49 protein-coding genes (1 of these 49 running past the window's edge) are annotated in these 52,480 nt (G+C 39.8%); 39 read left to right on the forward strand and 10 right to left on the reverse strand.

What is annotated here, in order from left to right; all coding sequences use genetic code 11:
- Positions 1-267, forward strand: the 3' portion of a protein-coding gene (locus EKM69_RS00905; RefSeq protein WP_125707171.1) for a DUF956 family protein. Its footprint begins 117 nt before the window's first position; the window shows 267 of its 384 coding nt (coding positions 118-384); the start codon falls outside the window, past its left edge; its stop codon occupies positions 265-267.
- Positions 268-550: 283 nt separating this feature from the next.
- Here the strand turns inward: EKM69_RS00905 and EKM69_RS00910 are convergent, their stop codons facing one another.
- Both EKM69_RS00910 and EKM69_RS00915 read right to left on the reverse strand, forming a co-directional pair.
- Positions 551-853, reverse strand: coding sequence for a hypothetical protein (locus tag EKM69_RS00910; RefSeq protein WP_125707173.1), 303 nt, complete (start codon positions 851-853; stop codon positions 551-553).
- A 22-nt stretch (positions 854-875) separates the two neighbouring features.
- On the reverse strand, positions 876-1,505 hold the full coding sequence (locus EKM69_RS00915) for a CPBP family intramembrane glutamic endopeptidase (RefSeq protein ID WP_125707175.1): 630 nt from the start codon (positions 1,503-1,505) through the stop codon (positions 876-878).
- Positions 1,506-1,638: 133 nt separating this feature from the next.
- On the opposite strand from EKM69_RS00915, the gene groES reads away from it, so the two are divergent.
- The 26 genes from groES to EKM69_RS01045 all read left to right on the forward strand — a co-directional run bounded on the left by groES (position 1,639) and on the right by EKM69_RS01045 (position 32,363).
- Positions 1,639-1,923, forward strand: coding sequence for a co-chaperone GroES (groES, locus tag EKM69_RS00920; protein ID WP_125707177.1), 285 nt, complete (start codon positions 1,639-1,641; stop codon positions 1,921-1,923).
- Between the two features lie 48 nt (positions 1,924-1,971).
- Positions 1,972-3,603, forward strand: a complete 1,632-nt coding sequence (gene groL, locus EKM69_RS00925) for a chaperonin GroEL (RefSeq protein WP_125707179.1) — start codon at positions 1,972-1,974, stop codon at positions 3,601-3,603.
- Between the two features lie 165 nt (positions 3,604-3,768).
- The gene (locus EKM69_RS00930) at positions 3,769-4,167 is read left to right on the forward strand and encodes a hypothetical protein (protein WP_125707181.1); all 399 of its coding nucleotides are present in this window, start codon (positions 3,769-3,771) and stop codon (positions 4,165-4,167) included.
- Between the two features lie 384 nt (positions 4,168-4,551).
- Positions 4,552-5,379, forward strand: coding sequence for a MerR family transcriptional regulator (locus EKM69_RS00935; protein ID WP_125707183.1), 828 nt, complete (start codon positions 4,552-4,554; stop codon positions 5,377-5,379).
- A 46-nt stretch (positions 5,380-5,425) separates the two neighbouring features.
- A complete protein-coding gene (locus EKM69_RS00940) occupies positions 5,426-6,106 on the forward strand; it encodes a DUF554 domain-containing protein (RefSeq protein WP_125707185.1) in 681 nt (226 codons plus the stop codon).
- Between the two features lie 277 nt (positions 6,107-6,383).
- The gene (locus tag EKM69_RS00945) at positions 6,384-7,358 is read left to right on the forward strand and encodes a ketopantoate reductase family protein (RefSeq protein WP_125707188.1); all 975 of its coding nucleotides are present in this window, start codon (positions 6,384-6,386) and stop codon (positions 7,356-7,358) included.
- A gap of 541 nt (positions 7,359-7,899) precedes the next feature.
- Positions 7,900-8,703, forward strand: coding sequence for a TIGR00282 family metallophosphoesterase (locus EKM69_RS00950; RefSeq protein ID WP_125707190.1), 804 nt, complete (start codon positions 7,900-7,902; stop codon positions 8,701-8,703).
- A gap of 12 nt (positions 8,704-8,715) precedes the next feature.
- Entirely contained in the window at positions 8,716-11,343 is a 2,628-nt protein-coding gene (gene mutS, locus EKM69_RS00955) for a DNA mismatch repair protein MutS (protein WP_125707192.1), read from the forward strand.
- A 14-nt stretch (positions 11,344-11,357) separates the two neighbouring features.
- The gene (gene mutL / locus EKM69_RS00960) at positions 11,358-13,280 is read left to right on the forward strand and encodes a DNA mismatch repair endonuclease MutL (RefSeq protein ID WP_164505803.1); all 1,923 of its coding nucleotides are present in this window, start codon (positions 11,358-11,360) and stop codon (positions 13,278-13,280) included.
- A gap of 2 nt (positions 13,281-13,282) precedes the next feature.
- Entirely contained in the window at positions 13,283-13,879 is a 597-nt protein-coding gene (gene ruvA, locus EKM69_RS00965) for a Holliday junction branch migration protein RuvA (RefSeq protein WP_125707196.1), read from the forward strand.
- A 12-nt stretch (positions 13,880-13,891) separates the two neighbouring features.
- Complete coding sequence (gene ruvB / locus EKM69_RS00970; RefSeq protein ID WP_125707198.1) at positions 13,892-14,911, forward strand: Holliday junction branch migration DNA helicase RuvB; 1,020 nt, start codon at positions 13,892-13,894, stop codon at positions 14,909-14,911.
- Entirely contained in the window at positions 14,908-15,942 is a 1,035-nt protein-coding gene (queA, locus tag EKM69_RS00975; RefSeq protein WP_125707200.1) for a tRNA preQ1(34) S-adenosylmethionine ribosyltransferase-isomerase QueA, read from the forward strand. Before ruvB ends, queA begins: the two co-directional genes overlap by 4 nt.
- A gap of 476 nt (positions 15,943-16,418) precedes the next feature.
- On the forward strand, positions 16,419-17,564 hold the full coding sequence (gene tgt / locus EKM69_RS00980; RefSeq protein WP_125707202.1) for a tRNA guanosine(34) transglycosylase Tgt: 1,146 nt from the start codon (positions 16,419-16,421) through the stop codon (positions 17,562-17,564).
- Positions 17,565-17,655: 91 nt separating this feature from the next.
- The gene (yajC, locus tag EKM69_RS00985; protein WP_125707204.1) at positions 17,656-18,126 is read left to right on the forward strand and encodes a preprotein translocase subunit YajC; all 471 of its coding nucleotides are present in this window, start codon (positions 17,656-17,658) and stop codon (positions 18,124-18,126) included.
- A 452-nt stretch (positions 18,127-18,578) separates the two neighbouring features.
- Positions 18,579-20,018, forward strand: coding sequence for a glucose-6-phosphate dehydrogenase (gene zwf, locus EKM69_RS00990; protein WP_125707206.1), 1,440 nt, complete (start codon positions 18,579-18,581; stop codon positions 20,016-20,018).
- 39 nt (positions 20,019-20,057) lie between these two features.
- Positions 20,058-21,167 carry a DNA polymerase IV gene (gene dinB / locus EKM69_RS00995; protein ID WP_318530647.1) on the forward strand — a complete coding sequence of 370 codons (1,110 nt, stop codon included), beginning with the start codon at positions 20,058-20,060 and terminating at the stop codon, positions 21,165-21,167.
- Positions 21,160-22,116, forward strand: coding sequence for a DHH family phosphoesterase (locus tag EKM69_RS01000; protein ID WP_125707208.1), 957 nt, complete (start codon positions 21,160-21,162; stop codon positions 22,114-22,116). Before dinB ends, EKM69_RS01000 begins: the two co-directional genes overlap by 8 nt.
- Positions 22,117-23,463, forward strand: a complete 1,347-nt coding sequence (locus EKM69_RS01005) for a DEAD/DEAH box helicase (RefSeq protein ID WP_125707210.1) — start codon at positions 22,117-22,119, stop codon at positions 23,461-23,463.
- Between the two features lie 249 nt (positions 23,464-23,712).
- Positions 23,713-26,361 (forward strand): alanine--tRNA ligase, encoded by a 2,649-nt coding sequence (gene alaS / locus EKM69_RS01010; protein WP_125707212.1) that lies wholly within the window; start codon positions 23,713-23,715, stop codon positions 26,359-26,361.
- Positions 26,362-26,424: 63 nt separating this feature from the next.
- Complete coding sequence (locus EKM69_RS01015; RefSeq protein ID WP_048703872.1) at positions 26,425-26,682, forward strand: IreB family regulatory phosphoprotein; 258 nt, start codon at positions 26,425-26,427, stop codon at positions 26,680-26,682.
- Positions 26,682-27,116, forward strand: a complete 435-nt coding sequence (gene ruvX / locus EKM69_RS01020; RefSeq protein ID WP_125707214.1) for a Holliday junction resolvase RuvX — start codon at positions 26,682-26,684, stop codon at positions 27,114-27,116. The genes EKM69_RS01015 and ruvX overlap by 1 nt, the downstream gene beginning before the upstream one ends.
- Positions 27,117-27,125: 9 nt before the next feature.
- A complete protein-coding gene (locus EKM69_RS01025) occupies positions 27,126-27,425 on the forward strand; it encodes a DUF1292 domain-containing protein (protein WP_125707216.1) in 300 nt (99 codons plus the stop codon).
- Positions 27,426-27,566: 141 nt separating this feature from the next.
- Complete coding sequence (locus EKM69_RS01030; RefSeq protein ID WP_125707218.1) at positions 27,567-28,100, forward strand: CvpA family protein; 534 nt, start codon at positions 27,567-27,569, stop codon at positions 28,098-28,100.
- Between the two features lie 113 nt (positions 28,101-28,213).
- Entirely contained in the window at positions 28,214-30,568 is a 2,355-nt protein-coding gene (locus tag EKM69_RS01035) for an endonuclease MutS2 (RefSeq protein ID WP_125707220.1), read from the forward strand.
- A gap of 74 nt (positions 30,569-30,642) precedes the next feature.
- A complete protein-coding gene (trxA, locus tag EKM69_RS01040) occupies positions 30,643-30,954 on the forward strand; it encodes a thioredoxin (protein ID WP_125707222.1) in 312 nt (103 codons plus the stop codon).
- A 599-nt stretch (positions 30,955-31,553) separates the two neighbouring features.
- Positions 31,554-32,363, forward strand: coding sequence for a Cof-type HAD-IIB family hydrolase (locus tag EKM69_RS01045; RefSeq protein WP_125707224.1), 810 nt, complete (start codon positions 31,554-31,556; stop codon positions 32,361-32,363).
- A gap of 438 nt (positions 32,364-32,801) precedes the next feature.
- On the opposite strand, the gene EKM69_RS01050 is transcribed toward EKM69_RS01045, so the two are convergent.
- Complete coding sequence (locus EKM69_RS01050; protein ID WP_125707226.1) at positions 32,802-33,281, reverse strand: DUF2507 domain-containing protein; 480 nt, start codon at positions 33,279-33,281, stop codon at positions 32,802-32,804.
- A 116-nt stretch (positions 33,282-33,397) separates the two neighbouring features.
- Between EKM69_RS01050 and murI the strand changes: the two genes are divergently transcribed.
- The 4 genes from murI (at position 33,398) to EKM69_RS01070 (ending at position 35,580) form a co-directional block, all read left to right on the forward strand.
- Complete coding sequence (murI, locus tag EKM69_RS01055) at positions 33,398-34,204, forward strand: glutamate racemase (protein ID WP_125707228.1); 807 nt, start codon at positions 33,398-33,400, stop codon at positions 34,202-34,204.
- A 1-nt stretch (position 34,205) separates the two neighbouring features.
- On the forward strand, positions 34,206-34,805 hold the full coding sequence (locus tag EKM69_RS01060) for an XTP/dITP diphosphatase (RefSeq protein WP_125707230.1): 600 nt from the start codon (positions 34,206-34,208) through the stop codon (positions 34,803-34,805).
- A gap of 65 nt (positions 34,806-34,870) precedes the next feature.
- Positions 34,871-35,278: a DUF948 domain-containing protein gene (locus EKM69_RS01065; protein ID WP_125707232.1), complete on the forward strand. Its 408-nt coding sequence runs from the start codon at positions 34,871-34,873 to the stop codon at positions 35,276-35,278.
- Positions 35,279-35,280: 2 nt separating this feature from the next.
- A complete protein-coding gene (locus tag EKM69_RS01070; RefSeq protein WP_125707234.1) occupies positions 35,281-35,580 on the forward strand; it encodes a hypothetical protein in 300 nt (99 codons plus the stop codon).
- Positions 35,581-36,442: 862 nt separating this feature from the next.
- Here EKM69_RS01070 and EKM69_RS01075 read toward each other — a convergent pair.
- Entirely contained in the window at positions 36,443-37,543 is a 1,101-nt protein-coding gene (locus EKM69_RS01075; RefSeq protein WP_125707236.1) for a M24 family metallopeptidase, read from the reverse strand.
- A gap of 167 nt (positions 37,544-37,710) precedes the next feature.
- Here EKM69_RS01075 and ccpA point away from each other — a divergent pair, with 167 nt between their 5' ends.
- Positions 37,711-38,712, forward strand: a complete 1,002-nt coding sequence (gene ccpA / locus EKM69_RS01080) for a catabolite control protein A (protein WP_125707238.1) — start codon at positions 37,711-37,713, stop codon at positions 38,710-38,712.
- 116 nt (positions 38,713-38,828) lie between these two features.
- Here ccpA and EKM69_RS01085 read toward each other — a convergent pair whose 3' ends face one another.
- The 4 genes from EKM69_RS01085 to EKM69_RS01100 form a co-directional block, all read right to left on the reverse strand.
- On the reverse strand, positions 38,829-39,128 hold the full coding sequence (locus EKM69_RS01085; protein ID WP_125707240.1) for a hypothetical protein: 300 nt from the start codon (positions 39,126-39,128) through the stop codon (positions 38,829-38,831).
- 183 nt (positions 39,129-39,311) lie between these two features.
- Complete coding sequence (locus EKM69_RS01090; RefSeq protein ID WP_125707242.1) at positions 39,312-42,071, reverse strand: transglycosylase domain-containing protein; 2,760 nt, start codon at positions 42,069-42,071, stop codon at positions 39,312-39,314.
- A gap of 577 nt (positions 42,072-42,648) precedes the next feature.
- Positions 42,649-44,049: a dipeptidase PepV gene (pepV, locus tag EKM69_RS01095; RefSeq protein ID WP_125707244.1), complete on the reverse strand. Its 1,401-nt coding sequence runs from the start codon at positions 44,047-44,049 to the stop codon at positions 42,649-42,651.
- A 65-nt stretch (positions 44,050-44,114) separates the two neighbouring features.
- Positions 44,115-45,545 (reverse strand): glycerophosphodiester phosphodiesterase, encoded by a 1,431-nt coding sequence (locus tag EKM69_RS01100; protein ID WP_125707246.1) that lies wholly within the window; start codon positions 45,543-45,545, stop codon positions 44,115-44,117.
- Between the two features lie 66 nt (positions 45,546-45,611).
- On the opposite strand from EKM69_RS01100, the gene EKM69_RS01105 reads away from it, so the two are divergent.
- From EKM69_RS01105 to EKM69_RS01130, 6 genes are read left to right on the forward strand one after another with little or no spacing between them, the layout of a single operon-like run.
- Positions 45,612-45,935 carry a hypothetical protein gene (locus tag EKM69_RS01105; RefSeq protein ID WP_125707248.1) on the forward strand — a complete coding sequence of 108 codons (324 nt, stop codon included), beginning with the start codon at positions 45,612-45,614 and terminating at the stop codon, positions 45,933-45,935.
- A gap of 3 nt (positions 45,936-45,938) precedes the next feature.
- Entirely contained in the window at positions 45,939-46,550 is a 612-nt protein-coding gene (locus EKM69_RS01110) for a metallophosphoesterase (protein ID WP_125707250.1), read from the forward strand.
- A gap of 7 nt (positions 46,551-46,557) precedes the next feature.
- Complete coding sequence (locus EKM69_RS01115; protein ID WP_125707268.1) at positions 46,558-47,931, forward strand: bifunctional metallophosphatase/5'-nucleotidase; 1,374 nt, start codon at positions 46,558-46,560, stop codon at positions 47,929-47,931.
- A gap of 4 nt (positions 47,932-47,935) precedes the next feature.
- Positions 47,936-48,544, forward strand: a complete 609-nt coding sequence (locus EKM69_RS01120) for a YutD family protein (protein WP_125707252.1) — start codon at positions 47,936-47,938, stop codon at positions 48,542-48,544.
- Positions 48,545-48,551: 7 nt separating this feature from the next.
- Positions 48,552-49,334: a TIGR01457 family HAD-type hydrolase gene (locus EKM69_RS01125; RefSeq protein WP_125707254.1), complete on the forward strand. Its 783-nt coding sequence runs from the start codon at positions 48,552-48,554 to the stop codon at positions 49,332-49,334.
- A complete protein-coding gene (locus EKM69_RS01130) occupies positions 49,324-49,917 on the forward strand; it encodes a TIGR01906 family membrane protein (RefSeq protein WP_125707256.1) in 594 nt (197 codons plus the stop codon). Before EKM69_RS01125 ends, EKM69_RS01130 begins: the two co-directional genes overlap by 11 nt.
- A gap of 56 nt (positions 49,918-49,973) precedes the next feature.
- Here EKM69_RS01130 and EKM69_RS01135 read toward each other — a convergent pair whose 3' ends face one another.
- Together EKM69_RS01135 and EKM69_RS01140 are read right to left on the reverse strand one after the other, a co-directional pair.
- Positions 49,974-50,615: a DedA family protein gene (locus EKM69_RS01135; RefSeq protein ID WP_164505808.1), complete on the reverse strand. Its 642-nt coding sequence runs from the start codon at positions 50,613-50,615 to the stop codon at positions 49,974-49,976.
- Between the two features lie 97 nt (positions 50,616-50,712).
- Positions 50,713-51,705, reverse strand: a complete 993-nt coding sequence (locus EKM69_RS01140) for an NAD(P)/FAD-dependent oxidoreductase (RefSeq protein WP_125707260.1) — start codon at positions 51,703-51,705, stop codon at positions 50,713-50,715.
- Between the two features lie 76 nt (positions 51,706-51,781).
- Between EKM69_RS01140 and EKM69_RS01145 the strand changes: the two genes are divergently transcribed.
- Positions 51,782-52,144, forward strand: coding sequence for a CvfD/Ygs/GSP13 family RNA-binding post-transcriptional regulator (locus tag EKM69_RS01145; protein ID WP_125707262.1), 363 nt, complete (start codon positions 51,782-51,784; stop codon positions 52,142-52,144).
- Positions 52,145-52,480 lie beyond the last annotated feature (336 nt).

A 52,480-nucleotide genomic window follows, 5' to 3' on the forward strand; every position in this document is an offset into this window, starting at 1 on the left:
CGTGATAAGAAAAATTACATTCAGATCCCCTGGACTCAGGTGGAGTACGTCGTCGTTTCCGTTATGTTCAAGGGCAAGTGGATCCCAAGATTTGGTATTAAAACTAAGAGTAGTGGAATGTTTACTTTTTCCGCGAAAGACCCGAAGAAAGTACTTCGCCAGATCCGCGAACACATCGATGCTGATAACATCGTTAAGTCCTTGAGCTTCAATCAAGTAGTTGCTCGTGGTGTCAAAAATCTATTCCATCGTAAGAAGAAAAAATAAAAAGAGAGTGTAAGGAGATGTCCAGCTGCTGAGGATTTAGGGACTATCAGCACTGGAGTGCTGCGAAGCAGTGCTCGCTGAAAGTTTCTAAACCGGAGGCCGCTATCTCCTGGAACTCGTTTCCAAAAAAGAGAGTGCAAGGAGATGGTCAGCTGCTGAGGATTTAGGGACTATCAGCACTGGAGTGCTGCGGAGCAGTGCTCGCTGAAAGTTTCTAAACCGGAGGCCGCTATCTCCTGGAACTCGTTTCCGATAAAAAAACCACATCGCAAGATGTGGTTTTTTAGTCTAAATTATGGAAAATATTAAACCAACGGTGTTTGGAATTTTTTCCCATGTAGATGTCGTTGATCAAAACTAACAGCTCATTAAAACACTCGGGTAATTGAAATTTATGCTTCCGTGAGTATATCGCTGCTTCTTTGCGAAGCCCGAGGCTGTTTTTAAAACGTTTGGAGTGATCGACTTTATGTTCTAACTCTTTGAGTAATTTGACGATGTGTTTTTCATTTTTGATGTCAGGTATTTTCATGCATTCATCGATCAAGCGATGGATTTCGTCGATGTCTTGTTGTTCGTATTTCATATCTTTCTCCTGAGGCTATTGATTAAACGATGCTAAGCAGTAAAACGACTAAGTTCATGATGACGTGGCTCGTTGCGCTAACATAAATATTTTTGGAACGATAATAAACGAAGCAAAACCAAGCCCCCATGATCAAGTAGATTAAGAAGCGACTGTCTTGATGCAAAAAGGCGAATAAAAATGACGATATAAGCGCTGCCCAGATAACATTGGTAGGTTTGATCAAGTTAGCGAAGAAAACGCGTCTGAAGACGATTTCTTCCATGATAGGGGCACAAATTAAAATATAAACCAAATAATAAGGATATCCGTGGGCTGTTGCTAACAAGGTTAAGGTATTTTGTGATGATGTGGAAAGATGGAAGATCACTTGTTCAATGAAAGTGACTCCGAACTGGATGACGATGGCTCCGATAGTTCCGATCAAGATCCAGATCACCGCATTTTTCCAGTCAAATTTTTTCGATTCGAAGGAATTTTTGCCATCACGTTGGACTAAATAGATCATGGCACCAGTTGCAATCACGGCAGCTATGGTCATGATCAAGAAGTAGGGATGCCCAGTTAGGCGCATCATCGAAAGAATGGTTCCGACGAATAATAAAGCAATATATGACAGTAAAGTTGTCAGCTGATTAGTTGAATTTTTCATGTAAACTTCCTTTTTTATGATGTAAATACTTGCATGTTATTCATAAAATGTTAATATAAAAGTTGTGATTAGCACAACAGATGTTTGAGTGCTAAATTATTAAAAATTAAAATTTCATCGGAGGGATATAAAATTGTTAAAACCACTTGGAGACAGAATCATTGTAACAGTCGATAAAGAAGAAGAGAAGACAGTTGGTGGCATTGTTCTTGCTAATAACGCTAAAGAGAAGCCACAAACAGCAGAAGTTGTTGCTGTAGGTCCTGGTGCAACTACACCTGAAGGAAAGACATTACCTATGTCAGTTAAAGCCGGAGACAAGGTTCTCTTTGACAAGTATGCTGGCTCAGAAGTTAAGTATGACGATAAAGATTACCTAATCCTTCACGAAAAAGATATCATGGCAATCGCCGAATAATTAATCAGGCAAATATCAATTTACTAAATAATGGAGTGTGAAATTTAAATGGCTAAGGAAATTAAATTTTCAGAAGATGCACGTTCTAAAATGTTAGACGGTGTTAACAAACTTGCTAACACAGTTAAGACAACTATCGGACCAAAGGGTCGTAACGTTGTTCTTGAAAAGAGCTACGGTTCACCAGAAATCACAAATGATGGTGTAACAATTGCTAAGAGTATCGAATTAGAAGACCACTTCGAAAACATGGGTGCAAAGCTAGTTTCTGAAGTAGCTTCAAAGACTAACGATATCGCCGGTGATGGTACTACTACAGCTACTGTTTTAGCACAATCGATCATCGCTGAAGGTATGAAGAACGTTACTGCTGGTGCTAACCCTGTTGGAATTAGAACTGGTATCGAAAAAGCTACAAAGGCTGCTGTTGATCAACTACACAAGATCAGCCACAAAGTATCAGGTAAGAATGATATTGCTCAAGTAGCTTCAGTTTCTTCAGCAAGTCAAGAAGTCGGTGGACTTATTGCTGACGCTATGGAAAAAGTTGGTAACGATGGTGTTATCACAATCGAAGAATCAAAGGGTATCGATACAACATTAGACGTTGTTGAAGGTATGCAATTCGACCGTGGATACATTTCACAATACATGGTTACAGACAACGACAAGATGGAAGCAGATCTTGACAATCCTTACATCTTGATCACAGACAAGAAGATCTCAAACATCCAAGATATCTTGCCACTACTACAAAAAATCGTTCAAGAAGGTAAAGCATTATTGATCATTGCTGATGATATCGATGGTGAAGCATTACCAACATTAGTATTGAACAAGATCCGTGGTACATTCAACGTTGTTGCTGTTAAGGCACCTGGTTTTGGTGACCGTCGTAAGGCACAACTTGAAGATATCGCTCAATTAACAGGTGCACAAGTTATCACATCTGACTTAGGCCTTGAACTAAAAGATACAACAATGGATCAATTAGGTTCAGCTGGTAAAGTAACTGTTACAAAAGACAACACAACAATTGTTGAAGGTGCTGGTTCGAAGGATGCCATCAACGAACGTGTTGAAAACATCAAGAAACAAATCGCTGAAACAACATCAGACTTCGACAAGGAAAAACTTCAAGAACGTCTAGCTAAATTAGCTGGTGGTGTTGCTGTCGTTAAAGTCGGTGCTGCTACAGAAACAGAATTGAAAGAACGTAAATACAGAATCGAAGATGCCCTAAACGCTACACGTGCTGCCGTGGAAGAAGGCTACGTAGCTGGTGGTGGTACAGCATTAGTTGACATCTTGGATGCTGTTAAAGCAGTCAAAGGTGAAGGCGACGTCCAAACAGGTATCAACATCGTCGTACGTGCCCTTGAAGAACCAGTTCGTCAAATCGCAGAAAACGCCGGACTAGAAGGCTCAGTTATCGTTGAACACTTGAAGTCACAAGACCAAGAAGTAGGTTACAACGCCGCAACTGACAAGTGGGAAAACATGGTCAAAGCCGGAATCATCGACCCAACAAAGGTTACACGTTCAGCATTACAAAACGCAGCCAGTGTTGCCGCTCTATTGTTAACAACAGAAGCAGTTGTTGCTGACAAAGATGATCCAAATGCACAAGCCCCAGCAGCAGGTGCTAACCCTGCAGCAGGCATGGGCGGAATGATGTAATCGTTCCCCATCAAAACCCCAACAAACCGATGAGGTTGTTAGGATAAGAGTACCTCAGAGATTTATTAGAAATAAATACCGTGTAAAAAGACGCCTCCGGGCGTCTTTTTTGATGTAGTAGTGTTGGTAGAGGTTCACTGCCGGTTCTGTGGAGGGTTCCGGGAATTGCGCCGTGGAACGCTGCGGACCCACTTTCGACCTCAGTTGTTCGGTGGCGTAGCCACCACCAAAACCGGTCGCGCAAGTGCATTAGCACTTACGTTCCATTACATCTCAAAGCTGGGTCTTTTCGTAAGCACGGCCTTTGCCGAGCAAACGAAAATTTCGCGGCTGACGGCGAATTCCCTCCACCCTCCACAGAACCTAGAGTTGGTACAAATATTCCTTGCTTGTGGGGGTAACGGTACTTATTTCAACACTGGTAGATTGTTTTGGTTTAATAGTGGGATTTATCTCTTTTTCGGTCTTAAGATTTTGGGTTCTCGCTCTATCTTGTTGATTTTTTTTGGTAATATCACCGAAGAATTATTGATTTTCTTCTTCATACGAAGCAAGGATAAATAAGAAGCCTCTTAAAGCTGGTTTAATTTTTTTGATTTTACTACATTGGTTGAGATTGAGATAGACATGTGAGAAATAGGACGCATTAGTAGTGCCAACTTGATCAAAAAAGATCGGTAAAGGTCAAACAGAGGGAGAGATTATTTTATCTATCTAGGTGGAGGGGCGGGGCGCTATATGGGTTCAGCTGTGAAATTATTCTTAGCGACGAAGGAGCTTAGAATAAGACTCGTATTGGAGATGTCCGGGTGAACTTCCCGGATAGCTTCAATCGGGTCCACAGCGTTCCAATCCCATATAGCGCTACCACCACCATCCAAACACAAAACAAAATATCAACAGCAAACTTAATTTCATTGGTATCATTATATTGATGAGGTGAATTTAATGGAGAAACTTTTTTCGATTGGACAGCTGGGTAAAATTTTTAATATTGCAATTCCTACTTTGAGATATTACGACGAAGTTGGTCTGTTGAATCCGGCTAAGGTTGATCCGGATACTCACTATCGATATTACTCGACCGAGCAGTTTGAGCGCTTGAACGTGATCACTTATTTGCGAGCTCTTGATTTGTCGGTCGAGTCGATCAAAGAGTTCTTTCAGGCTCGGGATACTACTAAATTGGAAGATATGCTGGTCGAACAAAAGGAGCGGGTCAATCAGCAAATTCATGCTCTACAGCAGATCGACCAACGGATCGATGCTCGATTGAATCAAGTGCAAGATGCTGCTAATTCGGTTCTTGAAAAAATCGAATTGGTGGAACTGCCACAAATTCCTATCATTTCTTTGAATGAGGATTATCGTCCTAATGAAGATATTGAGTTTCCTATATCTACTTTGCGTAGAAAATATGGTTTGGATAAGAATATTTTTTTAGGAAAGATCGTGTTGACTTTGAATCGCCAACAATTAATGGAGCATGAGTTCGATGAGTATAACAGTTTGTTGTTGATTTTGGAGCCAGGTGATGGTGGCGATGCGACTGGTTATTTGCCTGCGGGTGAATACGTGCGTGTCAGATTTCACGGTACCCATCAAATGGCGGGTGACTGTTATCGGAAACTGTTGAAGTATTGCCAAGACAAGCAGCTGGAGATCGTTGATGATGCCATTGAGACGGCGCTGATCGACTATGGTATCACGGATAATTTTGATAAGTATGTTACTGAGATCAAGATACCTGTCAAAAAACAATTGACCCTCAAGTAACTTGAGAGTTTAATATAGGCACTATCAACACACAAAGGGGAGCATCATGATAGGAACAATTTATAACGTCTGCATGATCCTGATCGGGAGTGTCATCGGACGTTTTCTTCACAAAGGATTAAAACCGCAGTATCAGACGATATTAACTCAAGCTTTAGGACTTGTGGCCATGGTTGTGGGGATCAATGCTGTGGTCGAAAATATGCCTAAAAGTCACTATCCGATAATGTTTATCTTGAGCTTAGCCATCGGTGGAGTAATTGGTCAGTGGCTCAACATTCAAAAACACTTCGACAACTTAGTCGGCAGATTTTCCGGAGGCGGAAATTTAGCAGAAGGACTGGCCACCGCTATCTTGTTATACTGCATCGGCTCACTATCGATTTTAGGACCGATTCAAGCAGCACTGAACAAAGACTACACATTCTTATTCACTAACGGAACACTCGATGGCATCACTTCAATCGTCCTAGCCTCAACTTTCGGATTTGGAATAGCCTTAGCAGCTGGAGCCGTTTTGGCTTGGCAAGGAAGCATTTACTTGATTGCCATGATGCTTCAAAGTTCCATCAACACGAGCATGGTAACAGAATTGACCATCGTCGGTGGAGTCCTGATCCTAGCATCAGGATTAGGACTTTTAGAGATTAAAAAAATCAGCGTCCTAAACTTATTACCAGCTTTGATCGTACCGATAGTAGGTGTCATGATCATCCAAATATTTTAGATTAATTCTGTATACAAAACATAAAATTATAAGCGAAAACACAAGCACATAGCTGATTGAGATCAACTATGTGCTTTTTATATGTCTAAGATATACTGTATACAATCGAACGGAGAAAATAATTGAAATAGCATTATCAAGTCAATGTATAAGTCTCATCTAATTTATAAACATAATCTTTTAGCCAACAATATTTGTTTTATTTAAATTAAGTTGACATTTATTAGAAAAAAGCTAATACTCTTTAATAATTAAATAAATTAGGGAGGCTTTTATTATGAAATATGCAGTATTAGGCGCAGGTGCAATGGGGTTGAGGTATGGACTCTTATTGCAGGAAGCGGGCTTCCCTGTTGATTTTGTTGAAATCTGGGATAAATCAATCAACACCATCAAAGAACAAGGTGGAGTGTATCAATCTCGAGATCGTCAAAATAAACATTTAGTACCAGTAAATATTTTTTCACCAGAGGACTATCAAGGCGACCCTGATGTTTGGATCGTCTTCGTTAAACAGATGCAATTGGCAGACGCTTTGAAGCGATGTCAACATTTATTCAACGACAAGCAATATGTCGTAGCACCAATGAACGGGATCGGTCATGTGGAAAAACTCAACCAGTACTTTGATGCCAACAAAGTCATCAGTGGAACAGCTATGATCGCCACAGTCTTGAACGGACCTGGAGATGTCGACTTCATGGGAGCAGCAGGAGCTGGTTCCATGAAAATCGTCAATCAAAATGAGCAACCGGACGAAATGACACACAAGATAGTGGACGAATTCACCAAGGCAAATTTAAATCCACAATTAACCACAAACTTCATGGGAACCTTGATGTCAAAGGTTATATTAAACTCAGTATTGAATACACTATGCACAATGTTCGAAATCAGAATGGGTGAATTCATCCAAGCACCAACAGCCGAAAAGTTGTCAAAACAATTGATCAACGAAGCATTCGACGTCTGTGAACGTGCCAACATCCAATTACTAAACACCAGAGAAGAAGAATGGCAAGCCATCAAAACAGCCAGTGAAACAGGCATGCCACTACACTACCCATCAATGTACCAAGATCTCCATAAAAACCGTCCAACAGAAGTAGACTACATCAACGGCTTCATCTACGACTTAGGATTGAAGTATCATTACGAAGCATCGACACATGACTACTTGAGAAATTTAGTTCACTTAGCAGAGTTTACTAAGAATTTTGATCCTGATTCATTGTTAGCTACAGAAGAATAATTAAAATATGAAGAGCAATATTCTAACGCAGAACTGTACACGCTGGAATATTGCTTTTTCTATGTAAAAAAATCAAATAATTAGTTGAGTTTTTCCAATTCAGAACAAACCTGAGATAGACCGAAAAGAATAGGGCAGGAAAAGGTGTCAATTTAACAAGAAAAGATCGGTCACCACCCACAAGAGAGAAGGATATTAACAAATCTAGGTGGATGGGCGGGGCGCTATATGGGCTCAGCCGCGAAATAATGGAACGTAAGTGCTGACGCACTTGCGCAACTGGTTCTTGGTGGTGGCTTTGCCACCGAACAACTAAGGAAGCCAGTCCCATATAGCGCCCCGCCCCGGAACCGGCAGTGAACCACCAACCAAACTACCACCACTATCCAAACGTAAAATCAAAATATCCACCACCAAAAATTTTTGCTATAATTAAAACCCGTAATTTAGCAACATATATAGGAAAATTAAGCCCATACAAATACCCGAACAGGTGTTTCTTTGGTACAATGGTTTAAGTATAGATAGGGGACAATAATATATGAAAATACTTTTCGTTGGGGACGTTGTAGGCAACATCGGAATCAAAACACTTGAGACCTATTTGCCACAGATCAAACAAGTGGTGAAGCCACAATTGACCATCGTCAATGGTGAAAACGCCGTGAACGGCAAAGGCATTAATGAAGCAGCTTACCAAAAGATCCAAGTAGCTGGTGCCGATATCGTTTCTGGTGGTAATCACAGCTGGGATCGGATGGAAGTAACTGACTTGTTTAACGACCCTAAGAAAAAGGTTTTGCGCCCATACAATTTTCCTGGCGAAAATATTCCTGGAACTGGCATCATCAAGACTAAGGTCAATCAAAAGACGGTCTACGTTATCAATATGCAAGGGACGGCTTTGATGCAACCTTTGGACAATCCGTTTCGTGCTTTTGATCAATTGCTACCGACATTAGATGACGATGCTATCAAGTTTGTCGACTTTCACGCGGAAACTACAAGTGAAAAGATCGCTACCGGGATGTATTTGACTGGTAAAGTTGCGGCCGTTGTCGGAACTCATACTCATGTTCCAACTAATGACGCTCGTGTTTTTGAAAAGCAGACGGCTTATTTGACTGATGTTGGAATGACTGGTTCATACGATGGCATCCTTGGGATAACTCGTGGACCAGTGATCACTCGCTTTTTGACGCAGCGTCCGACAAAACATGAAGTAGATGAAGACGGGCGGATGCAGATCGGCTTTTGCGTGGTCGACGTGAATGACCAAACTAATTACGCTCGCAGCATTAAGAATTACGTAATCAATCCTGACAATAAAAAATTTTTACAATAGTGGAGGACATTTATGCCACAGAAAACTAAAGAGACCCCAATGATGGAACAATATCTGGAATATAAGAAACAATTTCCAGATGCTTTTTTGTTTTATCGGGTCGGTGATTTTTATGAAATGTTTTACGACGATGCTGTCAAAGCTTCCCAAATTTTGGAATTGACATTAACATCCCGTAATAAAAAAGCCGACGACAGTATTCCGATGTGTGGCGTTCCCCACAAAGCCGTGGAGAGTTACATCGATACTTTGGTCGACAAGGGATACAAGGTAGCTGTTTGTGATCAATTAGAGAATCCTGCTGATGCGCAAGGTAAGATGGTCAAACGTGGCATCACTCGCGTAGTGACACCTGGGACGATCATGGATGCTAACAATCAGGCAACCGAAAACAACTACATCACTGCCGTCACTTATAACAAAGGTGAGTTCGGCTTGGCTTATGCTGACTTAACAACTGGTGAAGTCAAAGTCACGACAGTAGACAACCAGCTCGACTTGATCAATGAACTGCAAAATTTGAATACTAAAGAAGCAGTCGTTTTTGACACCTTTGCTAAAAAGTATCTTGATCCCTTGCGCAAGTTAGGAATCCTGATCTCGAAGATCACTGATTTAGAAGACAATTACAGTTTTGATTTTTCTCAAGTTAATGATGACAAACAAGTTGTGACCTTGAAATTGTTGATCAGCTATTTGATCAAGACGCAGATGCGTTCACTCGATCATTTAAAAGCTGCCCAAACTTATGAGATCTCAGCTTATTTGTCAATGGATCACAGTGCCCAAAGTAATCTCGAGCTTTTTAAAAACATCCGGACTGATAAGAAGTCTGGTACTTTGTTGTGGCTTTTAGATGAAACCAAGACGGCGATGGGTGGACGGCTTTTGAAACAGTGGCTAGCACGTCCGTTGATCAAATCAAAGCCATTGAAAGCTCGCCAACATTTAGTACAAGTCTTTTTGGACAACTATTTTCAACGTTCATCTTTCCAAGATTATTTAACGAAGGTTTACGACTTGGAACGCTTAGCCGGAAGAGTCGCTTATGGAACGGTAAATGGTCGTGATTTGATCCAATTAAAGACCTCACTGCAACAAGTCCCTCAGATCAAGTCGATCCTACTAGACATCGGTGATGATCAGTTAACAGCCTTCGTGGAAAAAATCGACGAAGTCGCTGATATTCGTGACTTGATCGAAGAATCGATTGTCGAAGAACCACCAATTTCCGTTACTGGTGGTGGCGTGATTAAAGAAGGTTATAACGAGCAACTTGACCAATATCTCGATGCCTCGAAAAACGGTAAACGTTGGATGGCTGAGTTAAAAGTTCAAGAACAAGAAGCTACAGGTATCAGCAATTTGAAGATCGGCTACAATAAAGTATTTGGCTATTACATTGAAGTCAGCCGAGGCAACGTTGACAAAGTTCCTGAAGGCAGATATCAACGAAAACAAACTTTGACCAACGCTGAAAGATACATCACACCAGAGTTAAAAGAAAAAGAAAGCTTGATTTTAGAAGCTGAAGATAAGTCGCAATCTTTGGAATATCATCTTTTTGATCAGATTAGAGCAAAAGTCAAAGACCAGATCAGACGTTTGCAAGAATTAGCTACGATTTTGTCAGAACTCGATGTCTTGCAAAGTTTCGCGGTCGTTTCGGAAACTTACCACTATGTAGCTCCAGATTTTGTCGAAGGACATCAATTAAAGATCGTTAATGGTCGACATCCAGTTGTGGAAAAAGTACTTGGCAATAACAGTTACATCCCTAATGATGTGACGTTTGATTCCGACACCGATGTCTTGCTGATCACTGGACCTAACATGTCTGGTAAGAGTACTTATATGAGACAACTAGCTTTGACAGTCATCATGGCTCAAGTAGGTTGTTTCGTACCCGCCGAAGCTGCGACCTTGCCAATTTTTGACCACATCTTCACACGGATCGGAGCCGCTGACGACTTGATCTCCGGTGATAGTACTTTCATGGTCGAAATGCGAGAAGCAAACGACGCTTTGAAAAATGCGACTCAGAATTCTTTGATAATCTTCGATGAATTGGGTCGTGGAACAGCTACGTATGATGGGATGGCGCTTGCCCAAGCTATCATTGAATACTTGGATAAAAATGTACACGCAATGACGATGTTTTCAACTCACTATCACGAATTAACTGTGCTAGAAAGTCAGCTTCAAGGTGTCAAAAACGTTCATGTTGATGCATCAGAAGAAGATGGGAATCTCGTCTTTTTGCACAAAGTCTTACCAGGACCAGCTGACAAATCTTATGGTATCCACGTGGCCAAACTTGCAGGATTACCAGATGATGTCTTAGTTCGGGCTGACAGTATTTTATCTAACTTAGAGTCCCATAACGGAGCTGAGATCAAAGTGTCTGACGATGTCGTCGCTGAACCTAAAGCGGAAGTTGCTGATAAGCCTAAGCAGGCTAAAGAAAAGGCACCGAAGAAAAAAGTCGACGACGGACAATTGTCATTGTTCCCTGAAGATGACCCTGAAATGTTGAAAGCTAAAGACGTAGCAGAAGAATTGTCGAAGCAAGATCTGATGAATGTCACACCGATCGAAGCTATCAACTTGCTCTACAAGTGGCAACAAAAACTTAAGTAAAGAAGGTGGAACGTGTGGGTAAAATTCATGAATTACCAGTTGAATTAAGTAACCAGATCGCAGCTGGAGAAGTGATCGAACGACCAGCTTCTGTAGTGAAAGAATTAGTCGAAAACTCGATCGATGCCCACGCCACCCAGATTTTGATCCGGGTGCAACAGTCGGGATTAAAGTCGATTGAAGTAAATGATAACGGTGATGGGATCGACCCTGATGAGGTGGAGATTGCTTTTCAACCGCATTCAACTAGTAAGATCAGTAACGACCGTGACCTTTTTGCCATCAAGACCTTAGGTTTCCGTGGTGAAGCTTTAGCCAGTATCGCTTCTGTTTCCAAATTGACGATCCTAACGAGTACCGATGGTAAGTCGGCCGTTAAAGCTGATTTTGCCGGTAATACTTTATTGAACAAGGAAACTCATGCTCGATCAAAAGGAACCACGATCACTGTCGAAGATATCTTTTTCAACACGCCCGCTCGACTCAAATACATCAAGTCACTGCATACCGAGTTGAACCGGATCGTCGATATCGTCGACCGTTTAGCCATGGGGCATCCGGATATTTCCTTTCGACTAGTTCATGAAAAAAAGGATCTCGTCTGGACTTCCGGAAATGGCAACTTGCAACAAACTATTGCTGGTATTTATGGTCGGACGATTGCCAGTCACATGTTGAGCTTTGAAAACTCCGATTCTGATTATCAGATCAAAGGTTATTTTTCAAAACCCGATACGACTAGATCCAATCGCTCTTACATGTCGATGATCTTAAATGGCCGCTACATTAAAAATTATCAGCTGTCCAATGCTGTTATTCGCGGTTACGGCTCAAAGCTCATGATCGGACGTTTTCCAGTGGCGGTGATCGACATTAAATTGGATCCTAACTTAGTCGATATCAACGTGCATCCGACTAAACAAGAAGTGCGTTTAGCTAACGAAAGCAGGATCGCTGACCTGATCAGTGCTGGGATCAAAGAACGTTTGTCAGATCAAAATTTGATCCCCGATGCTGTAAAAAATCTTGGTCGCAAAGCAACGACAATGCCACCGATCGAAAAGCCAGAACAGATCACTTTTGATACTTTGCCAACGATCGATAAGATCGAGCAAACGATCAAAGAACCGAAGCAACCCGTTGTTCTTGATGACGGGCAGCCTGATCCTTTATTAGTCGGCACGCCGATTTTTAAAGATCAGGACCATTTGGCAGCTTGGGATGCTCGATTAAAAAAAGAAGCTGGTCAAACTGTCGATGTTGATGAATCAGACGATGACCAAGTTCAAGATATTAAGCCATTAGTCGAAGAGACTCGTGAACACAATGAATTTCCTGACTTACGTTACATCGGTCAGATCCATGGAACTTATTTGGTCGCTGAAAGTAAAGACGGCTTTTACTTGATCGACCAACATGCTGCTCAAGAGCGGGTCAATTACGAATATTATCGGGAAGAGATCGGGAAAGTTTCTCGTGATCAACAGCGCCTGCTCGTGCCGATCGTGTTAGATTATTCCAATACCGAAGCCATTATGATCAAAGATAAAAAAGACATCTTGGAAGATATCGGACTCCATGTCGAAGACTTTGGTCAAAACAGTTTTGTCATCAATACGCATCCAACTTGGTTCGTTCCCGGACAAGAAGAGTCAACGATTCGTGAAATGATCGACTATGTCTTGAATGATTCGAAGATCAGTGTAGCTGCCTTTCGCGAGAAAAATGCCATCATGATGAGTTGTAAGCGAGCAATCAAAGCTAACCACCATTTGGATGACCAAGAAGCGATGCACTTGCTGCACAACTTGACTAAGTGTGAGAATCCCTACAACTGTCCTCATGGACGTCCAGTTTTAGTGCAATTTAGTAACAAAGATTTAGAAAAAATGTTCAAGCGGATCCAAGATTCGCATGACACTAGAGAAAGTGAATAAATATGTTTGAATACTTAAACGGTACTATTACTTACATCGACCCCGCATACATTGTTTGTGATGTTGATGGCGTGGGCTACAAAGTCCAAGTTGCCAATCCATATCGATATGAAGAAAATCAACCAGCCAAAGTTTTCGTGGAACAGATCGTCCGTGATAACGAGCAATCCTTATATGGATTTTACGATCTCAACGAAAAAAAGATTTTTCTCAATTTGATCAGTGTTTCCGGCATTGGCCCTAAGAGTGCGCTAGCCATTTTAGCTGGTCAAGATCACTCCGGTTTGATCCATGCCATTGAGAATAACGATGTTAAATTTTTGACGAAGTTTCCTAAGATTGGGAAGAAAACGGCTCAACAAATTATTTTGGATCTCAACGGTAAATTTACTGCTGAAGGTCAAATGACCTTAGGCCAAGCGCCGATCCCACTGACTAACGGGACCGATTCACCAGAATTACTCGATGGACTTGCAGCTTTGCAGTCATTGGGCTATTCTGCTAGAGAAATCGCTAAGATCAAAGATAAGCTCAAAGAGCAACAATTAGACTCAGCCGATGCATATTTGCGTGCTGGGTTACAATTATTAACGAAATAGGGGAGGTAGCAAATGGATAACAATGACAGACTAACCGATGCTGATGCGTTGGATGAAAAAGAAAATCAGTCCGAAAAAACTCTCCGTCCGCAAACTTTTGATGACTACTTAGGTCAAGAAAAAGCTAAGCATGAGTTAGACGTCTACATTCGTGCGGCTAAGCAAAGAAAGCAAACACTAGACCACGTTTTACTCTATGGACCTCCTGGGTTAGGTAAGACTACTTTGGCCATGATCATAGCTAACGAGATGGGTGTTAACATTCATACAACGACAGGACCATCGATCGAAAAATCGGGTGATCTAGTAGCTGTCTTAGATGAATTATCACCTGGGGATGTTTTGTTCATCGATGAGATCCACCGAATGCCCAAGGCGGTTGAAGAAGTGCTTTATTCAGCTATGGAAGATTTTTACATCGATATCATTGTTGGCCAAGGCGCCGAATCTAGATCCTTGCACCATCAATTAGTTCCATATACATTGATCGGAGCAACGACGACTTCCGGACGTCTTTCGGCACCACTTAGAGATCGTTTTGGGATCGTCGAACACATGGAATATTACAGTGAGCAAGAATTGGCTAAGATCGTCTTTCGCTCAGCAGGAGTGTTGAACATCGCTATCGATGAAGATGGAGCTCACGAATTAGCGCGCAGATCTCGGGGGACTCCGAGAATCGCTAACCGTTTATTGAAACGGGTGCGTGACTTTGCTCAAGTAGAAAATAAAGATAAGATAGATTACGACATTGCTAAGTCAGCTTTGAATCAACTGCAAGTTGACGACCAAGGACTCGATTCACTCGATCGCAAGATCTTGAAGATGATGATCGAGCTATATAACGGTGGACCATTAGGAATTAAGGTCATCGCTGCTAATATTGGTGAAGATCAAGAAACTATCGAATCAGTCTATGAACCATATTTAATGCAAATGGGCTTTTTAAAGCGGACTGCCAGAGGCCGGATTGTAACTAGAAAGGGATATGAACATTTAGGTTACCCATATCCTGAGGAGGACACGAAATGACATTAACCACAGAAGATTTTGACTACGATTTACCAGAAGAATTGATCGCCCAAACACCGATCAAAGACCGTGACCATTCAAGACTATTAGTATTGGACCACGAAACAGGGGCATACGAAGATAAGCATTTTTACGATATCTTGGATTATTTGAATCCAGGAGATGCTTTAGTAATGAACAACTCCCGAGTTTTGCCTGCACGTTTATACGGAACAAAAGCAGATACTGACGGACACGAAGAAGTTTTGCTTTTGAACAATACAGAAGGCGACAAGTGGGAAGTACTAATGAAACCAGCTCGTCGAGCACATCCAGGAACAGTCATCACCTTTGGTGACGGTCAATTGACAGCAACGGTTGAAGAAGACTTGGAACACGGTGGCAAGATCATCGAATTCCACTACGACGGCATCTTCTTGGAGATCTTGGAAAAATTAGGTGAAATGCCATTACCTCCATACATCAAAGAAAAATTAGACGATCCTGATCGTTATCAAACAGTCTATGCCAAAGAAAACGGCTCGGCTGCAGCACCAACAGCCGGTTTGCACTGGACCAAAGATTTACTAGAAAAAGTCCAAGAAAAAGGAGTTAAGTTAGTTTACCTAACACTTCACGTAGGACTAGGAACCTTTAGACCAGTAACAGAATCAGACATCAGCAAGCACGTCATGCACTCTGAGTTTTACCGATTAGACGAAGATTCAGCCAAAACATTGAACGAAGTCAGAAAAAATGGTGGCAAGATCGTAGCAACCGGAACAACCTCGATCAGAACCCTCGAAACAATCGGAACAAAATTCAACGGTGAAATCAAAGCCGACAGTGGATGGACAGACATCTTCATCAAACCAGGCTACGAATGGAAAGTAGTAGACGAATTCATCACCAACTTCCATCTACCAAAATCAACATTAGTAATGCTAGTAGCAGCATTCACAGGACGTGAAAACATCTTAAATGCTTATAAGCATGCAATTGATGAAAAGTATCGGTTCTTTAGTTTTGGGGATGCCATGTTTATAAAGTAGAGAGCGCAGCGAGGTTGGTCAGCTGCTGAGGATTAACGCGGGTGGTCGAACAAGGTGCGACGAAGTCGTGCCTCGACCACCTGTGTTAACCGGAGGCCGCTACCTCGCGGAGCTCGTTTTCTGCAATCAGAACTAGAAAAGCAGAAAATCACAAACACCTGCAGCAATCAAAACAAGTAAAGCAAAGCGGACTCTATTCTTACTACATATGATTCATACGATACCAAGCAAATCCTTCGAAATCCCTTTAGTATCGGTGTAATCAACCTTGTTAATCGAACCTCTTCACTTTGCCGAGAAAGCTTTTTGCAATCAAAACAAAAAATATTCAATTCAGATAGCTTTCAACTAACAAAACGGTCAAATAATTTCCACTTTGACCAACCCCAAAAAAACATGTTTAATATAACTGAAAAAGAAAACACAAAAATGGAGAAGAACAACGGTTTTTCTCCATTTTTTAGGAAGGTAAATATATGTCAGAACCGGCAGTAAAATACACATTACTCAAAAAAGAAAAACACACCGGTGCACGTTTAGGTTTACTCGAAACACCTCACGGAACGTTCGAGACACCAATTTTCATGCCCGTAGGAACTGAAGCCACTGTTAAAAATATGGCTCCAGAAGACCTCGAAAAGATCGGTGCAACTATCATTCTTTCTAATACATATCATCTTTGGCTACGACCAGGAGAGGATATCGTTAAAGAAGCAGGTGGCTTACACAAATTTATGAATTGGAAAAAGGGTATCCTGACCGATTCTGGTGGTTTCCAAGTATTCTCACTTGCGAAGACCCGTGATATCACCGAAGCTGGGGTTCACTTCCGCAACCATTTGAATGGTCGCCGAGAGTTTCTTTCACCTGAAAAAGCCATCCAGATTGAAAATGATTTGGGACCAGATATTATGATGAGTTTGGACGAATGTCCACCATTCTTTGAAAGCTACGATTACATCAAAGACTCAGTAGAAAGAACTAGTCGCTGGGCTGAACGTGGCTTGCAAGCACATCGAAATCCTGATTGGCAAGCATTATTTGGAATCGTCCAAGGTGCTGGTTTTGAAGATCTTCGTAAACAAAGTGCCAAAGATTTGGTCAGCATGGACTTCCCAGGTTATTCTATTGGTGGGTTATCAGTTGGTGAATCTAAACAAGAAATGAATCACGTTTTAGATTTCACGACACCATTACTACCCGAAAACAAACCACGTTACTTGATGGGAGTAGGTTCAGCTGATGCCTTGATCGATGGAGTTATTCGTGGTATCGACATGTTTGATTGTGTCTTACCAACGAGAATTGCTCGTAATGGTACTTGTATGACGACACATGGACGCTTAGTCGTCAAAAATGGTAAATACGCTCGTGACTTCCGCCCACTAGATGAAGATTGCGATTGCTACGTATGCCGTAATTACACTCGGGCTTATATTCGACACTTGATCAATGCTAACGAATTATTTGGAACACATTTGACTAGTTATCACAACTTGTACTTCTTATTGAAGTTGATGGCAGACGTCAGACAAGCAATCAAAGACGATAATTTACTTGAATTTAGAGAACACGTCTTTGAACAATACGGCTTTAATAAGAAAAACGCGAAAAATTTCTAATATTATCGAATAAATGTTTTCGTTTTCTGGATACCACATGTAATATTTGGTATCCTGTATTTATATGGAATAAATTAACGAGGTGGAAAATTTGGATATATTAACTCTTGGAGCCGCAGCAGCCGGTGGAGTTGGACAATATGGAATGTTAATTTTCATCATTATCTTATTTGTAGGTATGTACTTCATTTCAATTCGTCCACAAAGAAAACAACAACAAAAGCGTCAAGAAATGCTTAAACAAATGTCAAAAGGCGACAAAGTCATGACACTTGGTGGAATCAAAGGAACTGTAGAATCAATCGATCGTGACAGTAAAGAAGTTGTCGTTGATTGTGACGGTATCTACTTAACATTTGATTTGAACTTTATCAGAAAAGCTACACCTGCTGATAATGTAAAAGACAGCACAAACAAGAATGCTAAGGCTGAAGAAAAGCCAGCTGAAACAAAAGAAACAGCTGACAAAGCTGAAACTTCAGAACCAGCTAAAGAAGAAACAAAAGAAACTACAGACGAAGCTCCTAAAGAAGAAGCAAAGTCTGAAGATAATGACAAATAATTTTTAATAAAATAAGCTGAAATATTCGGAGATTAAATCCTGAATAATTTCAGCTTATTTTTTTGTTTTTTTTGAAGAAAAATGACGTTAGAATTATTTTATGTGATATTCTATTTATAGACTTATAATCCAAGTAATTATGAATTCAACCACTATGCATGAAAAGGTTGAGAATATGACATCATAATTGGAATTTTCAAGAAAGAGTGGGTCACGAAATTCAATGGGTGATTGAATACTGTACAAGGTGAGTTGATAATATTTGATATTAGTAAATAAGTTTGCAAAAATAATATCTACTTACAGAAAGTACTTGCCTTAGAGCGTACTCGAAGGTCTAAGATATTTCTAAATTATAAATAAACTAGTTAGAGAGCATCATCGAGGCGATTTATTTGGCAATGTTGTAAAATAAATTTTGCATGATGCTTGAAAAAAAGGGAGACAAAAATATGGCAAATGAAAAGAAAGCAGTGTTCATTATTTTCGGAGGTTCTGGAGACCTCGCTCACAGAAAACTTTATCCAGCTTTGTACAATTTGTATAAAACAGGTGATCTCAAGGATCATTTTGCTGTAATAGGAACAGCCAGAAGACCATGGAGCGATGATTACTATCGTTCAACCGTTGTCGAATCATTGAAAGACGTTGACGATGATGAAAAGATGATGCAAGAATTTGCCAAACATTTCTTCTATCAATCACATGATGTGACTGACTCCGACCATTACATTGCCTTGAAACAGCTTGCTGCTAAACTTGATGATCAGTTTGAAACTGATCAAAATCGAGTTTATTACATGGCCATTGCTCCAAGATTTTTCGGTACAGTTGCCGAACATATTAACTCCGAAGGTTTGAAGACGAAAGGCTTTAACCGCTTAGTCATCGAAAAACCATTCGGTCGTTCATTCGATAGTGCCTGCGAATTAAATAGTTCATTGACTAAAACTTTTTCTGAAGAAGAAATTTATCGTATGGATCATTATTTGGGTAAATTCATGGTCCAACAATTTACTAATATTAGATTGAAAAATCATAATCTTGAAAAAGCTTTGAATAATAAGTATGTTTCAAACGTCCAAGTAACACTTTCAGAATCACTCGGTGTGGAAGATCGTGGCGGCTACTATGAAACAGCTGGTGTTTTACGTGACATGGTTCAAAACCACATCATGCAAATTATCGGTGCAGTTGCCATGGATAAGCCAGCTAAACTTGATTCAGACTCGATCCACGAAGTTAAGCGTGATGTCTTTGATAGTTTGAAAGTTCTTCAACCCGAAGAAGTTGATCGAGATTTCGTTCGTGGTCAATACGATGAAGATGTGACTGGCAAGTTAAAAGCTTACCGTGATGAAGATAACGTTGATCCTAATTCTAATATTGAAACATTTGCTGCTGGGAAAATTATGTTGGAAAATGAACGTTGGGAGAATGTGCCATTTTATGTTCGTTCAGGTAAGAGAATGCCAGCTAAATCATCACGGATCGATGTTGTTTTCAATGACAAGATCAAAGAATTAGGTCTAAATCCTAATTCAACTGTGACATTTTTGATCGAACCAGAAAATGGTAGTTCGATCCTCGTTAATGGCATTGATTACAAAGAGTCCAATCAAGATTTCATCAGCTTCCCTGAGGATCCACACTTCTTTGATAACGAACGTGAAGCATACGAAAGCCTCATGATCGATATTTTGGATGGTAACAAGATCCACTTTACGCTTTGGAATGAATTGCAAAACGCTTGGAAGTATATTGATGTAATTAGAAATCAATGGGATAATGAAACACCAGTATTTCCAAATTATATGAGTAAGACTATGGGACCAGACGCTGCGTCTGAATTGCTCGAACGTGATGGCAACTCATGGGTCTGGGACGATTAATTGGTGGTGTAGATCATCGGATTTTTAAAGATTCCAATTATAGTTGAAGAAAATCGAAAAATCATCCATGTCGACATGGATGCTTTTTTTGCGTCTTGTGAAGAACGAGAGCATCCGGAATATAAGAAGAAATGTCTGATCGTAGCACCTGATCCACGAAAGAACAATCACCACGGGGTAGTAACAACAGCGAATTACAATGCGCGAAAGTATGGCGCTCACTCAGCTATGCCGGCTCAACAAGCCATCGAATTGATTCCTAAAGAAAAGCTCGTTATTGCACCACCAAACTTTGAGCTTTATCGTAAGACTTCGGAATACATTCACAACATTTTTGCGGAAGTGACCGATACTTACCAATCTGTTGCTTTAGATGAAGCTTATCTAGATGTGACAAAAAACAATCTTGATGAGCCTAATGTCATGAAAGTTGCTAACTATATTCAGCAACGGATCGTGAAGGAAACGAAATTAACTTGTTCAGTCGGGATGTCTTACAATAAATTTCTTGCCAAGATGGCTTCAGATTATCGGAAACCTTTTGGTCGGACGATTATTTTAGGTGCTTATGCAGAAGACTTTTTGAAGCCGATTCCGATCGAGAAGTTTAATGGTATCGGTAAGACGACCCAAAAACGGCTCCATGAGATGAATATTTTTACTGGTGAAGACTTACAAAACTTAGATCAGGATACTTTTATCGATACGTTTGGTAAAATGGGGTATGTAATGTTTCGACGAGTTCATGGGATCGATGATTCTCCGGTGGAAAGTCAGCGAACTCGCAAGTCGATCGGACGTGAACGGACTTATATCCACAATATTGTTTACAGTGCCGATGTCTTGAAAGAACTACAGAAATTGGCTGATATGGTCAGCACTGATCTGAAGAAGAAACGTCAACACGGCAAGACGGTTGTTTTAAAACTACGGGATTCTAATTTTGAAACTGTCACTAAGAGAATGACTTTTCAAGACTACGTCCAAAATGCCGACGAGATTTATCAAGTTGCCACGGAGATTTATAATAAGTTAGACGTTACCGATAAGAAGATTCGGCTACTCGGCATCACGGTCACTAATCTTGACCCACTTTCTTATGAAGAAGTACGACTAAATTTGTTTTCAAGCGAGGATAATAATGAATAGTTTTTCAGAAATTGCACAAACAATTAAAGATAATGACAAGATCATTATCTTGCGCCACACTAATCCAGATCCAGATGCTTTAGGATCACAACGAGGATTGGCTAACGCTATCAAGGAAGCTTACCCAGAAAAATCTGTTTTACTAGGTGGAAATAACGCAGAAGGTCTGAAATGGCTTTCGACTATGGATGAAGTTAAAGACGAAGACTTCAACGATGCTTTAGTTATCGTCACAGATACTGCCAATACAGAACGGATCGATGATGATAGATATAATAATGGTAAGTTTTTGATCAAGATCGATCATCATCCTAACGATGATGCCTATGGTGATCAATTGTTTGTCAATACCGATGCTAGTTCATCATCTGAGATCATTGCTGATCTTATCAGTGAAGTAAGTGACTTGAAATTGTCGAAAAATGTTGCTTATTATTTATATGCTGGTATAGTTGGTGACACTGGTCGATTCCTTTATCCAGCAACGACACAACATACGATGAACGTTGCCGGTGAATTTTTAGCCTTAGGTATTGATGCTAAGAATATCAACATTAAGATGAATGAAATCACTTTGCCACAAGCAAAATTGCAAGGTGAACTTTTCAATCGCTTGAAAATCGATGGATCTGGTGCGGCAGTTGCCGTGATCGATCAAGCTTTGATCGACCAATTGAATATCACTCGTGAGCAAGCTAATTCAGTCGTTTCAACACCGGGACGCTTGAAAGAAGTTCATGCTTGGCTAGAAGCAGTTCAAAAAGACGATGGTACTTATCGGATGCACTTGCGTTCTCAAGGACCGATCATCAATGAACTAGCTAAAGAACACAATGGCGGGGGACATCCATTAGCCAGTGGTGCTGATGCCAAAGACTTAGCAGAAGTCGAAGAAATGTTCCAAGAACTGATCCAAATAGTAAATGACTACTATAAGAAAGGTGAATAGATGACAAAATTTTCACAATACAACTTTAAAGATGCAATCAATGCATCACTTAAACAAATCAACTTTGATGAACCAACCGAGGTTCAAGAGGCTGTTATTCCACTAGTTAATAAGAAGAAGGATGTAATCGTTCAATCAATGACAGGTTCTGGTAAGACACATGCTTTCTTACTACCGATCTTAAATTCGATCACCAAAGAACCAACCGTTCAAGCCTTGATCGCTACACCTAGTCGTGAGCTGGCATACCAAATTTACGAAGATACTCAAGCTATCTTGAAGAATTTTGGTGAAGACTACAATGCCTTTATTTTCGTTGGTGGAACTGATAAGCAACGCCAACAAAGAAAATTGGCTGCACACCAACCACAAATCGCTATCGGAACTCCTGGTCGTCTTTGGGATTTGATCAAGGAAAACGATTTGCATGTGGAAAACGTTGAACGATTCGTCGTTGATGAAGCTGACATGACACTCGACATGGGCTTTTTAGATGATGTTGTTAACATTGCTGCCAAAATGCCGGAACATCATGAAACGGCTGTTTTCTCGGCAACTATTCCACAAAAACTTGAGCCATTCTTGCAAAAATATTTAACTGGTCCCAAGAAAATCGAGATCAAGAACTCACACGTTATTTCTAAGAATGTCGATAACTGGCTAATGTTCACTCACGGACGTGATAAAAAAGCTTTGATCTACAAGTTGATGACGATTGGTGAACCATACATGGTCTTAGTTTTTGCCAATACGAAGAAATCGGTTGACGAAATTTATGAATATTTGAAGCAACAAGGATTGAAAGTGGCACGTTTGCACGGAGGCTTGACTCCTCGTGAAAGAAAACGGGTCATGAAGCAGATCGAAAACTTGGAGTTCCAATTCGTCGTTGCTACTGACCTAGCTGCTCGAGGAATCGATATTAACGGTGTATCACACGTTATCAACGCAGAGATCCCTGAAGATCTTGAATTTTTCGTTCACCGTGTCGGTCGGACTGGTCGTAATGGGATGTCCGGGGTTGCTATCACTTTGTATGATCCAGGTGAGGAAAATAAAGTTGCCGAGATCGAACACATGGGGATCAAGTTCCATCCTAAGGAAATCAAAAATGGTGAAATCGTCGAAGGTTATGACCGTGACCGTCGAATTCAGCGTAAGGCTACAACTGAAAAGCTTGATAATAAATTAGTTGGTTACGTTAAAAAGCAAAAGGTCAAAAGAAAGCCTGGCTACAAGAAGAAGATCAAGAATGCAATTTCGACTGAAAAGCGCCAACAAAGACGGATCAAGAATCGTCAAGAAAAACGTGATCTTAGAAAAGCACGTCGTAATAAATCACTGTAGTTAATGACCATAAATATTGACAAATCAGCGGTTTAAAATTAAAATTTCTACTGGATATAATAAATAGCACCAATTCTTAAGAGAAGGCTAGTAGGTGAGAATGCCGAGAAGATGACTATTTATTGCTGCCAGTTAATTTTTGAAATATATAAATTTGTTGAGAGGCAAACGATAATCGTTGCAAACAAGGTGGTACCGCGCATGGGCGTCCTTGATTTTTGCAGCGATTTTTGTTTTAAGGGAGAATAAATGAAGAATTTATCCAGTGCAGAAATCAGACAAATGTTTTTAGACTTTTTCCAAACAAAAGGTCACACGATCGAACCTAGTGCTTCACTAGTACCAGTCGACGATCCAACTTTGTTGTGGGTCAACTCAGGTGTTGCCACATTAAAGAAGTATTTTGACGGAACAGTGATTCCTAAGAATCCACGGATCACTAACGCTCAAAAATGTATCAGAACTAACGATATCGAAAACGTTGGTAAAACGGCTCGTCACCAAACATTCTTTGAAATGCTAGGTAATTTTTCGGTCGGCGATTATTTCAAAAAAGAAGCTATTCCTTGGGCATACGAATTTTTGACAAGCCCTGATTGGTTGGATATGGACGAAGACAAGATCTATGTCACAACTTATCCTAAAGATACTGACACTCAAAAGATCTGGCAAGAAGTCGGTGTTGATCCAACTCACATTTATAAAGTTGAGGATAATTTCTGGGACATTGGTGAAGGCCCTTGTGGACCCGATTCAGAGATTTTTTACGATCGTGGACAATCATTCAATAATTTAGCTGAAAATGATCCAGAGAACTATCCAGGCGGTGAAAACGAACGCTATCTTGAAGTATGGAACATCGTGTTCTCAGAATTGAACCATTTGCCTTCGGGTAAGTACGTTGAACAACCACATAAGAACATTGATACGGGGATGGGACTAGAACGACTAGTTTCCATTATTCAAGGAACGAGAACTAACTTTGAAACTGACTTGTTCATGCCTTTGATCAATCACGTGGAAGAACTTTCAGACGGTCGTAAATACGACCAAAATGACGAAGATGACATCTCCTTCAAGATCATCGCTGATCACGCCAGAACAGTATCCTTTGCTGTTGGTGACGGTGCTTTGCCTTCAAACGAAGGAAGAGGCTACGTTATCCGTCGCTTGATCAGACGTGCTGTTTTAAACGGTAAAAAACTCGGCATCAATGGACCATTCTTGTATAGACTAGTTCCTATCGTTGGTAAAATCATGGAAAGTTACTATCCAGAAGTTAGCCAACAACAAGAATTTATTGCTAAGACGATAGAAGCTGAAGAAAAGCGTTTTTCAGAAACATTGAACGACGGTTTGAAATTGTTGAACGGTGTGATCGATGACTTGAAACAAAACAATGAAAAAGTTATCGACGGCGAAAGTGCCTTCAAGTTGTTCGATACTTATGGATTCCCATTAGAAATGACAATGGAATACGCTCACGATGAAGGTTTGAGTGTCGATGAAGATGGTTTCAAGCACAACATGGAACTTCAAAGAGAACGTGCTCGGGCTGCTCGTGGTGACTTACAGTCAATGGGTATGCAAGATGAAACTTTGATGGAAATCAAGACTGAGAGTGAATTTGTCGGATACGATCACAACGAGATCAAAGCTACTTTGAAAGACATTGTTGTTGATGATGAAATGGTCGATTCAGTTTCTATGACAGCTGATAAAGCACAATTGATTTTTGACAAGACTCCTTTTTACGCAGCAATGGGTGGTCAAGTTGCTGACATCGGTAATATTTACGATGAAAACAACAACCAAGTCGCTGAAGTATTGAACGTTCAACATGCACCTAATGGCCAAAACATTCACTTGGTCCACATTATTTCTGAATTAGAAGTTAACAAAGAATATACTTTGAAGATCAATGTCGACTTCCGCGAAAAAGTTCGCCACAATCACACAGCTACTCACTTGCTTGATCAAGCCTTGCGTGATGTCGTAGGACCAAGAACACACCAAATGGGTTCTTTAGTTGAACCAGGTTATTTGCGTTTTGACTTCAATAACAACGAAGGGCTCAATGACGAACAAATCAAAGAACTTGAGAAGATCGTTAATGAGAAGATCTGGGCTTCGATCCCTGTGAAGACAGAAGTTTTGCCACTTGAAGAAGCTAAGAAGAAAAAGGGTGCTATCGCACTCTTTAGTGAAAAATACGGTGATATGGTACGTGTTGTCGAAATCGACGATTACTCAGTTGAATTTTGTGGTGGTACTCACGTTGCCAATACTTCAGAGATCGGTTTGTTCAAGATCACTTCTGAATCAGCTGTTGGTTCAGGTACACGTCGTATCGATGCTGTTACTGGAGAAGAAGCTTTTGAATATCTAAATGATCAATTAAACAACTTGAAAGCAACTGCTCAAAACATGAAGGTCAACCAATTGAAAGATGTTCCAGCACGTGCAGATCAATTAGTTGAAGAAGTTAAGAAATTAAAACGCGACAACCAAAACTTGAAAGTTCAATTGACAAGCCAAAAATCGGCAGAAGTCTTTGATAATGTTGAAGAGATCAATGGAACAAAAGTTATTGCTAACGTTATTTCTGCCGATGATATGTCTACTTTGAGACAATTAGCTGACAAATGGAAGAGTGAGAACAAGTCAGATGTCTTGATCTTAGGTGCTGGTTCGGGCGAAAAAGCAAATCTAGTAGTATCAGTTAATAAAGATGCTCAAGCTAAGGGATTGAAAGCTGGCAATATTATTAAACAAATCGCTAAAGAGATCAATGGTGGTGGCGGTGGCCGCCCTGATATGGCTCAAGCTGGTGGTAAAAATCCTGATGGTTTGACAAAAGCATTACAATTAGCTAAAGATATTATTAAAAATAATTAAAATGTTCTATAATAGAACATGATTACTAACAGTCACTTAATAATATTAAATGGAGGTTTTGCCATGAGTTCACTTGATAAAACTATGAGTTTTGATTTTAACGAAAACAAAGGTAAAGATGTCAAAGAAACTTTGCAAAGTGTTTATCAATCGCTAGAAGAAAAGGGATATAATCCTATCAACCAAATCGTTGGATACTTACTATCTGGCGATCCAGCTTATATTCCTCGTCACAATGACGCCAGAAATTTGATCTTAAAACATGAACGGGATGAGATAATTGAAGAATTAGTTAAGAGTTATCTCAACCAAAATAAATAATGCGTTTATTAGGTTTAGACGTAGGTTCTAGGACTGTAGGAGTAGCTGCAAGTGACTTGTTAGGATGGACAGCCCAAGGTGTTGAGATCATTCGGATCAACGAAGCTAATGAAGACTTCGGATTGGATCGCCTCGGCGAGATCATTAATGACAAGCAAGCTACTGGGATCGTTATTGGTCTTCCTAAGAACATGAATAACAGTGAGGGACCACGTGCAGAAAAGTCCCGCGAATATGGCAAAATGGTCACTGAGAAGTTTGATCTTCCAGTCGACTTCATTGATGAAAGATTAACGACTGTACAAGCTGAACGCATGTTAGTAGATGAGGCTAATGTTTCGCGTAGTAAGCGCAAGAAAGTAATAGATAAAATTGCCGCCGAGATGATCCTACAAAATTATCTCGATGCTAAAGGCAAGCTAACACGAAATTAGGTGGAATTTATGAGTGAAAAATCCGGATCAAACGAAGAATTAGACGAAGTTATTTTAAGTGATGACCAAGGTAACGAAGAAACTTACAAGATTTTATTTACATTTGAATCTGACGATTATGGGAAGTCCTATGTGATCCTTTATCCTAAGAAAGCCGAAGGATCAGACGAGATCGAAGTTCAAGCCTTCTCATTTTCTCCCGATGAAAATGGTGACGTTGACGCTGGTGAACTAACAGCAATCGACGACCCAGAAGAATGGGAAATGGTTCAAGAGGTACTTAATACATTCACAAGTGATGACGATTAAGATTTTTAATAAATTACGGATCATGAATTAAATCATGGTTCGTAATTTATTGTTTTCTTAATTAGATTTCATCGATTATTTTGTTTAGAGGTAATTGTGATAAAATTAAGCAATACACTGAACTGACACTAAGGGGATAAAATGCTAAGTTTGTTATTAATTTTATTATTAGTTTATGGGTTTTATGCAGGAGCTAGAAGAGGTCTTGCTATGGAAGCTTTTTACACAGTCGGTTATGCCGTATTTTTTGGCCTGGCTATTATTAGCTTCCATTTCTTAGGACCCAAATTTGAAATGCTCATTCCTTATCCATCAGCTAATTTAGGAAGTGAATTTGCCTTCTTTTCAACAAAAGTCGGTATGGAATTAGACGATGCATTTTATCGTGCCTTCGCTTTCATTTTCGTCTGTGTGATTGGTTGGATCATCATGCGTTTTGCAGGACTTTACTTCAAACGCTTGACGTACACGCCAATGCCATACGATGTTAATATTTTGAGCGGTGGTATCTTAGGACTAGTGGTGACCTATGTCACTATTTTTATGATCTTATTGATCTGTGCCATGATCCCAGTTCCTGGTATCCAACATGCCTTGTCGCATTCTTTCATTGCTTCAGCGATGATCGAGGCGTCACCGATCATTTCCAAGTGGTTACCTGCATTGTGGATCTAGCTTAATACTGAAATAAGTCAGGTTAATTCTGAGTTGAAGAAGAATAGAGCTCTCTATTTTTTGCAACGGAGAATTAACCTTTTTTTTAAATTAAAATTAAACGGAGTTTTTATATGAATAATAAAGCATTAAATGTTTTAGAGTTTGACAAGATCAAAGATGAGATTGCCAAGTATCTAATAACATCGCGTGGGAAAGGCCTCTTGAAGAAGTTGATGCCGATGTCAGTCGAATCGATCGTTCATCGATTGATCGACCAGACTAAGGATGGTATCGACATCGTGCGTTTAAAAGGTGAGATCCCCGTCAGAAAGTTAGATGACCTCCATGATCAAGCTAACCGTCTGAAAAAAGAAGGAAATTTGAACGGAACTGAATTAGCCGCCATCGGTCAAGTTTTAAAAAACACTTCCGAACTGAAAGAATTTTTTGAAACTTTACGAGATGATGAAGTAGCTTTGCGTGAACTATTCAACTTAAGTGAAAAGTTAGTTAACAATCCAGCTTTGACGAGAAGATTAGAGAAGTCGATCGATGAGTCCGGTCGCGTGCTCGATACTGCTTCAGAAGATCTAGCTTATATTCGTAATCAGATCAATCGATACAACGAACAGATCCGTTCAGCCATGGAACAATTTACTCGTGGAAAAAATACTAAATATTTGACTGAAGCGATTGTAACTTTGCGGGACGACCGTTTTGTGGTTCCAGTTAAAACTGAATATCGGACGAAATTCGGTGGAGTAGTTCACGACCAAAGTGCCAGTGGTCAAACTCTGTACATCGAACCACAGGCTGTAGTCGGTCTGAACAACCAATTGCACGATGCCCAAACGTCGGAAAAACTCGAGGAGATCAAGATATTAGGCGAGTTGTCCGATTTAGTCCGCCCAGAGATCGACGATATTTTAAAAAACAACGAAGTTTTGGCTCAATTTGACTTGATCAATGCTAAGGCAAAATATGCCAACCAGATCAAGGCAACAGAACCATTAGTTTCGCGCGATAACATTGTTGATCTTAAAGAAGCCAAGCATCCACTGATCGATCCTGACAAAGTAGTCGCTAACGACATCAAAATCGGTTCTGACTATCGAACCATGTTGATAACTGGACCTAACACTGGTGGTAAAACTATTACTATGAAGACCTTAGGTTTGATCCAGATCATGGCTCAAGCAGGACTATTCATTCCTGCCCATGAAGAGAGTCAAGTTGCAGTCTTTGATGAAGTCTTCGTTGATATCGGTGATGAACAATCGATCGAACAAAACTTAAGTACTTTTTCATCACACATGGACAACATCATCAACATCATGAAAAATGTTTCTGAGCGCAGTCTAGTTTTGATCGATGAGTTAGGTGCCGGAACGGATCCTCAAGAAGGTGCCGCAATTGCAATCGCCATCTTAGAAAAACTTTCCGAGTCTAATCCTGAGATCATGGCCACGACCCACTATCCAGAATTGAAGATCTATGCCTATAACACCGAAAATACGATCAACGCCAGCATGGAATTCGACGACAAATCGTTGAAGCCAACTTATCGCCTATTGATCGGTATCCCAGGAGCAAGTAATGCGCTCAATATTGCTGCAAGGTTAGGGATGGACCGCTCAGTTATCGACCGTGGTAATGCCTTAATGAGCGGCGAGAGCCAAGATTTGAACAATATGATCAATGATTTGGAAAAACGACGCAAAGAATTTGAATCTAACAATGAAAAACTTGAATCACAATTAGCTAAGAATAAGCAATTAGAATCTGAGTACGAATCAGAAAGAACTGCCTTGGAAAATTCGAAAGACAATGAGATCCGTGCTGCCAAAGTTCGAGCTAATCAAATTGTTTCTAATACTAAGAAAAAGACCGAAAAGATCATCGATCGACTCAAAGAATTAGAACGTCAAGGTAATGCCGTCAAAGCTGACCAAATAATCTCTGCTCGGACTGATTTGAAGAATCTCCACCAAGAAGACTTGAAGAAGAAGAATCGCGTTCTCAGACGTGCTAAACGCCAACAAGAACTCAAAGTCGGTGATGAGGTCAAGGCAATCCCTTACGGACAATTTGGAACGATCGTCAGAAAAGACAAGAACAACAAATTTGAAGTTCAATTAGGAATTTTAAAGATGAAGTTCGATGGCACTGACTTAGAGAAAACTAACCAAAAACCAAAAGAAGAAGAGCAGAAACCAACAATGGTCAAGCGGACGAAGAGTTCAACCCTTTCGACTAAGCTTGATCTGCGTGGAGAAAGATATGAAGAAGCCATGGCCGATCTTGATCAATACATTGATGAAGCATTGCTGGCAGGATATAATCAAGTTACCATCGTTCATGGATTTGGTACGGGAGTCATCAGAAAAGGAGTAACCAAATACTTGCAAAGCAATCCGCGAGTGAAATCATTTGGATACGCCCCAGCTAGTTCTGGTGGATCCGGTGCAACGATTGTTGACTTATAGTATGAGTCAAAATGGTATTCTAATAATTACAAAAGTGATAATATCTTATTGAAAGTTTAAAAGGAGTGAACAAAATGGTTGATGAAGTAACAGATACAACATATGCTGACGAAACTAAAGAAGGTGTCGTACTAACAGACTTTTGGGCTACATGGTGTGGTCCTTGTCGTATGCAATCACCAGTAATCGAGGAATTGTCAGAAGAAAATGATGCAGTTAAGTTTATGAAGATGGACGTTGATGCTAATCCTAAGACTCCACAATCATACGGCATTATGGCTATCCCAACTTTGGTTATTACTAAAGATGGCGAAGTTGTCGACAAGCTTACTGGTTTCCACAGCAAGGCACAATTAGCTAAGATTTTGAATGATTACACAGACTAGTGTTTGTGTTTGAGCGCAGCGATTGGTTTTAATCGCGCGCTTTTTTTGTGGTTTGTTTTTGTTTGTGTGAGATGTTTTGGGTAGAGGTTCACTGCCGGTTCTGCGGGGGATTCCGGAAATTTCGCTGTGGAACGGTGTGGGCACGATTTTGAGCTATCCGGGAAGTTCGCCCGGACATCTCAAAACTCGGCCTTTTACTAGGCAATAAATTGCCAAGTAAAATTTCACACCTGACAGCGAATTTCCTCCATCCCCCGCAGAACCTAGGATGGTGACAAACTAACTTTTTGGGTGGGATACGGTACTTATTTTTATCTCAGTCGTATTTTTGATTTGGTTAGCTGTGTTTATTTTTTTTCGTTCTTGCGATTTTGATTTTCTGTTTTATCTTGTCCATGTTTTTTTGATCTCTTTACTTCTTTCTCGGGCTCCATACTCGTTCCTCGTCTGTCGCCTTTTTACAAAAATACGTTTCTATTCGTATTATTTTGTTGATTGTTTGAATATTTGTGGGGGCTTTGTTATTTTTATAGCAAGTAGTGATTTTGTCTGATTTGGGTTTTTAATTCGCATTTAACGATTTGGAAGGAGATGGCTTTATGGGTTCTTTTAAATTAGTTTTAAGTGATATTGATGGTACGATTTTGGATGATGATCAGCAGGTTGATCCGGTTTTGATTTCTGAGATTTCGAGATTGAAAGAGTTGGGGATTCCGTTTGTTTTGACTTCGGCTCGTTCTCCTGAAGGGATGACGGCGATTGCTGATGAAATGGGATTGGCCAATGTTCCACTTTCTTGTTACAACGGCGCCTATTTGGTCAATTCATCTGCGGACGGCCCAACTGTGATCTCCAGCCACCAGCTTCCTGTTGCTGAAGTCAGGGATATTTTGTCTTTGTTGCAAAAAAATTATCCTAGGGTCGCCATTAATTTATATTCCAAATCTGATTGGTACGTGGGAAAAATCGACAGCTGGGTCCACGAAGAGGCGAGGATCACCAAAATAACACCAGCAGTAGTCGATCTCAACGACTTCATCAAACAAAACCCAGTCCATAAATTATTACTGATCGGCGAAAAATGTATCATCAAAAAAATAACCCAACAGCTATCACTAATGCCTTGCAAAAACATCAACTTCGTCCTATCAAAGGAAAACTATTTAGAAGTAATAAACAAAACTGCCAGCAAAGCACAAGCCCTAAAAGAACTAGCCAACTATTACCAATTAGACTTATCACAAACAATAGCCTGTGGAGACAACTTCAACGACGTCCCAATGATCCAAGAAGCAGGGCTAGGAGTAGCCATGGAAAATGCCCCAGAAAAGGTAAAGGAAGCAGCAGACGTAGTGACAGATAGTAATAACAACAACGGTGTAGCAAAAATATTAAAAAAGTACATTTGAAGAAGAATAGAAAAAAGATGACGAGCATTCAAAGAATGCAAGTCATCTTTTTAAGTGGTTTTTCAAGGTTTTGATTTTACTAACAAAGATAAGTACTGAGATAGACCGCAAACCATGGGGAACAACAAAAGTGCCAATTTAATGAAACTAGAGTGGAGCGTTCCCCCCAAAAAAAATAAACATTGATGCGACCAAATTAGGTGGAGGGGCCCGGGAATACAGCCCTCAGCAGCTAAATTTTACTTGGCAATTTATTGCCTAGTAAAAGACCAAGTTTTGAGATGTCCGAGCGAACTACTCGGATAGCTCAAAATTGTGTCAGCTGCGTTCCAGCGGCTGTATTCCCGGGCCACGGAACCGGCAATCAACCACCAGATTAAATATTGACCTACCCATCAAACTTTGTCAGAAAACGTTTTTTGATGTATATTATAGTTTCTAGTTTCGTTCAATTTGAATCAAAATAGAAACAATTTTGTTCTTGAGATCTAAAGTAAAACTACCCATACAAGCTGCGCCAATTGTGTTCTGCACCGTCTCACTAATAAACCCAGCCTCAAGAGAAAACTCAGGCTTGTCGTTATTAAGATTGAAACGTTGAACAACTTCTGGACCGGATAATTTGTATTTGTAGCTTGTTTTTGATTGATTAACGATCGCTAATTCTCCAAAGGCAGCATTCTGGAATACTTTTGGTAATTCATTCATATCCTGAATGGCTAAGCGTCGGCTGAGATCTTTTCCCGCCCAGTATAAAAGCTCTGAAGTGTCCTTATCTAACAAATCAGGTAAGACGAAGTCACGTAAGACGGAAACAGCGAAATACTTTGATGTTAAATCATTTTCTGTTTCTGCGACAGATTCAGTTTCCAAATCTTCATTTTGCTTTTCAGTATCATTAATATTTTGTTTGGCCATTACTTTTACTCCTTTTGCATAAAAGTATTATATCATTAGCTTAATGCCTTTTTAACCGAATAGCGACTATCTAAAAAAATAAAATTGATTTCAAAAATATTTATGGGGTGTCATATATGAGTGATAAAAGACCGATTGGTTTATTAGATTCAGGGGTCGGCGGCTTAACAGTCGTTGAAGAAGTCATCAAGAAGCTTCCACATGAAGACATCGTCTTCATCGGGGATGAAGCACACATGCCTTATGGCGTTAGACCGGCATCTGAGATCATCAAATATACAAGAGAAATGGTCGAATTTTTAATTTCCCAAAATGTTAAAGCAATTATTTATGCTTGCAATACGGCTACAGCACGTGCCTTATCGACCTTAGAAAAAGAATTTGACGTCCCCATGTTTGGTGTCATCAAATCAGGTGCACAAAGTGCGGTCGCTGACACAAAAACGGATGATATTGGTGTCATCGGAACCGAGTCAACTGTCAATTCTGGTAGCTATCCTGAAACAATTGCTAAGGTGGATGATAAAATTAAAGTCCACTCGATCGCAGCCCAACATTTCGTAAAAATCGTCGAAAGTGATGCGGCTGATACGGACGCTTCTAAAGAAGACATCGCTCAGACTTTAGCGCCATTAAAAGAAACAAATATCGACACTTTGATTTTAGGGTGCACACATTTTCCTATGCTTGAAAAGCAGATTCAGGCATTCATGGGTGAAAGTGTTAAGTTGGTGGATCCAGGGATCGAAACGACCAACGTCGTCAAAAAATATTTATCTTCCGAAGCGATGTTGACGGACAATCAGCAGTCGGGTAAAGTCGAATTGAATACAACTGCCAATCTCGACAGTTTTAAAGCACTGGCCAAGGATTGGTTAGGTTCTGGTATTTCAGAAATTAATTTAATTCGAATAGGAGATTAGTATGCAAGAAATTATTGTTGCAACCAAAAACCCCAATAAGGCAAAAGAATTCAAAAAGATTTTTGATACAGACAAGTTTGAAATCAAGACATTGCTAGACTTCCCAGATTTTCCAGATATTAAAGAGACGGGTTCGACTTTTGAGGAAAACGCTAAAATCAAGGCACATGCGGTCATGGACAAATATCAGTTGCCAACAATCGCTGACGACTCAGGATTATCGGTAGATGCTTTATTCGGGCAACCAGGTGTCAGATCAGCTCGTTACGCGGGTGATCACAACGATGCCGCCAATAATGCCAAACTACTTACAGAAATAGGCGGGACCCCTGAAGAAAAGCGGACCGCTAAATTTATTACCGTTTTAGTTTTTGCTAATCCTAATAATCCCACTGATTTAGTTGTTAGTGGAGAAGTCAATGGACGAATAGCAATGTTTCCGCAGGGGGACGACGGATTTGGCTATGATCCGCTTTTTTACGTGCCAGAGAAGGGCAAGACAATGGCAGAAATGACCCTCGATGAGAAAAATTCGATCAGCCATCGTGGCAATGCCATCCGGGCATTAGAAAAGAAATGGCAAGACTGGATTATTTTGTAACCGTTGCCGTAAAATAGCAATAATGCTAGTATTAAATTGCTAGTAAATTATGAGGAGATGTTATTATGACTGGTGGACAAATTGCAGGACTTATTGCAGCTGTAGCTTTCGTAATCTTAGTGATCTTTTTAGCTGTGGCTTTAGTACAAACAGCCAAACTATTGAAGAAGCTTCAAGACACAATCAAGGAAACAACAAAGATGTTAACTGTGATCACAAAGAACACAGACCGCATCTTGGATCAAAGTGGTCGCTTAGTTGATAAGACAAACACATTGATGGATGACGTTAATGGCAAGTCAAGTAAATTAAACCCATTGTTTGATACAGTTGAAAACCTTGGAAATAAGGCAGCAGATGCAACTTCAGACAAGCCAAAAGAAGGATTCAGTTTCTCAAGTCTTTTGAGCCTTGCCAACGCAGCAACAATTGCCAAAGGTGCTTCAAAGATCATGTCTAGAAAGAAGAGATAACCATGAAAAAGAAACGTTTTTTAGCAGGTATCATTCTAGGGAGCGCTGCTGGTTATCTTGCCTCAAGATATTTGGTTAGCGAGGATGGCCAAAGAGCACTAGAAAATATCAAAACGATCCGTGGAGACTTCAATAACGGTGGTTTTGGTTTAGCTGATAAGAACCAATTGAAAGAAGAGTTCAACCAAAAAACAGCTTCATTGAAGAATTCATTATTAGACAAGTCAGACGAAAAACAAGACGATGAAGAAGCAACAAACATCGTGTTTGATGAAGACGATATAAACAAAGGCCAAGCGTAGAGCGAGGCCTTTTTGTTTTGGGGTTTTGGGTTTGTAATTTTTTGAGCTTGTAGTTTGTGGGGAGGTTCACTGCCGGTTTTGCGGGGGATTCCGAAAAATTCGCTGTGGAACGGTGTGGGCACGATTTTGAGCTATCCGGGAAGATCACCCGGACATCTCAAAACTCGGCCTTTCACTAGGCAATAAATTGCTAAGTGAAATTTCACACCTGACAGCGAATTTTCTCCATCCCCCGCAAAACCTAGGGGTTAACAAAAAGGCCATTTTGGGTGGGGGTAACAGTATTTATTTCTATAGATATTGACTGTTTTGGTTTTTACAGAGGTTTTAATTTGAATATAACAATCGGGTTCTATAGAGATGGATATCTGTTTAACAAAGGTCGTGGTGGTCATCGGTTCCTATGAGAGCATGGCTAGAAGGAAAAATATTTTGTTTTTTTGTTCTTTTTTTTCGTTCGCCAGAAAAAATTGAAGAGATAGAAATCGAACCAAAAATTCGATTATTCGACACGGATAGGAACAACTATCCAATCCAAACAATTTAGTACAACAGAAATAAGTACCGTATCCCACCCAAAAAAATTTGATTGATAGACCTTAGGCCCCAGGGGTGGAGAGAATTCGCTGTCAGCCATGAAATTTCACTTAGCGGTTTACCGCTTAGTGAAAGACCCAGCTTTGAAACAAGCGAGCGGTCTGTGCTCGATTGGTTCAAAGTGGCGTCCATGGCGTTCCACAGCGCAATTCTCGGAACCCCTGGGGCCGGAAATGAACCACCGCACAAACTATTACCACTATAAAATCCCTAAACCAAACAAAAAAAGCATTGATCAAAAATCGATCAATGCAAAAAACAAAAACTAATCAATGAACTTCAGTTCCTTTGATGTATGTGTGAATGGCTCGTTGCCATTTTCCGTAATATAAACACAATCCTCAATACGCACACCTGCTTCATTAGGAATATAAATACCAGGTTCGATCGAGAAGCACATGCCTGGTTTAAGGACCATGTCGTTTCCTTCCATGATTGATGGGAATTCGTGTTCTGATGTTCCCATTCCGTGGCCTAAACGGTGGATGAAGTACTCGCCGTATCCAGCTTTGTCGATGATGTCACGGGCAACTTTGTCTAATTCTGCCGCTGTGATACCAGGTTTAGCGGCGTCCATTGCTGCGTATTGAGCTTCTAAGTCGACTTTGTAAATATCCAAGGCTTTTTCGTTTGGCTTACCGAAAGCTACTGTTCTGGAAGCGTCACTGATGTAGCCATTGTGGACTGTTCCTAGGTCAAAAAGAATTAATTCATCTTTCTTCAAGAGATTCTTTTCTGGACCACCATGTGGATTAGCTGCATTGGCACCTGCTTGCACGATGGTATCGAAACTCATGTGCATGATACCTTTTTTCATTAGGGCGTATTCGATTTCTGCAACTACATCTTGTTCAGTGCGTCCTTCTTTGATAGCGTTGAACGCTACTTCAAAGGCATAGTCAGCTTCTTTTCCGGCTGCTTTAAGATTTTCAATTTCTTCCGGTGTCTTGATCAAACGAGCGTTTTCCATGTATCTCGAAAGATTTCCTGGAAATTCTGCGTTAGGGAAGTGTTTTTTGACGATTTCAAATTTTTGCACGGTCAAATTGTCTTTTTCAGTGGCCCATGATTTAGGATCACTTTTGACATCTTTGATGTGGTCTGCTAACATTTTCCAGCCGTCTTCATTATCAAGATATCCGAAAACATCCTTGTCCCAACCGGCTTTTTTAACAGAGCCAACCTCGAGTGCTGGTGCGAAAATGAATGGATCTTTGTCAGGAAATACGATCAATGCTAAAATTCTCTCTACCGGATCGCTATAAAATCCTGTAAAATAGTTAATATCTGTTGGATCAGAGATATATGCGATATCGTAATTATTGTCGCCCAGATATTTTTGTAGGTCTAATAATTGTGTCTTCATAACCTTCTCCTTAATTAATATTTACACAAAGTATACCATTGAAAATAGTTTTCCGTTTGAAAAAAATATGAAAACACGTCATATAAAGCGAGTAAACGCTTGCAAATTATGTTATAGTCTGATAAATTAAGTATGACTAAATGGAAAAATGAAAGAGTGTAATATTTATGGAAAAAAAAGTGGTAACTATATATGACGTGGCTGAGGCAGCCAATGTTTCTATGGCCACCATTTCTCGTGTCGTAAATGGAAATGCTAACGTCAAAGAGGAAACTAGAAAAAGGGTATTGGAAGTCATTGATCGCTTGAATTACCGTCCCAACGCGGTAGCTCGTGGTCTTGCAAGTAAGAAGAGTACAACTATCGGTGTTATTCTGCCAGATATCACTGACTTGTACTTTGCTTCATTAGCCAAAGGTATTGATGATGTTGCATCAATGTATAAATACAACATCATTTTGACTAGTTTGCAAGAATCGATCGGCGATGAAGAACAAATTTTGAATAATTTACTTTCAAAACAAGTCGATGGCTTGATTTACATGGGCAAACAATTGTCCAAGAAAGTGAAGAGAACGCTTGGTAGTTCTAAGACTCCAATCGTTTTGGCCGGATCCGTTGACCGCAATAATGAAACAGCCAGTGTAAACATTGACTTTACTGATGCTGTTTACAACATTATTAGCCAACTAGTTCAAAATGGTCACAAGAAGATTGCTTTTGTCGGTGGAAGTTTGGAAAATCCTATCGATGGTAAGTATCGTCTTGATGGTTACAAGAAAGCCCTAAAGAAAGCTCATATCAATTTTTCATCCAACCTTGTGTTTGAGGCTGAATATTCAGTAAGAGCTGGTGAAGCAATTTGGGACGCTGTTAAGAATAGTGGTGCAACAGCTGCTTACGTTACAGAAGATCTCTTAGCTGCAGGTATTTTGAATTCAGCCATGAAATCTGGAACAAAGGTTCCAGAAGACTTTGAAATCTTTACAAGTAACAATACTGTCTTGTGTGAAGTTACAAGACCTAAGATGAGTTCGATCGAAGAACCATTGTATGATATTGGTGCCGTAGCAATGCGTTTGTTGACTAAGATGATGAATCAAGAACAAATCGACGAAAACACGGTTAAATTGCCATACAGCATCGTTAAACGTGAATCAACTAAGTAGACTAGAGTATCTCTGAAACTATTCAGAGATGCTTTTTTTTATTGAAAATCTTGCATTAAACTAGCAAAAGCCTCCAAACGTGAAAAATACGCTTGAAGGCTTTTTTGCATTAGTATTTAGCTGTTAGAATGTTTCTTCTGTTTGACCATTTCCCAAATGATGACGATCAAGTAACCAAAAGCAACCAATGTCAGTCCACCGGTCACAACGGCATTTAATTCGTAAGGTAAGTTGAAAAAATAAGTCAGCATGGAATAAATCGTGTTCAATAAGACGACAGTAGCTAAAGTCATCGATTTATCCCAAAGTTTTAAATTGTGCTTAGCTTTATAGATCGTAATGCCGACCATGAATAAGATCAAAATAATAGCAACGATGTAAAGGCAAGTCTGCAAAAAGCTGGGACTAAAGTACATGGGATCACTCCTTAATGATTAACTTAACCATTCTAACATAAGTCAGAATGAGAGCGGAAGACGTTGTTTTTTTCTGATTGATCGATTCTAAAAAAACAGGAAGGGTTAATTGATTATCAGATAATTCTACATTTAAAAATGAGCATAAAAAAAGACCACACCGTTAAAGTGTGATCAGTATTATTATTCAGCTTCGATCAAGGAACCACCGCCGCCAGCAGCCGCACCTGAGCCGCCAGTTGAGGTTGAGCCTCCGCCAATGCCAGAACCTGATCCGGCACCAGCTCCACCGGTTGAGCCAGTTCCTGTACCGGAACCTGATCCAGTCGAACCAGTTGTTGAACCAGTTCCCGTACCAGCTCCTGATCCAGTTCCTGTTTCTGAATTACCGGAAGTAGTAGTTGAGTTGTTATTTCTTGATCTAGTTGTCGTTGATGAACTACTGTTTGTTGTTACTTCTGAGGAGTCATCATCATTTGCACTATTACTAAAGCCAGAAGTTCTACCGCTTCCGTTTTCTGAAGCTATTTCGTCAGCTGACTTGGATGAGTCGCCGAGAGTCTTAACGACACCGTAGCCGTTGCTACGACCGAAGTAATTATTCCAGAAGAGACGATAATTCTTAGCAGTACCACCGATAGCAAATCCATCGTAAGACATGCTGTCTGGTTGGCCTTTGTAATAAAGTGATTGGGTCGTGTGTTGGTTTACCCGTGAGGTAATACCGTTGTATTCAATCGAACCAGTTCGAGTACCAGTTTCCTTGTCGACCCTGTATGATTGAACACCATCCGGACGATTGAACTTCTTGTGTGCGTTCATTACGCCCGGATCTTCTTTGTAAACGGCGTTAGCCATCCGCGACCATAATTCCTGATTAATATCAGTCGAGTTGCTGGATAAGTTGTGATTATTTCCGTAGAAGTTATCGTAACCGATCCATGAAGCCATGGTCATTCCATCGGTACTACCTAAGAACCAGTTATCACGGTAGTCGTTAGAAGTACCAGTCTTACCAAACATGTTCTTGGTACTGAAGTTTGCCTCATAAGAAAGGGCCGAAGCAGTACCTTTGGTAACTACACCGTGGAGCATGTTTTGGATGATATAAGACGTTTGTTCACTGAAGACTCTAGTCTTCTTAGTCTTATGTTGATAAATAACTTTTCCACTTGGATCGGTGATCTTATCGATGACGTAAGGATCGACGTGAACACCTTTATTAGCAAAAGTAGAAAAAGCACTAGCTTGCTCTAAGACGGTGACACCTTTATCAGTACCACCAAGAGTAATACCTAGTTGAGCATATTCACTATCAGTTAAGTGGATACCCATTTTTTCCATATATTTCTTGGAACTAATATTATTTTGACGTAAGTAATTGTACAAGTTAACTGTTGGGATATTGTACGATTCTTCAAGTGTTTCACGTGCTGAGATGAAACGATTTTGAATCGTTTGACCGTAGTCAGTAGGTGAATACTTCTTAAATTTCGTCTTGAAATCGGCTAACATAGTTTGTGAGCCGATCATGCCGTTTTCAATCGCAGGTCCAAAAGTGATCAATGGTTTGATCGATGAACCTGGAGAACGGTTCGTGTCGAAGGCGTGGTTGATCTGTGAACGTTTGAAGTTCAGACCACCGACAAAGCCTAACACTTGACCAGATTTGTTGTCTAAGAGGACAGAACCGTTTTGCACAGAATCAGTAACTTTAACTGACTTACCAGTTGCCGGATCGATACCGGTATCGGTATGCGATTCACCTAAGTTATTTTCAAATCCTTGTGCTTGTTGATTCATTTGTGTGTAAAGATTCTTGACGATAGTACTGTCAACACGATAATTCTTATCATGTAATTCAGTATCTGCTTGAGTGTAGTACTTCTTATATAAGTTTTCATCCTTTTGCAGATCCTTATAAGCAATACCATCGTTCTTAGCTAGTCGTTTGATCAAGATCGTCCTAGTTTGTTCAGTCAGCAAGTTATAAACATAACCATATTTGATCTTGTGACTCTTAGCTTTTTCAGGTTCTTGGAAATCATTTTTAAGGTCGAAATCCTTAGCCTGATTGTATTCAGATTCGGTGATCTGCTTATCACGATACATTCTGAATAAAACGATATTCTTCCGTTTCATTCCTAGACTGATGTCATTTTTGACCTTACCATCTGTGTCGTAGGGAGTATATATCGAAGGACTTTGTGGCAGTCCTGCAACAAAAGCAGATTCAGCCAAGTTCAGATCTGCAGCATCCTTACCGAATAATCCTTGAGCAGCAGCTTGGACACCTTGAATATTTTGACCCTTATTATTTCGACCAAGGGTCGCAGCGTTAAGATAATTTTCTAAGATCTCATCTTTGGTAAAGTACTTATCCACACGCATAGCAAGGAAAATTTCCACAGCTTTACGTTTCCAAGTAGTTTCTGATGAAAGCAACTGCATCTTAACAGTTTGCTGCGTCAACGTTGAACCACCAGTCTGCGTACCGATCCCGGTAACATCAGAAAGGACAGCCCTGAAAAGAGATTTAGGTTCAACACCAGAATGCTTGTAAAAATCACTATCTTCGGTAGCAACAACAGCTTTTTTCAAGTAAGGTGACATTTCGGACAACGAAACACGTTTTCCAACCAAAGTCTTTTGAAGGTTTTCAACTTTTTCATCATTGGCAAAATAAAGAGAAGTCGAATTATTAACATCATCAAGCTGAGCTTTCATTTCATGCTTAGTAGGCACGGCAACTTGGCTAGTCAAAGAAGAAACATAACCAAAACCAAGCCCGACCACCAAACTAACCACAACAAACAACCCAGCAATCACATACAAAACGATCCGACGAATAACCTCGATCGTCAAGTTAGCGCGAGAAGCAAAGTCCGACCAACTCTTAATACCCTTTATGCCATTAACAATACTATTCCATAAATTTTTCAAGTTAGTTAAACCCCTTTAAAAAGTTACATAGGTTAATTATATAATAAAATACATCATAACGCTCGACAAAAAAAGATGCAGGGGCAAAGCAAGATAATAGTGCAGATGAGAAGGGCGAAAGTTAAATAACACTTAAAATAGGTGTTTTTAATCCTACATTATGCACCAACAACCAACAGATAAGAAAAAAATCGAAATGTAACGGGTCTTTACAGTAAAATAAATATATTAGATAGGAATACCGACAAAAATAGAACAAGCAAGATTAGTTGGGTACCTCTTTATGACAAAAAGAGTTTACCACTATAAAAGTAAGTACCGTACCCCACCAAAACATGATATTTATACTAACCTAGGTTTCGAGGGGTGGAGGGAATTCACCGTCAGCCATGAAATTTCACTTAGCGGTTTACCGCTTAGTGAAAGACCCAGCTTTGAAACAAGCGAGCGGTCCTTGCTCGATTGGTTCAAAGTGGCGTCCATGGCGTTCCACGGCGCAATTCCCGGAACCCCTCGAAACCGGCAGTGAACCTCAAAAAAAAATCCTCTCTGATAAAAATCAGAAGAGGATTTTAAATTATTTAATCAATCTATAAATAGCATCCGCATAAATAGCAGTAGCCTTAAACAGCTTATCTAAATTGATATACTCATTAGCCTGATGCATAACGTTCTCATCACCAGGGAACAAAACACCAAAAGCCACACCATTCTTCAAAATCCGACCATAAGTACCGCCACCAACCGTATAAGGTTGTGAAGTCTCATCATCAGTATGAGCACGGTAAGCTTCCATTAATGATTGAACTAGTGGATCGTTAGCATCAACGAAATGAGGTGCTTGATTGTGTCCTTCAATTGCTGCAGAAACACCAGCAGGAAGATGAGCGTTGACCTTTTCAGTCAAACTGTCACCATCGTCACCCTTAGGATAACGAATGTTAAGCAACAAGTTAGCTTCATCGCTATTGAAGGCAAAGATATCAGGTGAGATAGTAAGGTCACCCATGACTTCATCATTGTGTTGCAAGCCTAAAGCTTTTCCATAATGATCTAATAAAAGATTGTCGGTAATGAATTCAAAGTAAGTTTTTTCAGCAGCTTGTAATGGTAAGCTCGTCAAGAACTTAGCCAAGTAAGTTGCAGCATTAACACCGTTGAACGGTTCCATAGCATGTGAGCCTTTACCGACAACTTTGATGGTGTAAGAATTACCACTCTTGTTAGTTTCACCAGTGATCTCATCGTGCTCGTTTAAAAATTCGTGGAAGTCGTTAGCTAAATCGTCGAGCTTGCCATCGTTGTCTGAAAGAGTTGCTTCAGCGTGTTGGGGCACCATGTTAGCTCTCAAACCACTTTCAAACTTTTCAACGAGACCGTTGCCACCAGTAGGGAACTTGATATTGAATGAAACAATACCTTTTTCACCATTGATAACTGGGAATTCGGCATCAGGAGAAAAACCAGTTTCAGGCATCTTTTCCTTTTCCATGTAGTGGTTCATGCCGACCCAATCACTTTCCTCGTCCGTACCTAAGATCAAGTGAGCTGACTTAGAAATAGGAAGCTTCAGTTCTTTGATGATCTTCATGGCATAATAAGCTGCCAATCCTGGTCCTTTATCATCAGAAGTTCCACGACCGTATAAATTGCCGTCTTTTACAGTTGGTGAGAAAGCATCAGTGTCCCAGCCTGGTCCTTCAGGAACAACGTCGACGTGGGATAAGATAGCGATAGGTTCATCGCTGTCACCTAATTCGATACGACCAGCTAAGTTGTCGACATTTTTATTGACGAAGCCGTCACGCTCAGCAAAATGTAAAAATGTTTGTAGTGCTTTTGCAGGCCCGGGGCCTAGTGGAAAATCCTTAGTTTTGTGTTCAACATCTCGCGAACTATCAATACTTAATAACTCTGAAAGATCGTTGAGCAGTTCGTCTGAACGATGAGAAACTTCTTTTTCCCAATCAATTGACATATATTAAAAACCTCCGAATAGAATTGAAATCATTTTACCAAAGCTAGAGAATTATGGCTAATCATTTAAATTTTGTTCATTGAATAATTATCCGACTCAACCCGCTTCGTGAAAGGAACGTGGTCGAATAATTTGACTAAACTTGTGTCTGTGACCGGCTTGGTATCATTCGTTTTTAAAAAGCCGAAATCTTGTAACAAGTCGATATTGCGGATCCTTTGACTAGGTTCCATATCAAAGTAACTATCTTGACTATTATTGCCGTTAACTGTTTCTGGATTAAGCTGGATCAAAACGTGTTTAGCATTGATCCAACCGTCTTTAACTTTCAACCAAGTTTCCGAACCGACTTTTTGAATGTTCTGGATCGTTTGTGGTTGGTCGATCGCCATTTCACCGGAAATACTGTCTTCATCTGTTGGATCATCATATAAGAAATTGTCAGGCTGTTGTGAACGATAGACAGCCTTGGCACCATAATAAGGTCGTAATTGCTTCAAGTTGGCATCCGAATTAAATCCTTCGGCCTTAGCAAACATGTTTTCACCTAGTTGAACGTATTTTTGACCACGGAATTTGATAATATTAGAAACGTGGTATCCATCTAGTGGGTGGACCTTTTTCTTCGTCTTTATCAACTTATAAGGATTTTCATAAATGGTTAAGTCTTTCAATCCAAAGTAAAAAGTGTTTTGATTGAAGGATGTTTCTTTGGAATCGTCTTTCAAATTACGGTATTCATTACCAGTAGCTGGGAAGTTCGTGACAACACCGTCAATCGGCATATTGACTAAAGTGTTCCATTTACTAGGAACTTCATTCATTTCATCCCAAACGTAGATCGACTTGTGCATGTAGTGCATCGTGTCGATGATCTCTGGGGTAACGATATTTGATGAAAGATTGACACCAGTCACATAGGATAAGACTTCAAAATTGACCCGTTTGATAGTACCAGCGATGAAGATCCGTGGAATATCGGGCAAGATCTGAGACAGCTTTTCCAAACTGGAAGCTGAAAACGAGTGGAACATAACTCGATCATTCATGTGGTATTTTTCAATACTCGTTTTGATCAAGTCCTCCATATTTTTGGGATTGCCTTTTTTCGTTTTCTTAGTCTCAATCAGGAATTTTGCGTTAGGATTATCTTTGTAATGTTCAAAAAGCTGATCCAAACTATGCATTGGTTCACCGTTTTTTTGATATAAGGTGCTCAAATATGAAAAATCGTGCTGAGAGACGATGGCAGGGGTCCCGGTAACACGTTCTAAGTTACGATCGTGGGAAATGACCAAGACATTGTCTTTAGAAACGTGCATGTCTAGTTCAACGTAATCGGCACCTTCAGCAAAAGCCGTGTCGATACTTTGAAAGGTTTCTTCAGGAGCTTTGACTGGATCACCTCGGTGACCGATAACTGAGAAACCACTGCCGAAAACGAATATAATAGAAATAAAAGCTAAATAAAACGCCAAATGTTTTTTTGAGTTCATAAAAAGCTCCTAAAATTAATAAATTACTATAAAGTAAATAATATAACTTATTGAGGTGTTTAGAGAATGGATAACGAACAATCCTTAAACTTAATTGAACAAATCACTCGTAATGATGGAACTAAATATTACGAGATCGGGAATATTTTAATGAACGGCCGTGCTGAAAAAGCCGCTGAGTTGTGCTTGATCAAAGAAGTCCGGATATTGAAATTAAACATCCCACATTCACATGCTGTTGGCATATACGAAGATTATGTTAACAAAAATTACACGGTTCCGCCGATGGAGTTGACCGAATGGGTGGAATACGACAAGCCAGAAGGTCCTGTTAGAGATGCCTTCAACGAAATCTTGAAAGCCAACAAAATAATTTCGAAAGAAGAATAAGCAATGAATTATTTCATATCGGACACGCATTTTTATCATTATCAATTGCTGGAACCGAATGATTTTGCTCCACGTCATTTTAAAGATGGGCAAGCAATGAATCAAGCTATGATCGATGCATGGAATGCTCGAGTTGATGATAATGATACTGTCTATCATCTAGGCGACATTTCAATGCGTCCTCAAAACACGCCCACTGATGAAGAAACTTTTGAAATGTTAGATCAACTAAAGGGACACATGATCTTGATCAAAGGAAATCATGACTATCGTTCACTATTCAAATATTTGGATAAACATAATACAATGATGTCAGACGGAGTCATGCGTTTTCGATTTGAAGATGTGGGTGCATTACTCAAATTTGATCATATGCAATTTTATTGCACTCATTATCCCTTATTATTAGGAAAGATTCAGCAAATAATTAATTTGCACGGACATATTCATCATTATAGCGTACCAATTGCCGAGAACATTAACATCGGTGTCGATGCACCGGAGCGAGACTACTTAAGTGAAGACTTACCTTGGGGCAGTCCGCTTCGTGGTGAAGAGATCATCGAAATTTATCATAAAAAGCAGGCTGATTTAGCTAACCAGCAGAGAAAGTAGTGATTTGGTGGAAACTATTAAGATCGTCCATACTAACGATTTACATTCGCATTTTGAAAACTTTCCAAAAATAGCCAGGTTTATTAAAAAGTCTCGTAAGAAATCGACTGCCGATCAATTTTATCTTTTTGACATTGGGGATGCCATGGATCGGGCACACCCATTGACTGAAGCCACAGATGGTTCAGCTAATATCGAGTGGATGAATCAACAAAACTACGATGCTGCAACTATCGGTAACAACGAGGGATTAGGCAATAGTCATGAACAACTCGACCATTTGTATGATCACGCCAACTTTCCTGTCATCTTAGGAAATCTGTACGAACACGGTGGACAATTAGCAAATTTTGCCAAACCTTACTTGATCAAGACAACTGACAAGGGAACTAAGGTGGGGATAATTGGTTTTACCGCGCCCTACATTTTGACTTATCCTCTATTAGATTGGGACATTCGCCTGATCCAAAATGAAATGCCACCAATAATCAAACAGATCGAGCAGGAAAAATGTGACGTCATAATATTAATGTCACATTTAGGAGTATCGATGGATCGATTGATTGCCAAGCAATATCCACAAATAGATGTAATTTTAGGTTCACACACTCATCATCTTTTTGAAAAAGGCGAAATGGATAACGGTGTGTTGTTAGCAGCTGCCGGAAAATACGGTCAAAATATCGGTACTGTGGATCTGACGTTAAACGATAACCATCAAATTACCGAGAAGTCAGCCTACACGACTCCAACAGCTGATTTGAAAGCTAAGAAGAAGGATGCACAGTGGATCAGTGGACAAGCTGAAAAAGGTAATGAGATATTAGCTTCTGAAAAAGTAGCTGAGATACCTTATACTTTAAGTACTGACATCGAAGCAGAGCATTCCTTCATTAATGAAGCTTTGGTTGCTACGCAACAATATGCTGACGCAGATGCAGCTGTATTGAGTTCCGGCTTATTTTTGACGGATCTCAAAAAAGGTGTTGTCACGAAAAAAGATTTACATGAGGCCTTACCACACGCCATCCACGTAATGCAAACCACGTTGACTGGTGATAACGTTTGGCGTTTAGTCATGGAAATGGAAAAGAATCGTGCCTATTTACGTCGACATTTACAAAAGGGCATGGGCTTTCGTGGTAAAATATTTGGCGAGTTAGTTTATCGTGGCATTACCATTGACAATAAGCGTAATGTTTATATCAACGGCCAACAGCTTGAAATGAAAAAAGAATATAAAATTGCACTATTAGATCATTACTTGTTCGTACCATTTTTCCCAACGATCGAAATCGTTGGCGACAACAAGATAATGTATCCAGATTTTATTCGCAATGTCTTTGCGGACTACTTACAAAAGAAATATCCAATGAGGTGATTACTTGGACGAACCAGAAACAAAAGTATCGAAACAAGCGGAAGTAACCGTCCTAGATGATGATCTGATCGTCATCAACGATATTAAATACCACTTGTTAGAAGATCACGATAATGGATTCAAACGTGAAAAGATCGAAGAACGATACAATTCAGTTTTAGATAAATATGATTACATCGTCGGTGACTGGGGATATGATCAACTTAGATTTAAAGGCTTTTACATGGACAAACGGATCGAAAGTAATATCGACAATAAGATCTCCCATCTCCAAGATTATTTGCTAGAGTATTGCAACTTTGGCTGTGCTTATTTTATTTTGGAACGTGAAGAGAAATTGCCACTGACAAAACCAAAGCATCATCGTACTAGATCACATTCCAGTCGCAACCAGCACAATGAATCAAATAACCAACGTGCTAATAGGAACAATCGGCACAAGTCGTACCACAAGAATAATCAAGAACACGCTTCAGAGAACAAGCCTCACATTCGCCGACGCAAGCCGGAAAATGCCAAAGCCAGCACCTCGCACAAGCGTCGTCAACCAAACAAGAAATCTACATCCAATTCAGGATCACGTAGTTTTAAAATTAGAAAAATAGATAAGTGAGAAAATAATGAACAAATACCAAACATATTTAATTGACCTGGATGGGACAATGTATCGTGGCAAGGATAAGATCCCCGAAGCTAAGGACTTTATCCAGCGCCTCCATGACGAAAATATCGATTTCTACTACTTAACTAACAATTCAACTAAGACACCACAACAAGTGGCCGATAACTTAGTTAATAACCATCAAATATTAGCGACAGCAGATCAAGTTATTACACCATCACTAGCAACTGCTGGCTACATTAAAAACATGTTTGGTGATGAGATTACTAACAAATCAGCTTATGTGATCGGCGAATACGGTTTGAAGTCAGCTATATTTGGCACAGGTATCAAGTTAGAAGAAACTAATCCAGATGTCGTTATCGTCGGATTAGATTACGATGTGACTTACCACAAGTTTGAATTGGCAACTTTAGCCATCAAGCGCGGAGCTTTTTTCATTGGGACTAATGCTGATACTAATTTGCCGAATGAACGAGGACTTGTCCCTGGTGCGGGTTCGGTAATTTCTCTAGTAGAAACGGCCGTCCAGCACAAAGCTAAATACATCGGTAAACCAGAACCAACTATTATTGATTTTGCTGCACAAGTTAAAGGATTTGATCCAACTAAAGCAGTCATGGTCGGTGATAATTACAATACTGATATCAAATGTGGTATCAATGCTAACGTCGATACCTTACTAGTGTATACCGGGGTAAGTACACATGAAGACATCGAGGACCAAGAGATCAAACCAACGCATCAAGTAGAAAGCTTGGCTGATTGGGATGTCTCATAGTCAAAGGGATGTCATATATTCGGTCGTATTAGCACTGTTTATATTTACCCTAGCCATCACCGTTACCATCTTTGCTAGTTACGCAATATTCAAATTCGATATTCATCATTATTATTTAGATCAAGAAGCAGATATGACTGCCAAGAAGTTAATGCACAACTATAATCAGATGATGCGATATTTGATCGATCCGTTCCAAAATCAATTTCAACTAGATAATTTCCGTTCATCGATCAATGGGAGAACTCACTTTGCAGACGTCAAGAAATTATTCATGTTGAACTTTGCGGTATTCATCTTATCTGGTGTCTACGTCTGGTTTAGACGGAAAAAGCGCGCCCACTTCAACAAGGCTTTTTTGTATATATCTATTGTTGGCGTGATTTTGGTTGCCTTAATGGCCATTGACTTTGATGACTTTTTCATCATGTTCCATAAGGTCTTATTCCGCAACAATGATTGGCTCTTTGATCCAGCACTCGATCCAATCATTGAAGTGCTTCCGGATGAGTTCTTCATCCAATGTTTTGTTTTATTCTTTGCATTATTTGAAGGATTGAATTTGTGGAAATGGCGAAAGTAAAATTTATTGCAAAAAAAATAAGATTGTCACCGGATAATTCCAGCGACAATCTTTTTTTATTCTGCGGTTTTTTTGCGATTTCGTAGTGCAGTAATCAAAATAGGAATCAATGAAATGATTACAATTCCGATCACGATCATGGAGAAATGTTCTTGAACTGCAGGGATGTTTCCAAATAAGTAACCAGCAGACGAACATAAGAGCACCCAGAGGAATCCTCCGAGCAAGTTATACTTGAGGAACTTTCCGTAGTGCATAGTACCAGAACCGGCAACAAATGGTACGAAAGTTCTGATCAAAGGAATGAAACGGCCTATGGCAATTGTCTTACCACCATGTTTCTTAAAGAAACGATGCGCATCATCCAGATGCTCTTTATTTATTAGTTTACCGAGGTATTTATTCTTAACAGCGAATTCACCGAAGTGTTCACCGATCTCGTAGTTCAGCGAATCTCCTAAGACTGCGGCGACCAGAAATGCTAATGCCAACAACCACGGTGATAATCCATAAGAAGGATTAGCAGCCAAAGCCATTGCAGCAAAAATCAAGGAATCACCTGGCAGGAAAGGCAAAATAACGACACCAGTCTCGATGAAGATGATCAAGAATAATACTAAGTATGTCCAAACGCCGAAATCATTCACGATATTAATCATGTGATGATCAATATGAAGAATGAAGTCAACTAGACCCATTACGTAACTCAATTCATCAACTCCAATAATTAGATTAACTTTATTATAACAGGTTACCTTAAAATAGCTTTAAAACTAGATCATTTTTCCAAAATTTTTAATGAAAAAGTGAAGTACTGTGTTCAAAGTAATCTTTATCGGGATAGATGTTGCGAAGTGCTTTCGTTACGGCAGTAGGGCCCTCAGCAAAAGCAGTGGCAATCAATTGTAATTTACCAGGGTATGTGGCAATATCGCCAATAGCAAAAACATTTGGCAAATTAGTTTCCATTTGTTGGCTGACCTTAATGAAGGGACCCTCCAATTCCAAATTCCAGTCACGTAAAATCTTCGAATCAGAAATGAAACCGTAGTTAACAAGTAACTTATCGACGGTAATAGTCTTCTCATCCTCGGATTTGATTTTTTTCAAAAGAATGTCGATCTTACTTTTGTCGTCATCATTATAGGTAACATCTTTAATGATGAAAGGGTTCAGTTGTTCTACGTCTGATTCGTTTAGACTGTCAATGCTAGATTCCATTGCACGATACTTGTTGCGGCGGTGAATGATCGAAGTGTTATTAGCCAGTTCGTTAATATGGATCGCCCAGTCCACAGCAGAATCACCACCACCAGCGATGGCAACATCCTTATCTTTGAAGTCATTAATGTCATTGACGAAGTAGGAAAGATTGTTTTCTTCTATAGTAGGGTCGTAATCAAAAGTCAGTTTTCTTGGCTGAAAGGCACCATTACCCATTGCAATAATGATAGACTTAGTCTTGATAGTTTCTTTATTAGTAGAGATAGTCCAAGTATCGTCATCTGCACGTTGAAGATCGGTAACAGAAGTGTCTAAGTATTCGTCACAGGGGAGCAATGCCATTTGCTTACTAAGTTGGTCGATCAATTCAGTACCAGACACTTGAGGCAAAGCGGCAATGTCATAAATTTGTTTTTGTGCATATAAAGTTTGCGGTTGTCCACCTAAATTAGGTAAACTCTCTATTAAAGCAACGTTTAGTTTACGCATTGAAGCGTAATAAGCTGCAAACATACCGGCGGGACCACCGCCAATAATAGAGATATCATATAGTTTATTGTCCATGTAGGTCACCATTCTTCTATAGTAGTTATAGGAACATTGTTACACAACATGGTATCAAAGATAAAGGAGAGACAAGATGAAAATAGGAGATAAGTTTTCAGGAAAAGTATCCGGGATCCAGCCTTATGGCGTCTTCATCAGCTTGGCTGATGGAGAGCAAGGCTTGATCCATATTTCCGAATTGAAAAATGGATATGTTTCAGACATTGAAAATGAGTATAAGATAGGACAAGAATTAACCGTAGTTGTACTGGATATAGATGAATATGACAACAATGTAAGTCTTTCATTAAGAGCACTACAGGATAAAAAGATCGGTAGACCAATCTTGCACAAACACTTCTGGACGAACTATAAAGACCAGATCGGCTATGAAAGTATCAAAGAAATTAAGCCTAAATGGATTGCGGATGCAATGCACCAAATTGAGGGAAAATGAGAAAATTACATTTTTTTACAAAAAAGGGTTGCAAGCTTTAGAGTCTATTGGTAAGATATTATTTGTTGTTGCGAGAGAGCATTAACGTCAAGCCTAGCAAGCGAAAGCGAGCTAGCTTGATGAAAAATTATTTTAAAAAGTTGTTGACATGAGGTTGATGATTCGATATGATAATTAAGTTGCTCCTGTAAGGAACGACAAGCAATGAGATGAACTTGTTCATCAAGTTGCTAAGAAAATTATTTTAAAAAGTTGTTGACAGATAGTTGATAACATGTTAAAATAATTAAGTCGCTTGTTGAGAGCTTTAGCGATCAACAAGAAGTAGACCTTTGA

It is taken from the genome of Companilactobacillus zhongbaensis, from assembly GCF_003946515.1.
Taxonomy (GTDB): domain Bacteria; phylum Bacillota; class Bacilli; order Lactobacillales; family Lactobacillaceae; genus Companilactobacillus; species Companilactobacillus zhongbaensis.

Coding starts and splice junctions, on each gene's coding strand:
- tgt (WP_125707202.1), top strand. CDS start 16,419: ATGTCAGAACCGGCAGTAAAATACACATTACTCAAAAAAGAAAAACAC.
- EKM69_RS01105 (WP_125707248.1), top strand. CDS start 45,612: ATGGATAACGAACAATCCTTAAACTTAATTGAACAAATCACTCGTAAT.
- EKM69_RS01140 (WP_125707260.1), bottom strand. CDS start 51,705: ATGGACAATAAACTATATGATATCTCTATTATTGGCGGTGGTCCCGCC.
- pepV (WP_125707244.1), bottom strand. CDS start 44,049: ATGTCAATTGATTGGGAAAAAGAAGTTTCTCATCGTTCAGACGAACTG.
- EKM69_RS01075 (WP_125707236.1), bottom strand. CDS start 37,543: ATGAAGACACAATTATTAGACCTACAAAAATATCTGGGCGACAATAAT.
- ruvX (WP_125707214.1), top strand. CDS start 26,682: ATGCGTTTATTAGGTTTAGACGTAGGTTCTAGGACTGTAGGAGTAGCT.
- ruvB (WP_125707198.1), top strand. CDS start 13,892: ATGGATAACAATGACAGACTAACCGATGCTGATGCGTTGGATGAAAAA.
- EKM69_RS01030 (WP_125707218.1), top strand. CDS start 27,567: ATGCTAAGTTTGTTATTAATTTTATTATTAGTTTATGGGTTTTATGCA.
- EKM69_RS01100 (WP_125707246.1), bottom strand. CDS start 45,545: ATGAACTCAAAAAAACATTTGGCGTTTTATTTAGCTTTTATTTCTATT.
- EKM69_RS01035 (WP_125707220.1), top strand. CDS start 28,214: ATGAATAATAAAGCATTAAATGTTTTAGAGTTTGACAAGATCAAAGAT.
- zwf (WP_125707206.1), top strand. CDS start 18,579: ATGGCAAATGAAAAGAAAGCAGTGTTCATTATTTTCGGAGGTTCTGGA.
- queA (WP_125707200.1), top strand. CDS start 14,908: ATGACATTAACCACAGAAGATTTTGACTACGATTTACCAGAAGAATTG.
- EKM69_RS01070 (WP_125707234.1), top strand. CDS start 35,281: ATGAAAAAGAAACGTTTTTTAGCAGGTATCATTCTAGGGAGCGCTGCT.
- EKM69_RS00945 (WP_125707188.1), top strand. CDS start 6,384: ATGAAATATGCAGTATTAGGCGCAGGTGCAATGGGGTTGAGGTATGGA.
- ccpA (WP_125707238.1), top strand. CDS start 37,711: ATGGAAAAAAAAGTGGTAACTATATATGACGTGGCTGAGGCAGCCAAT.
- EKM69_RS01000 (WP_125707208.1), top strand. CDS start 21,160: ATGAATAGTTTTTCAGAAATTGCACAAACAATTAAAGATAATGACAAG.
- EKM69_RS00910 (WP_125707173.1), bottom strand. CDS start 853: ATGAAATACGAACAACAAGACATCGACGAAATCCATCGCTTGATCGAT.
- trxA (WP_125707222.1), top strand. CDS start 30,643: ATGGTTGATGAAGTAACAGATACAACATATGCTGACGAAACTAAAGAA.
- EKM69_RS01145 (WP_125707262.1), top strand. CDS start 51,782: ATGAAAATAGGAGATAAGTTTTCAGGAAAAGTATCCGGGATCCAGCCT.
- EKM69_RS01085 (WP_125707240.1), bottom strand. CDS start 39,128: ATGTACTTTAGTCCCAGCTTTTTGCAGACTTGCCTTTACATCGTTGCT.
- EKM69_RS01110 (WP_125707250.1), top strand. CDS start 45,939: ATGAATTATTTCATATCGGACACGCATTTTTATCATTATCAATTGCTG.
- EKM69_RS00940 (WP_125707185.1), top strand. CDS start 5,426: ATGATAGGAACAATTTATAACGTCTGCATGATCCTGATCGGGAGTGTC.
- groL (WP_125707179.1), top strand. CDS start 1,972: ATGGCTAAGGAAATTAAATTTTCAGAAGATGCACGTTCTAAAATGTTA.
- mutS (WP_125707192.1), top strand. CDS start 8,716: ATGCCACAGAAAACTAAAGAGACCCCAATGATGGAACAATATCTGGAA.
- alaS (WP_125707212.1), top strand. CDS start 23,713: ATGAAGAATTTATCCAGTGCAGAAATCAGACAAATGTTTTTAGACTTT.
- EKM69_RS01130 (WP_125707256.1), top strand. CDS start 49,324: ATGTCTCATAGTCAAAGGGATGTCATATATTCGGTCGTATTAGCACTG.
- EKM69_RS00935 (WP_125707183.1), top strand. CDS start 4,552: ATGGAGAAACTTTTTTCGATTGGACAGCTGGGTAAAATTTTTAATATT.
- EKM69_RS01005 (WP_125707210.1), top strand. CDS start 22,117: ATGACAAAATTTTCACAATACAACTTTAAAGATGCAATCAATGCATCA.
- EKM69_RS01135 (WP_164505808.1), bottom strand. CDS start 50,615: ATGGGTCTAGTTGACTTCATTCTTCATATTGATCATCACATGATTAAT.
- EKM69_RS01060 (WP_125707230.1), top strand. CDS start 34,206: ATGCAAGAAATTATTGTTGCAACCAAAAACCCCAATAAGGCAAAAGAA.
- EKM69_RS00915 (WP_125707175.1), bottom strand. CDS start 1,505: ATGAAAAATTCAACTAATCAGCTGACAACTTTACTGTCATATATTGCT.
- EKM69_RS01065 (WP_125707232.1), top strand. CDS start 34,871: ATGACTGGTGGACAAATTGCAGGACTTATTGCAGCTGTAGCTTTCGTA.
- ruvA (WP_125707196.1), top strand. CDS start 13,283: ATGTTTGAATACTTAAACGGTACTATTACTTACATCGACCCCGCATAC.
- EKM69_RS00950 (WP_125707190.1), top strand. CDS start 7,900: ATGAAAATACTTTTCGTTGGGGACGTTGTAGGCAACATCGGAATCAAA.
- EKM69_RS01045 (WP_125707224.1), top strand. CDS start 31,554: ATGGGTTCTTTTAAATTAGTTTTAAGTGATATTGATGGTACGATTTTG.
- EKM69_RS01025 (WP_125707216.1), top strand. CDS start 27,126: ATGAGTGAAAAATCCGGATCAAACGAAGAATTAGACGAAGTTATTTTA.
- EKM69_RS01015 (WP_048703872.1), top strand. CDS start 26,425: ATGAGTTCACTTGATAAAACTATGAGTTTTGATTTTAACGAAAACAAA.
- EKM69_RS01125 (WP_125707254.1), top strand. CDS start 48,552: ATGAACAAATACCAAACATATTTAATTGACCTGGATGGGACAATGTAT.
- EKM69_RS01050 (WP_125707226.1), bottom strand. CDS start 33,281: ATGGCCAAACAAAATATTAATGATACTGAAAAGCAAAATGAAGATTTG.
- murI (WP_125707228.1), top strand. CDS start 33,398: ATGAGTGATAAAAGACCGATTGGTTTATTAGATTCAGGGGTCGGCGGC.